Consider the following 48,451-nt stretch of genomic DNA (forward strand, 5'->3'; position numbering starts at 1 on the left):
GCCTCCCAGAACCGCTCCCGCACCCAATCTGCCAACCCGCCGCCCGGCGGTACACCACGACCACGAAACCCCGTCTGCAAACCCATAAAAGCAACACCCTTCGAATCACGGTGTTGCAGCCACCACTTGAGTCTGAGCCGCTGCGCGCGTACGAACCCGCACACTCGCGAGTCGTAGGTCAAGCGTGCGGTGTGTCGCCGAGCATCGCGTGGGCGAGACGCGCCAGTGCGCCGGCGATCTCATCGACGCTCAGACCACGGGAGCGTTGATGCTGGAAAATCTCCGCGGCGAGCGGTGCCAGCAGTATGTCGACGAGGTGATCCGGCTGCTCGACCTGTGCCTGTACGAGCAGCGAGCGCACATGTGCCGTCCAGAAGTCGTATGCGCCGGAGGCGAACCGGGCGCCGCCGACTTCGGCGCCGAGCGCGAAATCCACATGCGCCTCCAGTAGCTCGACCATGGCGGCGTAGAACGCCGAAAGGCGATCGGCCGGGGGCGCGCCGGGCCCCAATGGTGGCTCGCCCGATATCAGTTCCTGTTGAAGGGCCCGCTCGTGCTCGTCCAGCAGGGCCACGGCGATGGCCGCGGTACTGGGATAGCGCCGGTAGAGCGTGCCGCGTCCCACCCGGGCCGCTGTCGCGATCTGATCCATGGTGACGCTGCGCGGGTCATGCGTGGCGAACACCTGCGCGGCGGCGGCGAGGATCTTCGCCCGATTGCGCGCGGCGTCGGCGCGTTCGCCCGGGCCATCGGCAGTGTCGAGCAGATCTCTACCGACATCCATGTTCGCACTGTAGTCGAACCCGGAATATCTGGACGCATTGTCCGGTTAGGTGGAACGTCGATCCGGACACCCTGTCCAATTCACTCGGAGGATGCTCATGACCACGCTGCTTCATCTGGACTCCAGCGCGCGCAAACAATCGATCAGTCGTCGGGTGGGCGCCGAGTTCGCGCAGGCCTGGCGCGCAGCGGTCGGCAATGGTCACTACGTGTACCGGGATGTGGCGGCCGAGCCGATCCCGTTGATCGACGAAGGCTGGGTGCAGATCTGCGACGCCGTTCTTGCCGCGGGCGCCACCGACCTGGATCGGCTTCCGGAGTTGGTCCGCACACCCGCACAGGCCGATGCCTGGCGCATCGTCGAACCCCTGCTGGCCGAGGTGCGAGCCGCCGACATCGTCCTGATCACTAGCCCCATGTACAACTACTCGATACCGGCGTCCCTCAAAGCCTGGTTGGACCAGGTGACCTTTCCGCGGATGTCCTTGGCGCCCAGACGATTCGTCGTCGTGACCGCGCGCGGCGGCGCGTACTCGCCCGGCTCACCCAAGGAGGCGTTCGACTATCAGGAGCGCTACCTCCGGGACTTCTTCGCCGGGCACTTCTCGGTCACCGACACCGTCTTCATCAACGCCGAACTGGCCAACTCGCATTCGGACCCCGCGCTGGCCCGATTGCGTGCCGCGCACGACGAGTCACTGACGGCGGCGTTGCAGGCGGCGCGGGCGCTGGCCGTGGAGTACGCGAAATGAGTTGGCTGGTACTGGGTTTGGCGGGCCTCGTGGAGATCGCGTGGTCGCAGAGCATCAAACCCACCGACGGATTCACCCGCCCGCTGCCGACCTTCTTGTGTGTCGTCATCGGTGCGTTGTCGGTGTACCTGCTGTCGCTCGCGATGCGCACACTGCCGGTCGGCACTGCCTACGCGGTGTTCACCGGCATCGGTGCCGTCGGGGCGATCGTCCTCGGCGTACTTGTGCACAAGGATCCGCTGAGTGCCGCACGCGCACTTGCGTTGTCGATGATAGTCGGCGGCATTGTGCTCGCGCGCTTCACCACACCGGGCTGAGCCCAGGTCACCTCAGGAAGTGGCTGCCAAGTAGGCCCGCCCGCGTGGCGACACCCGGTAGCCGACGTCGAGGCTGATCGTCAGGCCCAGCCCCTTCAATTGGCGCACGCGCCGTTTGAACCTCGGCACGTCGAGGCCCACGCGCGCGGCCAGATCCGGCGCCCGCACGGCCTCGTTGGCCGCGATCATCCCCAGGTACCGGCGCGTCCACGGGCCGTCGGCACTCGCCGCGTCCCAGCGGTCGAGCCGCGCGGTGATCGCCTCGACGGCAGCATCGTCGAGCGCGTCGTCGGCCGCGAGGTCGGGTCGCTCGTCGGGGCCGAAGTAGGAGACCGAGATGACGTAGGTGTGCGCGGCGGGCCTTCGGTCGAGCTCGGCTTGCGCGCTTTCGGCGTCGGGGTATCCGGCTGAGCGGGCCTGCTCGGCGCTCACGCGGTAGTCGCCCGGGAATTCGGCGACGTCGTCGATGCGGATGGTCCCCGCGACGGTGCGCTGGGTACCGCCGACCTTGGCGCGTGGCGCATCCCACCTGCGCAACACCAGGGTGATCGTGCCGTCGGCGATGCCTTCGGCCGTCGTGCGGGTTAACAGCACGGTCACGATCGTATGTCGCAACACCGATGTCGGCTGGTGCGTTCCTAGGATCGGCCGGGTGACTGATCGCTACGGTTCTGACGTCCTCGCCCGAAACCCGCACACTCCGAAGCGGATCCGTTCCACCGAGCAACCGGTCGAGATGGGCATGGTGGTCGAGGATGCCCAGAGCGGCTACGTCGGTGCGGTCGTGCGGGTGGAGCAGGGGCGTGTGGAGCTCGAGGACCGTCGCGGCAAGGTCAGGGTGTTCCCGATGGGACCGGGGTTCCTGATCGACGGCAAGCCCGTCGTGCTCACCGCCCCGAAGCGGTCGGCGGCGCCCGCGCGGACGGCATCGGGTTCGGTGGCCGTGCCGGGCGCCAAGGCCCGTGTCGCGCTGGCCAGCCGGATCTATGTCGAGGGCCGCCACGATGCCGAACTCGTCGAGCAGGTGTGGGGCGCTGACCTGCGGATCGAGGGTGTGGTCGTCGAATACCTGGGCGGGGTCGACGATCTGGCCGGGATCGTGGCCGAGTTCGAACCCGGCCCCGGGCGCCGGTTGGGCGTGCTGGTCGACCATCTGGTGACCGGATCGAAGGAAGCCCGCATCGCCGACGCGGTCCGCCGCGGACCCGGCGGTGAGCACACGCTCGTGGTCGGCCATCCGTTCGTCGACATCTGGCAGGCCGTCAAACCGGCCCGGCTCGGCATGACGGCGTGGCCGGTCATACCGCGCAGCATCGAGTGGAAGCACGGCATCTGCGACGCACTGGGCTGGCCGCACCGCGACCAGGCCGACATCGCGCGCGCGTGGCAACGGATCCGCGGCCAGGTGCGCGACTGGAACGATCTCGAGCCCGCGCTGATCGGCCGGGTGGAGGAGCTGATCGACTTCGTGACGCAGCCGTCGGGCTAGCGCCCGGGTGGTGTCAGGCGTGGTATGCCTGAGACGTGTCCGATAGTTTGTTCGATCTGCCCGGTGACGCCGACCTCACCGGACACGGCGCGGCACCCGTGGCGGCGCCGCTCGCGGTCCGGATGCGCCCGGCGAGTCTCGATGAAGTCGTCGGACAGTCACACCTGCTGCAGGCCGGCTCGCCGTTGCGCCGCCTCGTGGAGGGCTCGGGTGCGGCGTCGGTGATCCTCTACGGTCCGCCGGGAACCGGGAAGACCACGCTCGCCTCGCTCATCTCGCAGGCGACCGGACGTCGGTTCGAGGCGCTGTCGGCCCTGTCTGCCGGCGTCAAAGAGGTCCGCGCGGTGATCGATTCGGCACGGCGTGCCGCCATACACGGTGGCCAGACCGTGTTGTTCATCGACGAGGTGCACCGCTTCTCCAAGACCCAGCAGGATGCGCTGCTCGCCGCGGTCGAGAACCGCGTGGTACTGCTGGTCGCCGCGACTACGGAGAACCCCTCGTTCTCGGTCGTGGCGCCCCTGTTGTCGCGGTCGCTGATCCTGCAACTGCAACCGCTGACCACCGAGGACATCGGCACCGTGGTACGTCGCGCGATCGCCGATCCGCGCGGGCTGGCGGGTGCGGTCGAGGTCACCGACGAGGCAGTCGACCTGCTGGTCCAGCTGTCGGCCGGCGACGCGCGACGTGCGTTGACCGCGCTCGAGGTGGCTGCCGAAACAGGGGAACGCGTCACCGTCGAGACCATCGAGCAGTCACTCGATCAGGCCGCGGTGCGTTACGACCGCGACGGTGACCAGCACTATGACGTCGTCAGCGCGTTCATCAAATCGGTGCGGGGCTCCGATGTCGACGCGGCGTTGCATTACCTGGCCCGGATGCTGGTGGCGGGGGAGGATCCCCGGTTCGTGGCCCGCCGCCTCATGATCCTCGCGAGCGAGGACATCGGGATGGCCGATCCGACGGCACTGCAGACGGCGGTTGCCGCCGCGCAGACCGTGCAGCTGATCGGCATGCCCGAAGCGCAGTTGACGCTCGCGCACGCGACCGTGCATCTGGCCACCGCGCCGAAATCGAATGCCGTGACAACTGCGCTGGGCGCCGCGATGAACGACATCCGATCGGGCAAGGCGGGGTTGGTCCCGCCGCATCTGCGCGACGGCCACTATTCGGGAGCGCAGAAACTCGGCAACGCGGTGGGCTATCGATATTCCCACGACCATCCCGATGGCGTTGTGCCCCAACAGTATCCACCGGACGACCTGGTTGGCGTCGACTACTACGAGCCGACCGGGCGCGGCGTCGAACGCGAGATCTCCACGCGGCTGGAGAAACTCCGCGCCATCATCCGCCGCAAGCGCTGAGCACCTGGCAGGCCGTCCCGAAAACTGCTCTTGACACCTACCAAAACGCCTTCTACGTTGGTATTCAACCAACTCATTGATCAACACAAAGGTTGATATGGAGCGTGATGACGATGCCGATGCGCAGCTGGACCGTGCCTTCATGGCGCTCGCGGACCCGGTGCGACGGTCCATCGTGGCGCGGCTGTCGCGCGGCCCGGCGACGGTCAACGAGTTGGCTGCGCCGTTCGACATCACCAAACAGGCTGTGTCCAAACACATCCAGGTACTGGAACAGGCGGGTTTGGTCACCCGCACCCGCGACGCGCAGCGCAGGCCGGTCCATCTCGACGCGGCAGCGCTGGAAGGGCTGACCGCATGGATCGACCGCTATCGGCTCAACGCCGAACGCAGTTATCGCCGGCTGGATGACCTGCTGGCTCAGATCTCACCGAAAACCGACACCACTCAGGAGAAGAAGAAATGACCAACGCACTCAACCTCAACGCTCCGGTCGACACCCTGGCCATGGACTTCACCAGGGAGTTCAATGCCCCGGTGGCGGCATTGTTCCGCGCGCACGCCGAGCCCGACCTGGTCAAGCAGTGGCTGGGGCCGCACGGCCTGGAGATGCAGATCGAGCGGTGGGACTTCGAAACGGGCGGGGGTTACCGCTACGTGCACTCCGACCAATCCGGCGAGTACCGCTTCAACGGGGTGTTCCACACCGTGCGGCCCAATGAACTCATCATTCAGACGTTCGAGTTCGAGGGCGCGCCGGACATGGTGAACATCGAGTTCATGTGGTTCGAGGACCTCGGCGGCGGGCGTAGCTCGTTGCGCGGCCGATCGATCTGCCCGAACACCGACGCGCGTGACGCACTGCTCTCCTCGGGAATGGAGGGTGGCATGGTCGACGGCTACGACAAACTCGACGCGCTGCTCCCCACGCTCTGACAGTCGTTTCGGCGCAACCGGTTTCGTCGGAAATTACTCTGGACATGCGACGGTCCCGGCCGCAATGCAAGCCGGGACCGTGCGCGTCGAGTGGTTTGTGATCAGCGAAGCAGGCCCGAACGTCGACCGCCCATGATTCCGGTACGTCGGCGACCCATCAGTGCCGCAACGAGGGCGACGCCGAGCGCGGCGACGATGACCTGGACGAGCAGCTCGAGCCAGTCGATGCCGTTGGTCACAGTCGGTATGCCCAGCGCACGTGCGATCGCGCTGCCGATGAATGCCGAGACGATTCCGACCAGGATCGTCACGAGGAACCCGATGGGTTGTCTGCCGGGAACAACTAAGCGGCCGATCACGCCGACGACAATGCCGATCAAGATCGCGCTGATGATGCCGGTGATGGTCATTTCTCCTCCAGAGCTGGTTGGGCTGGAGGGGAGATACCCCGGCTCGGCACCGTCCAAACGGAACCGTCAATTGTGAATCTGTTCTCGGTCAGGCCATCTCGGGAACGCGCAGATGGGCCAGGACGAGTTCGAACTCGCCGACGTCGAGCTGGTCGGCGCCGAGGTCGCGCAACCGGGCCGTGCGCAGCGAGCGGGCCTGATCGCGGTTCCGTTCCATCGCCGCCGCGCTGTCGAACGTGGCGGAGGACACCGCCCGGCCGGAACTGCGGTCCAGCATCAGGCTGGCACTGCAGAAACCCTCGAGTTCCTCCAGCGACGGCAACACCGAGTTCCGGTAGAACTCGATAGCCCGGTCGAACTGTTCAGGACGGGCCCGCAGCCAGGTGGCCCGCACACAGGCGCCCGGCCCCGTGTACTGCTCGCGGTGAACCACCGCGATCTCCCACTCGTCGACCGTCGCGCTGCCTTCGAACACCTCGACCGCACGATGACGAATCGGCGCCAGGATCGGCGCGCTCGCGTGCATGGCTTCCTCGGACCGCCACGCCGACGTGGCGATGCACCGACCGGATTCTCGATCGACCATCAATGACAGGCCGACACAGCCGGCCACGGCGTCGAGGGCCGGCATGACCTCGTCGCGGATATGCGCGATACCTGCGTTGATGGCCCGCTGGTCCGGGCCGTCGTGCGCCGTGATCGTGGTAGAACGTGCGAACACGGTCCACCCCTTTCCTGCCAGGGCAGCGCCCCGGTGGCGCCACCGGTCCAATCACTACCTTCCTCCGCTACTTCGCAGGTGGCAATGGGTGCGGCATCGCCTCGTAGGCTGAGTGGATGGACACCAACCTGATCGACGTCGACACCACGCGGCGGCGCATCGTCGATCTCACCGGCGACGTGCGCAGGTTCTGCGGAACGTACCGCGACGGGCTGTGCAATGTGTTCGTTCCGCACGCCACCGCCGGTGTGGCGATCATCGAAACCGGCGCCGGATCCGATGACGACCTGGTCGACACCCTGGAGCGGTTGTTGCCGCGTGACGACCGCTACCGACACGCCCACGGCTCGTTCGGCCACGGTGCCGACCACGTGCTCCCGGCCCTGGTGTCGCCGTCGGTGACACTGCCGGTGCAGGCCGGCGAACCGCTGCTGGGAACGTGGCAGAGCGTCGTGCTCGTCGACCTCAACCGGGACAACCCGCAGCGTTCGGTCCGGCTGAGTTTTCTGGCGGCATGACGCGCCCGGTGGACCGGGTCGTTGCCCTGTTCAGGGCGAATGCGTTGACCGGTAATGTAAGGCGGTCGAAATAGTCGCGGTCAATCAGCACGGTGACTATTCCGGCCTCATTGCGGACCATTGAGACCAACTCGACCATCTACGACACGAGGACATAAACGACGTGCAGACACACGAGATCAGGAAGCGCTTCCTCGATCATTTCGTGAAGGCGGGCCACACCGAGGTGCCCAGTGCCTCGGTGATCCTCGACGACCCCAACTTGCTGTTCGTCAACGCCGGCATGGTGCAGTTCGTGCCCTACTTCCTCGGTCAGCGCACGCCACCGTGGAACCGCGCGGTCAGCGTCCAGAAGTGCATCCGCACACCCGACATCGACGAGGTCGGCATCACCACCCGGCACAACACGTTCTTCCAGATGGCCGGCAACTTCTCGTTCGGCGACTACTTCAAGAAGGGCGCCATCGAGCTGGCCTGGACCCTGCTGACCAACCCCGTCTCCGAGGGTGGATACGGATTCGATCCGGAAAGGCTCTGGGCCACCGTCTATCTCGACGACGACGAGGCCATCGGCCTGTGGCAGGAAGTGGCCGGGCTGCCGCTCGAGCGGATCCAGCGCCGCGGCATGGCCGACAACTACTGGTCGATGGGCATCCCCGGGCCGTGTGGACCGTCGTCGGAGATCTACTACGACCGCGGCCCCTCCTACGGCGTCGAGGGCGGCCCCGAAGCCAACGAGGACCGCTACATCGAGATCTGGAATCTCGTGTTCATGCAGAACGAGCGCGGCGAGGGCACGTCGAAGGAGGACTTCGAGATCCTCGGCCCGCTGCCGCGCAAGAACATCGACACCGGCATGGGCGTCGAACGCGTGGCCTGCCTGCTGCAGGGCGTCGACAACGTCTACGAGACCGACCTGCTGCGCCCGGTCATCGACCTGGTGGCGGGCGTCGCCCCCCGCGGCTACGCCCAGGGCAACCACGGCGACGACGTGCGCTACCGCATCATCGCCGACCACACGCGCACCGCGGCGATCATCATCGGCGACGGCGTCAGCCCGGGCAACGAGGGCCGCGGCTACGTGCTGCGCCGCCTGCTGCGCCGCATCATCCGCGCCGCCAAACTGCTCGGCGTCGAGCAGGCCATCATGGGTGACCTCATGACCACGGTGCGCGACGAGATGGGCCCGTCCTACCCGGAACTGGTGACCGACTTCGAGCGCATCAACCGCATCGCCGTCGCCGAGGAGACCGCGTTCAACCGCACCCTGCTGTCGGGTTCGCGCTTGTTCGACGAAGCCGCCGCGGCGACCAGGAAGTCCGGCTCGACGGTGTTGTCCGGCAATGACGCGTTCACCCTGCATGACACGTACGGATTCCCGATCGACCTCACCCTCGAGATGGCCGCCGAGGCAGGCCTGTCGGTGGACGAAGAGGGTTTCCGCGGTCTGATGGCCGAGCAGCGTCAGCGCGCCAAGGCCGACGCCGCCGCGCGCAAGCAGGCGCACACCGACCTGACCGCGTACCGTGAACTGGTCGATGCCGGCCCGACCGAGTTCACCGGATTCGACGAATTGACCTCCGAGGCAAGGATTCTCGGAATCTTCGTGGACGGCAAACGCGTTCCGGTGGTGTCACACGACGGGCTGGAAGCCGATCGCGTGGAACTGATCCTGGACCGCACGCCGTTCTACGCCGAGTCGGGTGGCCAGATCGCCGACGAGGGGGCGATCAGCGGGACCGGTGCGTCCGGGACGGCCAAAGCCGCCGTCACCGACGTGCAGAAGATCGCCAAAACCCTGTGGGCGCACCGCGTCAACGTCGAATCCGGCGAGTTCGTCGAAGGCGACACCGTCACCGCGGCCGTCGACCCGAAGTGGCGGCACGGCGCGACCCAGGGGCACTCGGGCACCCACATGGTGCACGCGGCGCTGCGACAGGTGTTGGGGCCCAACGCAGTTCAGGCCGGTTCGCTGAACCGCCCGGGCTACCTGCGCTTCGACTTCAACTGGCAGGGTTCGCTCACCGAGGATCAGCGGACGCAGATCGAAGAAGTCACCAACGAAGCCGTCGAAGCCGATTACGAGGTGCACACGTTCAACACCGCACTCGACAAGGCCAAGGCCATGGGTGCGATGGCGTTGTTCGGCGAGAACTATCCCGACGAAGTGCGGGTGGTCGAGATCGGCGGGCCGTTCTCCTTGGAACTGTGCGGCGGAACCCACGTCCACAACTCGGCGCAGATCGGCCCGGTCACGATTCTCGGCGAGTCGTCGGTGGGCTCCGGCGTGCGCCGCGTCGAGGCATACGTCGGGCTAGAGTCGTTCCGGCACCTGGCCAAGGAACGCGCGTTGATGGCGGGGCTGGCGTCGTCGTTGAAGGTGCCCTCCGAAGAGGTGCCTGCCCGCGTCGCCAATCTCGTCGAGCGACTGAAGGCGGCCGAGAAGGAACTCGAGAAGGTGCGGCTGGCCAATGCGCGTGCCGCGGCCGCCAACGCCGCAGCCGGGGCAGAGGTCGTCGGTAAGGTGCGTCTGGTGGCGCAGCGGATGGCCGGGGGGATGTCGGCGGGCGATCTCCGCAGCCTCGTCGGTGACATCCGCGGCAAGCTGGGCTCAGAACCCGGAGTCGTCGCGTTGATCGCCGAAGGCGACAACGACACCGTGCCGTTCGTGGTGGCAGTCAACCCGGCCGCGCAGGATCTCGGGTTGCGCGCCAACGAGCTCGTCAAGCAGCTCGGCGCGGCGGTCAACGGCCGCGGCGGCGGCAAAGCCGATCTGGCACAGGGTTCGGGTAAGGGGGCAGCGGGTATCGACGCGGCATTGGCCGCGCTACGCGCTGAGATCGGCCGGGGTTAACCCGTGGCCAGCACCGACGACCGGCTGCCGGACCGTCCAGGGGATGACGACCCCGGACGCGGCCGGCGGATCGGCATCGACGTCGGCACGGTGCGCATCGGTGTGGCCACCAGCGACCCGGACGGCATCCTGGCCACGCCCGTCGAGACGGTCGCGCGCGACAAGCGCGACAAGTCGGGCAAACATGTGCGCCGGTTGGCGGCGTTGGTCAGCGAATACGAAGCCGTCGAGGTGATCGTCGGATTGCCTCGCACACTGGCCGACCGGGCCGGAACCTCGGCCCACGACGCGATGGACCTCGCCGATCTGCTCGCCGGCCGGATCGCGCCGATACCGGTACGACTGGCGGACGAACGGCTCACGACCGTCTCCGCGCAGCGGTCGCTGCGCGAGGCCGGCATCAAGGCCAAAGGACAGAAAGCGGTGATCGACCAGGCCGCCGCAGTCGGCATTCTGCAGAGCTGGTTGGACCAGCGGCGCGCGACCCTGGCCGCGCGCGGAGAGGGCACGGATGGCTGAAAAGTGGGGTGCCGAGCGAGCGCAACCGGTGTCGGTCGGTCCACCGAGGCGTGGCATGAGCCGTGCCGAGCGGGCGCGGCAGGCGCGCAACAACCGCAAGCGTCGCCTGGCCAGGGGCCTGTCGTTGGCGCTGCTGATCATGGTCGCGGTCGGCGCGGTGTTCCTTGGCTCCAAACTGTGGCACGGCATGTCGGGCAGCGGCAGTGATTACGCGGGTGAGGGCGTGGCCGACGTCGTGATCCAGGTACACGACGGTGACTCGACGACCGCGATCGGCGAGACGTTGCAGGACCACAAGGTGGTCGCCACGGTCAAGGCGTTCGTCGACGCCGCGCAGGGCAACGAGGCGATCTCGGCCATCCAGCCCGGTTTCTACAAAGTTCGGACCGAGATTCCCGCCGCGAATGCCGTTGAGCGACTGGCGGATCCCGAAAGCCGCGTGGGCAAGCTCACCATCCCCGAGGGACGTCAGCTCGACGACATCACCGACGTCAAGACCAACGCCGTCACAGCGGGCATCTTCAGCCTGATCTCGCAGGCCTCGTGTGTGGAACTCGACGGCGAACAGCGCTGCGTGTCGGTCGACGACCTGCGTGCGGCCGCCGGGTCGGCGCCGCCCGCCGCGCTCGCAGTGCCGGAATGGGCGACGGGTCCGGTGACCGCGATGGGCGGCGATCATCGCCGGCTGGAAGGGCTGATCGCTGCCGGCACGTGGAACGTCGACCCCGCCGCCTCGGCGCAGGACATCCTCACGACGCTGATCTCCACCAGCAGCACGATGTACACGCAGGGCGGACTGCTCGACACCGCCGCGGCGATGAACATGTCGCCGTATCAGATCCTCACCGTCGCTTCGCTGGTGCAGCGCGAGTCCAAGCCGCAGGACTTCGCGAAGGTGGCCAGGGTCATCTACAACCGGCTGGCCGATCACCGCAAACTCGAATTCGACTCAACCGTGAACTACTCGCTCGACCGGCAGGAAGTGGCGACAACCGATGCCGACCGTGCTCAGGTGACGCCGTGGAACACCTATGCGAGCGAAGGGCTTCCGCAGACACCGATCTGTTCGCCAGGAACCGACGCACTGGTCGCGGCCGAACATCCCGCACCCGGTGACTGGCTGTACTTCGTGACCATCGACCTGCAGGGCACGACACTGTTCACGCGAGATTACGACGAGCATCTGGCGAATATCGAACTGGCACAGCAAAACGGTGTCCTCGACAGTGCCCGATAGGCGGCCCGCCGCCGTGCCCGATAGGCGGCCCGCCGCCGTGCCCGATAGGCGGCCCGCCGCCGTGCCCGATAATGCGCGCAAGGCCGCGGTGCTCGGCTCGCCCATCGCCCACTCGCGGTCACCGCAGCTGCATCTGGCCGCGTATCGCGCGCTGGGCCTGACGGATTGGACGTACGAGCGCATCGAGTGCACCGCCGAGCAGCTTCCCGGGCTCGTCGCCGGGCTGGGCCCCGAATGGGTCGGCCTGTCGGTCACCATGCCCGGCAAGTTCGCCGCACTGCAGTTCGCCGATCAGCACACCGACCGGGCCCGGCTCGTGGGGTCGGCCAACACCTTGGTGCGAAACCCATCCGGCGGATGGCGCGCGGACAACACCGACGTCGACGGCGTGATCGGCGCGTTGGGGACGGCGGGGGAGTCCGCCCTGGTGGTGGGGTCGGGCGGGACCGCGCCGGCCGCCGTGGTCGGGTTGGCCGAGCTTGGCGTACAACGGATCACCGTGGTGGCTCGGGACGGCGGCAAGGCCGAGCGGCTCGTGGACCTCGCCGGGCGATGCGGCGCCGAGGGTAGTTGGTGCGACATCGGAAGCCCCGGGCTGACGGACGTCGTGGCCGCCGCGTCGGTTGCGGTCAGCACCATTCCGGCCGACGCTGCCGCCCGGTATGCGCCCATGTTGGCCACGGTGCCGAGACTGCTCGACTCGATCTACGATCCGTGGCCGACGCCACTTGCAGCCGCGGTCGAGGCGGCGGGCGGTGAGGTGATCAGCGGCCTGCACATGCTGCTGAACCAGGCCTTCACCCAGGTCGAGCAGTTCACTGGCAAGCCGGCGCCCAAGGACGCGATGCGGGCGGCGCTACTCGGCTGACGGTGACGGCGCGAACGTGCCGCGGTGATATGTGCTGTGCACGTACTCCTTCGAGCCGACGAGCCGCGCCAGCGGCGTGCGGACCGTACCTTCCTGCGCCACCATCTCCGCGATCGCGGCGAGGTCGTAGACCGGTCGCCAGCCCAGCTCCGCGCGGGCGCGGGAGTTGTCGTAAACCCGATCCAGGCGGGTGGGAAAGCGCCAGCCGCGCTGCGTCCACACCTGCGCCGCCCGTGGCACCCGGCGGGCGAACACCGCAGCCGCATCGGTTCTCAACTGGGGCAGGTCTTCTCGGCTGAACGGTGTGCTGGCCGAGATGATGTAGCGGCCGAATCCAATGCGCCCGGCGGCATCGGCGGCCAGGAGATGCGCGCTGACGGCATCCTCCAGGGCGACCCGACGTGACGCGAACTCGTCGGCTTTCACATTGTCGTCACTGCGTGCCTCGTGGGCGCCGGGCGTGTCGTCTGACTCCGGGAAGAACCGGGCGACGCGCAGCACCACGGCGGGCAGGCCCTGGTTGCGGTGGGCCAGCTGACACAGGTCTTCGGCAGCCGCCTTGGTGACGCCGTACATGTTCTTGGGTACCGGCACCACCGATTCGTCGATCCAGGCTGCCGGTTGCGTTGGCCCGGGGACCAGCGCATCGCCGAACACCGTTGTCGACGAGGACATCACGAACGCCCGCACCCCGGCGGCAGCGGCTGCGTTCAGCAGCGTCAGCGTGCCGCTGACGTTCGTGTCGATGAACGCCTGGCCCGGTACGAAGGCCAACTGCGGTTTGTGCAACGTCGCGGTGTGCAGCACGACGTCCACACCGGCCATGACGTCGCGTACGACGTCGACGTCCGTCACCGATCCGACCACATCGGTCCACTCGGAGGGGCGGATGTCCAGGCCGACGACGTCGGCGTCGCGCTGCCGCAGTGTGCGGACGATGCCTTCGCCCAAATGTCCCGAACTGCCCGTGACCAGTGTGCGCATGAATTCGACGGTGCCACAGCGCGCAACCGAATTTTCAGTTGTGCCGGGCCGTAGGGTGACGGGCGTGACCGAACTTGCGCGCCCACCCCGGATCGGGGTGGTGTTTCGACCCGACTTCCGTCCAGACACGTTGATGCACAGCGCGAAATGCGTGCAGCGCGGCGCAGACGAGCTCTGGCTGTGGGAGGACTGCTTCCTGCAGGGCGGTATCGCTCAGGCTGCCGTTGCCCTCGCGGCCACCGACACCCTCACCGTCGGCCTCGGCGTCCTGCCGACCCCGCTGCGCAACGTGGTGTCGACCGCCATGGAGATCGCGACCCTGGCGAGCATGTTCCCGGGCCGCATCCGGGTCGGTGTCGGCCACGGCGTCCAGAGCTGGATGCATCAGGCCGGGGCCGCGGTGTCATCGCCGCTCACACTGCTGCGGGAATACGTCAGCGCGCTGCGGGATCTGCTGGCCGGTCGATCGGTCACCGTCGAAGGGCGCTACGTCCGTCTGGACGGCGTGCAACTGGAGTGGGCACCACAGGCGCCGGTCCCGGTGCTGATCGGCGGGACAGGACCCAAGACATTGCAACTTGCCGGCGTGATCGGCGACGGCGTCATCGTCGACAGTGAAAACACCGTTGACTCGGCCCGGGCAGCGCTCGACCACGTCGCCGCCGGGCGGGCCAGGCGGGACGACGCAGGCTCATTCGCCACGGTGCAGTACCTGGCATGTGCGCCCGGACCCGACGGGCGGCGCCTGCTCGCCGAAGAAGCCGAGAAACGAGACGTGCCAGAAGACAGCTACGGCGTCGGCGGAACCGTGGACGAGATCGCTGGGGCGGTCGCCGCCTATCTCGGGCAACCGGAGCACACCGTGGTGTTGCAGCCCGTTGGGCCAGATGTGGACATGGACGCGTTCGCCACGACCGTGCGTGAGGTCGTCGCGCATATTCGCGCCACGGACGGTCGCTGAGCGCCGTTAGCCTCGGTTGGTGGGGGTGGTGATCGCCGGGGTCGGTTGGCTCGTGGCATTGAGCGCATACGACATTCGCCGGCGGCGGCTGCCGAACTGGCTGACGCTGCCGGGCGCGGTGGCGATCCTCTGTGCCGCGACGTGGAGTGGCCGCGGCAGTGCCGCGTTGGCCGGTGCGGCCGCACTCGCCGCCCTCTACGGCATCGTGCACGTCATCTCCCCGCGAGCGATGGGCGGCGGGGACGTCAAACTCGCACTCGGCGTTGGTGCGATGACGGGGGCATTCGGGCTCGACGTGTGGGTGTTGGCGGCCTTGGGCGCGCCGATCCTGACGTCGGTGGTGGCGCTCGTCGCGCTGCTGCGCGGCAACGCGACCGTCCCGCACGGCCCGTCGATGTGTCTGGCCAGTGCGGCCGCAGTCGGATTGGTGCTCGTGTAGTCGAGCGTGAACTTGTTGTCGAGAATCTGCCGCCGAAAACTCGCAAACAAGCTCACGTTCGGCGCAGGCGACCACGGATTTCCGGAGGCAAAACCCGACGTGGGAGAATGACAGCCGTGTTGCGTTGGACCACAGCTGGTGAATCCCACGGCCGCGCCCTGGTGGCCATGCTCGAAGGGATGGTCGCCGGCGTGCCCATCACCTCGGATGAGATCGGGGCGCAGCTGAAGCGCCGTCGCCTCGGGTATGGCCGGGGCGCCCGGATGAAGTTCGAGCAGGACCAGGTCACGATGCTGGCCGGGGTCCGCCATGGGCGCACGCTCGGCGGGCCGATCGCGATCGAGATCGGCAACACCGAATGGCCGAAGTGGGAGACCGTGATGGCACCCGACCCGGTCGATGAAGCCGAACTCGACGTCGCGCGCAACGCTCCGCTGACCCGCCCGCGGCCCGGTCATGCCGACTACGCGGGCATGCTCAAGTACGGGTTCGACGACGCCCGCCCGGTGCTGGAGCGGGCCAGTGCCCGCGAGACCGCGGCCCGCGTCGCGGCAGGCACCGTCGCCAGGGCGTTCCTGCGTGAAGCCCTCGGCGTCGAGGTCGTCTCCCACGTCATCTCGATCGGGGCCTCCGAGCCCTACGACGGCCCGCCGCCGCAGTACTCCGACCTGGCGGCCATCGACGACAGCCCGGTGCGCGCGTTCGACAAGGACGCCGAAGATTCGATGATCGCCGAGATCGAGGCCGCCAAGAAGGACGGCGACACCCTCGGCGGCGTGGTCGAGGTCGTCGTCGACGGCCTGCCGGTGGGCCTGGGTTCGTTCACGAGCGGTGACAACCGCCTCGACAGCCAGCTTGCCGGGGCCGTCATGGGCATCCAGGCGATCAAGGGTGTCGAGATCGGCGATGGCTTCGAGACCGCCCGCCGCCGTGGCAGCGTCGCCCACGACGAGATGTATCCGGGGCCGGACGGTGTGCTGCGCTCGACCAACCGGGCCGGCGGCCTGGAAGGCGGTATGACGAACGGCCAGCCGCTGCGGGTGCGCGCCGCGATGAAGCCGATCTCGACGGTTCCGCGGGCGCTCGCCACCGTCGACATGGCCACCGGTGACGAAGCCGTCGCGATCCATCAGCGCTCGGACGTGTGCGCGGTGCCCGCCGCCGGTGTGGTGGTCGAAACCATGGTCGCGCTCGTGCTGGCGCGCGCCGCGCTCGAGAAGTTCGGCGGGGATTCGCTCGCCGAGACCCGTGCCAATGTCGACGCGTACCTGCGCGCGGTCGCCGAGCGCGAGCCGGCGGCGCAGGCGTTGGGCTGATGGCGCCCAAGGCGGTACTGATCGGCTTGCCGGGTTCGGGCAAGTCGACCATCGGCCGCCGCCTGGCCAAGGCGCTCGACCTGACGATGCTCGACACCGACGCCGCCATCGAGGAGACCACCGGCCGCACCATCGCCGACATCTTCGCCAACGACGGCGAGCGCGAGTTCCGCCGCATCGAAGAGGAAGTCGTGCGGTCCGCGCTCGAAACGCACGACGGGGTGCTGTCGCTGGGCGGCGGCGCCGTCACCACACCGGGAGTGCGCGAGGCGCTCGCCGGCCACACCGTGATCTATCTGGAGATCAGCGCGGCCGAGGGCGTTCGCCGCACCGGCGGCACCACCGTGCGGCCACTCCTCGCGGGCGGCGACCGCGCGGAGAAGTTCCGAGCGCTGATGTCACAGCGCGTGCCGATCTACCGGCGCGTGGCCACCATGCGGATCAACACCAACCGGCGTAATCCGGGAGCGGTGGTGCGCACGATCGTCTCCCGGCTGGAGAACCCGCAGCCGCCGAAAACCGCGGCGAGCAAACCCCGGCGCAGGCGGCGCCCGCCGTGGCGACGCGGCCCGGCGTCCGACGGTGACGGCAAGGCCGGATCCAACGGCACCGCCAAGAACAAGCCCATGCCCACCCCCGCGGCCCTGGCCGCGCGCAACGCGGAGCGACACATTGACTGAGCCCGTCATCGTCGAGGTCAAGGTTGACCGGCCGTACCCGGTCGTCATCGGTACCGGGCTGCTCGGTGAGCTGGGCCGGACGCTGGAGGGCAGGCACAAAGTCGCGATCCTGCATCAGCCGGTGCTCGCGCAGACCGCCGAGGCCATCCGAAGCCACCTCGCGGACAAGGGAATTGACGCCCATCGCATCGAGATCCCGGACGCGGAATCGGGCAAGGAGTTGCCGGTCGTCGGGTTCATCTGGGAAGTGTTGGGTCGCATCGGAATCGGCCGCAAGGATGCCCTCGTCAGCCTCGGCGGGGGAGCGGCGACCGATGTCGCCGGATTCGCCGCCGCCACGTGGTTGCGCGGCGTGGACATCGTGCATGTGCCCACCACGCTGCTCGGCATGGTCGACGCCGCGGTCGGCGGGAAGACGGGCATCAACACCGATGCCGGTAAGAACCTCGTCGGCGCGTTCCATCAGCCCGCCGCGGTGATGGTCGACCTCGCGACGCTGGAAACCTTGCCGCGCAACGAGATTGTCGCCGGGATGGCCGAGATCGTGAAGGCCGGGTTCATCGCCGACCCGGTGATCCTCGACCTCATCGAGGCCGACCCGGAGGCCTCGCTCGACCCGACCGGATCGGTGCTGCCGGAACTGATCCGCCGCGCGGTCGCCGTCAAGGCCGAGGTTGTCGCGGCCGACGAGAAAGAGTCTGCGCTGCGCGAAATCCTCAACTACGGCCACACTCTGGCGCACGCCATCGAGCGGCGCGAACGCTACAAGTGGCGTCACGGTGCCGCGGTGTCGGTAGGCCTCGTGTTCGCCGCCGAGTTGGGCAGGCTGGCCGGCCGGCTCGACGACGAGACCGCCGACCGGCACCGGTCGGTGCTCACCGCGCTGGGCTTGCCCGTCAGCTACGACGGCGACGCGCTGCCGCAGCTCATGGAGTACATGGCGGGGGACAAGAAGAACCGGTCGGGTGTCTTGCGGTTCGTCGTGCTCGACGGGCTGGCCAAGCCCGGCCGGCTCGAGGGTCCGGATCCGTCGCTGCTGGCGGCTGCCTACGCGGAAGTGGCGCGGGACCTCAGCTAGTGAGGGCTCCGCGCCACCGACGGTGACGGCAGGTCAGCTCTGGCGCGGCTGCTCCGGGTAGTCCACCGGCGTGGTCCGGGTGGTGTCGTCGGCGCCGTTCGCGCTGACCGCGGCGAATACGTCGGTGTCAGCACGGTCGTCGTTGGCGTGGCTGCCGTGATGGCGGACCACCTGAGGTGTGTGCCGGTCCACCATCCAGCGCCCGATCGTCACCCCGGCGACCGCGACCAGGAACACCAGCAGCGCGGTGAACGCGGCGAACGTCGTGAGCTCGTTGAGCAGCGCCTCGGTGTAGATGCTCTTGTAGAACAGCCCGACGAACCAGGACACCAGGCCGCTGAGGATGCCCGCGCACAGGCCGGCCAGCAGCCAGGTCATCGCCAGGTCGGCACGCCGGTCCGGGTCGGGATTGCTGCGGGCATCGGCACGTCCGTCGAGCAGACCCCAGATGGCGACGGCGATCCCGAAGATGACGAGCAGCGCGACGCTGAACCAGATGGCGTTGCCCGGCGAGGCGTTGATCAGTGCTCCTTGCAGTAAGCGCACGATGACCATCGCCGTTGCGAACACCACTCCGCGCAGTAACCACTTGCTCATGGGGGCACAGCGTAGCGAGTAGCGTCACAGACCGTGACTATTTCCCAGCGCAGGGAGCGATTGCGGCAGCGGCTCGTGGCCGCCGACCTGGACGCCATGCTGGTAACCGACCTGGTCAACGTGCGTTACCTGTCCGGATTCACGGGCTCGAACGCCGCGCTGCTGGTTCGTGTCTCCGACGAAACGCCGGTGCTCGCCACCGATGGGCGTTACCGGACGCAGGCGGCTCACCAGTCGCCTGACGCCGAGCTCGTCATCGAGCGGGCCTGCGGGCCACATCTGGCCGCGCGCGCCGCCGCCGACGGTGTCCGCCGGCTCGGTTTCGAAAGCCATGTCGTGACGGTCGATGTCTTCGGGGCGCTGACCAAGGCAGCCGGTGACGACGTCCGCCTGGTCCGGGCGGCAGGTGCGGTCGAGGCGCTGCGGGAGGTCAAGGACGCGGGCGAGATCGCGATGCTGCGTCTGGCCTGTGAAGCCGCCGACGCCGCGCTCGCCGATCTGATCGAACGGGGCGGGCTGCGGCCCGGGCGCACCGAGAAAGAGGTGCGTCGCGATCTCGAATCGCTCATGCTCGACCACGGGGCCGACGGACCGTCGTTCGAGACGATCGTCGCCACGGGCGCCAACTCCGCGATACCGCACCATCGGCCCACTGACGCGGTGCTGGCGGTCGGAGACTTCGTGAAGATCGATTTCGGTGCGGCAGTCGAGGGCTACCACTCCGACATGACCCGCACGTTCGTGCTCGGGCAGGCCGCGCAGTGGCAGCGCGACATCTACGACCTGGTGGCGACGGCGCAGCGGGCCGGCCGTGAGGCACTGGCGGCCGGCGTCGTCCTCAGCTCGGTCGACGCGGCGTCGCGCGAAGTCATCGCCGACGCCGGCTACGCCGAGTACTTCGGCCACGGGCTCGGGCACGGCGTGGGGTTGCAGATCCACGAAGCGCCGGGAATCAACTCCGCGGCCGCCGGTACACTGCTTGCTGGCTCTGCGGTGACCGTCGAGCCAGGTGTCTACCTGCCAGACCGCGGCGGCGTCCGTATCGAGGACACGCTGGTCGTGCCCGGCGGCGAAAGCGCCGAGGGCTTCGGCAGTGGCACCGGCGGTGACACCGCCGCGCCAGAACTGCTTACCCGGTTCCCCAAGGAACTGGCCATCCTGTGACAGAAAGCTAGGAGCTACACCGACCATGGCATCGACTGCCGACTTCAAGAACGGTCTCGTCCTGCAGATCGACGGCCAACTGTGGCAGATCGTCGAATTCCAGCACGTCAAGCCAGGCAAAGGCCCGGCGTTCGTGCGGACGAAGCTGAAGAATGTCGTGTCCGGAAAGGTCGTCGACAAGACCTACAACGCCGGCGTCAAGGTGGAGACCGCCACCGTCGACCGGCGTGACGCGACCTACCTGTACCGCGACGGCAGCGACTTCGTGTTCATGGACTCCGAGGACTTCAACCAGCATCCGCTGCCCGAATCGCTCGTCGGCCGGGCGGCCGGGTTCCTGCTCGAGAGCCTGCCGGTGCAGATCGCATTCCACGACGGTGTGCCGCTGTACCTCGAGCTGCCGGTGTCGGTTGAACTCGAAGTCACCCACACCGAACCCGGCCTGCAGGGCGACCGCTCGAGCGCGGGCACCAAGCCCGCCACCATGGAGACCGGTGCCGAGATCCAGGTTCCGCTGTTCATCAACACCGGCGACAAGCTCAAGGTGGACACCCGCGACGGCAGCTACCTCGGCCGGGTGAATGCCTGACCGTCGTGGCGACCGGGGCCGCCATCAGGCCCGCAAGCGCGCCGTCGACCTCCTCTTCGAGGCCGAGGCACGTGGCCTGACCGCGGAGGCGGTCGCGGATGCCCGCGCCGCGCTGGCCGAGGACGAGCCCGACGTCGCGCCGCTCAACCCGTACACGGTCACGGTCGCACGCGGGGTCACCGAACACGCCGCCCACATCGACGATCTGATCTCCGCGCACCTGCAGGGCTGGACCCTGGAGCGCCTGCCCGCCGTGGATCGGGCGATCCTGCGCGTCGCGGTGTGGGAGCTGCTGCACGCCGAGGACGTACCGGAACCGGTTGCGGTGGACGAAGCGGTCGAGTTGGCCAAGGAGTTGTCGACCGATGAGTCGCCCGGGTTCGTCAACGGTGTGCTCGGCCAGGTGATGCTCGTGACGCCCCAGATCCGGGCGGCGTCGCGGGCGGTGCGAGGCGCGGGAACACCGGAGAGCTAACTGATGCCGCGGCGTCGTGGACGTGCGCGGGCGGCGCTGATTCGCGCGGTCGCGTCGCTGGCGGTGCTGTCGTTGGCGGGTTGCTCGGCATCGCCGTCCGCGGCGCCACCGGAAGCCGTACCGGCGACGCCGCAGGCCGAGTTGACCACCACCGCGCTGAGCGTGTCGGCGGTCAAGCCGCCGGTGCGGCTGGCCGGCAGTGACCGCCGGACGCACGTCGAGTACGACCTCGTCCTGCAGAACGTGTTCAGCGCACCGGTGACCGTGACGTCGATCGAGGTGCTCGGTGCCGACGGCTCGGTGTTGCTCGCGTTGGACGGACCCGACGTCGCCGCGGTCAGCAGCACGCTGTTTCCCGGATCGCCGAGTGCCGTCGTCCCCGCGGGCGGTGCACTGGCCGCCGTGATCGATCTGGCGATCGCCGCCGAACAGGTGCCGGACCGGATCACTCACCGAATCCGATATGAGCCGGGCTCGTCACCGGCGGCCGCGATCATCGGTACGCGCGAGATCAGCGGACCGGAACTCACCGTGGACAGCCGCGAACCCACGGTGATCTCGGCGCCGCTCAAGGGAACTCAGTGGCTCAACGCGAACGCCTGTTGTGCGCCCGGCGCCTCGCACCGCGCAGCTCGACTTGCGGTGGGCGGCAACGCGATCAAGAAGGCCGAGGAGTTCGCGGTGGACTGGGCACAGGCCAGAAACGGCCGGTTGTTCGACGGGGACGGAAGCCGGAACGTTCAGTGGTACGGGTTCGGGGCCGATGTCCTGGCGGTTGCCGACGGAACCGTCGCGTCGACCTTCGACGGGTTGCCCGATCAAGCCCCGAACACCCCGGCGACCGGTCTGCGCGGCCCGCGGGATTACACGGGAAATCATGTCTCGCAGCAGATTGCGCCCGGAGTGTGGGCGATCTACGGCCACCTGCAACCCGGCAGTATCACGGTGCGGACGGGCGATCAGGTCAAGAAGGGGCAGGTGATCGGCAAGCTCGGCAGCTCCGGGAATGCCAGGAATCCGCATCTGCACTTCCAGTTGTCCGACGGTCCGGAGATCACCACATCGAACAGCTTGCCGTTCGCACTGGGCTCCTATTGGCTCGCGGGCACCGTCGATCCCGGCCGGCTCGCCGGCGCGTTCGGCGACAACGGTGCACCGGCACCGCTGAAGGTCAACGGCCCGGGCCGCCAGGAGCTCGGCACGTACCCGTTGGCGTACACGATCGCGAACCTGGGTTACTGACCGTCTCGCCACACCTCGTCGATGACGTCGAGGAACCGCCGGGCCGTCGGCGGCGGTTTCGGGCCGGTCCAGGCGATCGCCATCGGAACCCCCGGCGCCCCAACCACTTCACGGAACACGACGCCCGGCCGGCTCGCCGCCGCCACGCCGCGAGTGACGAAACCGATGCCGGCGCCCGCGGCGACGAGGCCTGCGAGCGTCGTCACCGGGGTGGCTTCCTGCACGATGACGGGTTCGACCCCGGCGCTGCGGAAGCAGCCGACGAGTTTGTCGAACAACACCGGACCCACGCTTCGCGGTGCGGCCAACAACGCTTCACCGGCCAGATCCCTGAAACCGATCGTCGTGTGCCCGCACAGTGGATGGTGGGTCGGCAACGCCAGCACGAGTGGTTCGTCGGGAAGTTCCCGGTACCGCAAATGCGTTCGCGCCAACGGTGGATGCAGCACACCGACATCGATCTCGCCACGGTCGAGTGCCTCTTCGACCGCGGGCGAGTTGAACTCGACCAGATCGATCGTGATGTCCGGGAAGGTGCTGCGGAACCGCTGCACCGCCCGCGGCAGCCGGGTGTAGGAGGCGACGACCGTGAAGCCCAGACGCAGACGACCGTGCAGGCCTTGCTCGGCCCGTCGCGCGACATCGATCGCGTGTCCGCCGTGGGCCAGCATGGCGCGCGCGGGCGCCAGGAATGCCACCCCGGCCGCGGTCAACCGGACGCCGCGGCGGTCGCGATCCAGCAGTGTGGCACCGACGTCGCGCTCGAGCGTCCTGATGCGTTGACTCAGTGCGGGCTGGCTGAGGTGAAGGTCGGTGGCCGCCCGGCCGAAATGCAGCGTTTCGGCCACGCGGATGAAGCACTCGACCGACCGCAGGTCCATACCCGTGATCGTATTCGCCTATCACAGCCCTTGAACTACCGATTGATACTGAATCAGCCGTCGCCGAGGCTGGTGGCATGCCCGCATTGCGCACCTCCGTCATCTGCCTCACGGTCGTCGTCGCCGCTGCCTGTGCCACGCCACGAGAAGAGGAGCCGGCGGTCACGATCGAGCGACTCGTCGCCCTGTCCGACGGCGACCACCTGGCGAGCACGTATGCCGACGGAATCCTGGCTCCCGTCTCGGCGGGCCATCGAGACCTGCTGAGCACCGTCAGCGTGCGGGACGGCGTCGTGGACACCGCGCACGTCGAGGTTTCGAATTCGGTGACGGCCGCGCCGGAAGTGCTTGCGTTGTCGCCCGACGGCACAACGGCATTCGTTGCCGAACGGCTCAAACCCCGCAACGTCGGCGATACCAGGGCCCAGCAACTGGCGCCCGGTGACCGGCTCTTCGCGGTGAACATCTCGAACCGGCAGGCGCCGGCGATCGGCGACGTCGCCACGATCGCGCCATCGCCCGAGGCGCTTGCCGTGCATCCGGACGGCAGCCACATCGCGGTGGTGTCGAACACGGCGGATTCGTCGCTGCTGCAGTTGATCTCGTGGACGCCGGACGGGTTCGGCGCTGTGGAGCAATTCGATCTGGCCGCCCTCGGGGTCCCCGGCGAAGCCGGCAAGCCACGTGGCGGCGTGACCGCGACCAACGTGCACTGGCATCCGACCGGCCGTGCGCTGGCCGTCAACATCGACAGCCAGAACCGCGTTGCCTTCTTCACGGTCGACACGTCCGTTCCTGGCCGGCCGGGCGTGCATGCGTGGGGCGAACCGGTCGCCACCGGAGTGGATCCATTCGTGGGCCGGTTCACGCCCGATGGACGTCACTACCTCACCTCGGACTGGGGCCGCGACCTCAGCACCACCGACCTGAACAAGCGGTTGCCCACCGGTCGCTCCACGCTCAGCGTGATCCGGGTGGGCGATCTCGGCGCGGATCAGCCGCGGAAAGTCGGTACCGCGGAGTCTGACAAGTCGGCGGAGGGGTTGGCGATCAGCCCGGACGGCCGCTGGGTGGCCACGGTGAACATGCGTGGCACCGCCGTACCCGCCGGATCGCCGCTGCACGACGACCACGCGACAGTCAGTCTGCTGCGACTCGACGGCGACACCGGCGAACTGAGCAAGGTCGGCGACTACCACCTCGACGGAGTCCTGCCGGAGGGCGGCACGTTCGACGCCACCGGACGGTACTTCCTGGCGACCGTGTACGAGGGCCGGCCCGGCGGTAACGGTTCGGGGGTGCAGGTGTACCGGGTCGGATCGGCTGACGACCCAGGACTGACTGCAGTGCAACGCATCCCGCTGCCGCACGGAGTGCATCACGTGGTGGCCGGCTGAACCCGCCCGTCGGGGCCGCTCGGCGGGCAGGGCAGATTTACGCTCAGCCGGATTGTAAATTCTCTTCGAGTCCCAGGTGGCGCAATACTCCTGCGGTGCCGGGGTTTGGGCTGGTGGGCGTCAGTGGCAGGGGGCGCAATCAGTTAACCTGCGCCGACACCGGATTCGCCGCGCTGCGCCACCCGTGGAACCGCCCTTACCGTTTGATGCGTGTCGCAGCCCGATGCACAACCTGTTTCGTTGCCGGTCCGCCGTCCCCGCGCCGACCGGGCACGCCAGGTTGCCGACGTCCTACGGCACCAGATCTACGACGGCGCCTACGATCGCGGACTGCCCGCCGAGGCCGACCTGGCCGCGGAGTTCTTCGTATCCCGCAACACCATCCGGGAAGCACTGGCCGTACTGAAAAACGAGGGGCTGATCGAGCGCGGCACCAAGGTCGGCACCCATGTGGCGGTCCGCAAGTTCGACCACGGGCTCGACGCGCTCGTCGGCCTCAAGGAGACGTTCAAGGATTACGGTGAGGTCCGCAACGAGGTGCGCGCCGTGCAGCGCCTGGCCGCCCCGCCCGCGGTGGCCCGCAAGCTCGCGCTGGAACCCGGCGCGCAGGTGGTGTTCATCGAGCGGTTGCGCTACCTCGGCGATCTTCCACTGTCGCTGGACCTGACCTATCTGGCACCCGACATCGGTGAAGCGGTGATCGCGTTCCCGCTCGAGACCAACGACGTCTTCGCGCTGATCGAGCGCGTCAGCGGGCAACGCCTGGGCGGCGCAACCTTTGCGCTGGAGGCGGTTTCGGCAGACCCGCACTCCGCGGCCACTCTTCAGGTGCCGAACGGCTCGGCGTTGTTGATGGCCGAGCGGCTCACGAGCCTGGACGACGGCAGGCCCGTCGACCTCGAGTACATCCGGATGCGTGGTGACCGGATCACCATGCGCGGCAACCTCTTTAGGAGCGACACATGACGCTGGTCAACCAACGCGCCGACGTCCCGGTGACAATCGACGAGTCACTGTGCATCGAGGGTTGCACGTTGTGCGTCGACGTGTGCCCGCTGGATTCCCTTGCGATCAAGCCGGAGAACGGCAAGGCGTACATGCATGTCGACGAGTGCTGGTACTGCGGGCCGTGTGCGGCCCGCTGCCCAACCGGAGCCGTCACCGTCAACATGCCCTACTTGATCCGCTAGAGGACCCCGTGAAAACAGCCCTGATCGCCCTCACCGCCGGCCTCACGCTCGCCACGGCCGGATGCTCGCTCGACTCCGCGACGCAGTCGGCCGATACCGTCGACGTCGTCATCGGATACCAGTCCAAGACCATCAATACCGTCACCGCGGGAACCCTGCTGCGCGCGCAGGGATACCTGGAGCGCCGCCTCGGTGACATCACCGCGAGCACCGGCACGAAGTACAACGTGACGTGGCAGGACTACGACACCGGAGCGCCGATCACCGCGCAGATGGTGGCCGAGAAGATCGACATCGGATCGATGGGCGACTATCCCATGCTGATCAACGGGTCGAAGACGCAGGCCAACGAGCGCGCCCGCACCGAGATCGTGTCGGTCACCGGCTACAACCCCAAGGGCGCGCTGAACATGGTTGTGGTGACACCGGACTCACCGGCTCAATCGTTGAGAGACCTGGCCGGAAAGAAGGTGTCGGCGAGTGTGGGTTCGGCCGGGCACGGCATGCTCGTCCAAGCACTGGAGAAGTCCGGCATCGATCCCAAGACGGGTGTCGAAGTGCTCAACCAGCAGCCGCAGGTCGGTGCGTCGTCGCTGGAATCCGGTCAGGTTCAAGCGCTTTCACAGTTCGTCGCCTGGCCCGGCCTGCTGGTGCACCAGGGCAAGGCCAAACTTCTCTACGACGGCGCCGAGTTGGACTACCCGACGTTGCACGGCGTCGTGGTCCGCCGGGCGTATGCGGCCGAGCACCCCGAGGTGCTCGACGCCTTCCTCCAGGCGCAACTCGACGCCACCGACTACCTCAACGCCGAACCGCTCGAGGCGGCCCGCATCGTCGCCGAGGCCAGCGGCCTGCCGCAGGAGGTCGTCTACCTCTACAACGGTCCCGGCGGCACGTCGTTCGACACCACACTCAAGCCGTCACTGGTCGAGGCGCTCAAGGGCGATGTGCCGTACCTGAAGTCGATCGACAACTTCGCCGACCTCGACGTCGCGGGCTTCGTGCAGGACGGTCCGCTGCGTGCCGCGTTCGCCGCGCGCGGACAGGACTACGACAAGGCGCTGAACTCCGGCGCCAATCCTTCGGTACTGAGCGGGACCGATGCGGTGTGCAATACCGCCGTCGACAACCCAGCCACCGCAAGCGAGTTGTGGCTCGACGGATCCGACTCCACCACGCCCGCGGCAACCCCGACCTGCCTGCTCAAGGCGATCCGCGAGGCCGAGGGCGGCGGCAGCAAGGTGCGGGCGGCTTACGTTCCGGATGCTGAGCTCGGCACCCGTTGGTTTGCCGACAAGGCGGTCTGGGTTCGAGCCGGCGCCGAACACCTCCCGTTCGGTACTCCGGCCGGTGCGCAGCGATACACCGCCGCTCATCCCGGCAGCGTCGTCGTCGACTATTCGCAGGCATTGGCCGGTGCGGTATGACGACCGCTGAAACCGTCCTCACCGGGGTCTCCGACCTGCCGGTGGCCGAGTCCGCCGCACCACGGCGCCGCACTGCGTCGGCGTGGCCACGCCGGCTCGTGCGGCTCGCCTCGGTGATCACCGCCGTCGTGCTGTGGCAGTTGTTGACCGCCAACGACATTCGGCTCGGGCTGCGCTTCGACACCTTGCCGACCGTCACCGAGATCACCGCGGCGCTGGTGAATCGGCTCGGCACGCCGGAGTACTGGCTGGACCTCGGCCAGTCGTTGATCCGCATTCTCACCGGATTCGGGCTTGCCGCCGTCGTCGGCGTGGTGACCGGAATCCTGCTCGGCCGGTCCGCCCTGTTCGCCGACATCTTCGGCCCGCTCACCGAACTGGCCCGGCCGATCCCGGCGATCGCGATGGTGCCGGTGGCGATCCTGCTGTTCCCGACCGACGAGGCCGGGATCGTGTTCATCACGTTCCTCGCCGCCTACTTCCCGATCATGGTCAGCGTCCGGCACGCGGTGCGCGCGCTGCCCACCATCTGGGAGGACTCGGTCCGCACACTCGGCGGCGGGCGCCTCGACGTCCTGCGCCAAGTCGTGTTGCCCGGAATCCTGCCGGGGCTTTTCGGTGGCCTGTCGGTCGGTATGGGGGTGGCCTGGATCTGCGTGATCTCGGCCGAGATGATCTCGGGCCGGCTCGGCGTCGGATACCGGACGTGGCAGGCCTATACGGTGCTGAACTATCCCGACGTGTTCGTCGGCATCATCACGATCGGCATCCTCGGGTTCGGCACCGCCGCAGCGGTAGAAATCATCGGCCGCCGCGCCACCCGCTGGTTACCGCGCGGTGAGGAGGGCGCACGATGAGCGCATCCGCCACCGAGGTTGCCGCGGGCATGCGATTGGAGCTCGACGCGATCCGGCTGTCCTACACCGACACTCCGGTGATCGATGGGTTGAGCCTCACCGTGGAACCGGGGGAGATCCTGGTGCTGACCGGCCCGTCCGGGTGTGGCAAGTCGACGCTGCTGCGCGCGTTCACCGGGCTTCTGCGTCCGGATGCGGGCCGGGTGCTGGCCGACGGCGAACTCGTCACGACGACGTCGCGGGATCGCGGCATGGTGTTCCAGGACAGCGCGCTGCTGCCGTGGCGGACCGTGCGATCCAACATCGAACTCGCCCTTCAGCTTCGCGGCCTGCCCAGGCAGGGCAGGCGCGAGCGCGCCGAGCGGTGGATCGCCGAGGTCGGGCTGACGGGGTTCGCCGACTTCCTGCCGAAGAGCCTGTCCGGTGGTATGCGTCAGCGTGTGCAACTCGCCCGGGGACTGGCCGGTGCGCCACGCGCGGTGATGATGGACGAGCCGTTCGCGGCACTCGACACCCAGACGCGTGCCGCCATGCAGCGGCTGTTGATCGACACGTGGCGCGCGCACCCGACGACGATCGTCTTCGTCACGCACGACGTCGACGAGGCGTTGATCCTCGGTGACCGGGTCGCGGTGCTCGGCCGTGCCGGGCAACCGCTGCGGGCGCTGATCGAGGTGCCGCAACCGCGTAGCGCCGACCCGTCCACGCATTCGGCCCTACGCGCCGAAATCATTGCCGCACTGGAGCAATCATGACCGAGCTGACCGCACCCGACGTGTCCGACGCCGTCCGGCTGGACTGCGATGTCCTGGTGATCGGGGGTGGCACCGCGGGGACGATGGCGGCGCTGACGGCCGCCGAGAACGGCGCACAGGTACTCCTGCTGGAGAAGGCGCATGTGCGGCACTCCGGGGCCCTGGCGATGGGCATGGACGGCGTGAACAACGCGGTCATCCCCGGCAAGGCCGAGCCGGAAGACTACGTCGCCGAGATCACCCGCGCCAACGACGGAATCGTCAACCAGCGCACCGTTTACCAGACCGCGACCCGGGGCTTCGCCATGGTGCAGCGGCTGGAGCGCTACGGCGTGAAGTTCGAGAAGGACGAGCACGGCGAATACGCGGTGCGCAGGGTGCACCGGTCCGGCTCCTACGTGCTGCCCATGCCGGAGGGCAAGGACGTGAAGAAGGCGCTCTACCGGGTGCTCCGGCAGCGTTCGATGCGCGAGAAGATCCGCATCGAGAATCGGTTCATGCCGGTGCGCGTGCTCACGCAGGACGGCCGCGCGGTTGGCGCCGCCGCATTCAACACCCGTACCGGCGAATTCGTCACCGTTGCGGCCAAGGCCGTGATCCTGTCGACCGGTGCGTGCGGGCGGCTCGGGCTGCCGGCGTCGGGATATCTCTACGGCACATACGAGAACCCGACGAACGCCGGCGACGGCTACGCGATGGCCTACCACGCCGGTGCGGAACTCTCGGGTATCGAGTGCTTCCAAGTCAATCCACTCATCAAGGACTACAACGGACCGGCCTGCGCCTATGTGGCCAATCCGTTCGGCGGGTATCAGGTCAATGCGCTGGGGGAGCGGTTCGTCGATTCCGACTACTGGTCGGGGCAGATGATGGCCGAGGTCAAGCAGGAGATCGAATCCGCGCGCGGACCCATCTATCTCAAGGTGAGCCACCTTCCCGACGAGACCCTCACCGCACTGGAGAACATCCTCCACACCACTGAACGGCCCACCCGTGGCACGTTCCATGCCAACCGCGGGCACGACTACCGGACCCACGACATCGAGATGCACATATCCGAGATCGGTTTGTGCTCCGGACATTCCGCATCCGGTGTGTGGGTCGACGAGCATGCCCGCACCACCGTGCCCGGGCTGTACGCGGCAGGCGACCTGGCGTGTGTGCCGCACAACTACATGATCGGTGCGTTCGTCTACGGTGATCTCGCCGGTGAGCACGCCGCGTCGACACTGTCCGATGTGGTTGCGCCGAGCGAACTTCCGGTCGATCAGATCGCCGAGGCGCACGAGTTGATCTATCGGCCGCTGCGTCACCCCGACGGTCCGCCGCAACCACAGGTCGAGTTCAAGCTGCGCCGCTTCGTCAACGACTACGTCGCGCCGCCGAAGACGGCGACCAAGCTGTCGATCGCGGTGCAGACCTTCGAGCGGATGGTCGGCGAGATCGAGGAGATCGGCGCGCGGACCCCACACGAATTGATGCGCGCGGCAGAGGTGTCGTTCATCCGGGACTGCGCGGAGATGGCGGCACGGTCATCACTGACCCGGACCGAGTCGCGGTGGGGGCTCTATCACGAACGCGCCGATCTTCCCGAGCGGGATGACGAGCAGTGGCGTTACCACCTCAACCTCTACAAGGGTGCCGACGGCACCATGCAGTTCGTCAAACGTCCGGTGGCACCGTGTTTCGTGCCCGTGCCGGGGCTGGAACACCTGCCGTCGGATCATCCGGTCACCGCGGTCGCCCAGCCCGATCTCCACGGTGGGCGGGCACCCGCCGCTGAGCGTTCCCGGGTGCGCACCGACGGTGGGGCGCAACCGCCGTCGCCGCGCATCGCGGCCGTGCTGGCGCTTGAGGAACCGGCACTGGCCGACCTGGCGGGATTCTTTGCCGACCCGGACCCCGGGGTGCGGCGCACCGCGGTCGCCACACTCGTCGAACACCTGCCCGATGGTTACCAGGCGGCATTGGTCGACGCGCTCGCCGACGACGACCCTGCGGTGCGCCAGGAGACCGCAGAAGCGGTACGGGAACTCGTGGAGGTACTGCCCGAACCGGCGGCGTTCGCCGTTCGGTTGGCCTCGCCGGATCCGGTGGTGCGGGCGGCGTCGGTATACCTGCTGAGTTCACGGCGCGCAGGCACCCGGGTCGCGTACCGGTCGGCCGTCACCGATCCCGACCACCGCGTGCGGATCGAGGCGGTGCGGGCACTGGTGTCGGTCGACGATGACGCCGGCGTGGCCGAGGCCACCCGCGACGAGAACCGGGAAGTGCGGATCGGCGCGGTCGGCGGGTTGGCGACGTTGCGCAGCGGCGGCCATGCGGTGCGGAACCTGCTGCACGACCCGGATCCGTTGGTACGCGCGGCAGCGCTCTCCTCGCTCGGGGCCGTGGGGTGCGCGGACGACGACGTGGCCAGTGTCGAGAAGGCACTGACCGAGTCGGCCTGGCAGATCCGGCAGGGCGCGGTGCGGGCGTTGGCAGGCGCCGATCCGGCAATCGCGGTGCCGACGCTGGCGCGGGCACTGTCCGATCAGCATCTGGATGTCCGCAAGGCAGCGGTGCTGAGCCTGAGCCGGTGGGCCGACTCGCAAACCGCGGCCCGTGACGCACTTGCCGGTGCGCTCGACGACGGCGACGCCGACGTTCGCGCCTACGCACGCCAGGCGCTCGCCCGCGCCGGCTGACAGCAGCCCGACCCGCGGCGGCGAAGTTTGTCATTACTTTTGCTAACGACTCGCGGGCACCTTAATCTCGATGAGTGAGTCTCGTCTGGCCGCTGACCGGGCGGCTGGAGGAGGCGCGGCTCATCGACGCCGCGCTGTCCTCGGCCGATCTGTCGGGAATCGTGATTCACGGGGCCGCCGGAGTCGGCAAGAGCCGAATCGCTCGTGAGGCGTTGGGTGCCGTCGCGACCAGAGGTCATGAAACTCGTTGGGCCGTCGGAACATCGGCGGCCCGGGATCTCCCGTTGGGGACATTCGCCAGATGGGTCGGTACGGCTGACGCCGACAACGTCGCTCTCGTGGGCCGGGTGATCGAGGCGATGACGGCGACCTCGAACGGTCGATCCGTCGTGGTCTGCGTCGACGATGCCCATCTGCTCGACGACCTGTCCGCCTTCGTACTGCATCAGATCGTTCAGCGCGAGGCCGCCAAGCTTCTGCTGACCGTTCGGGACGGCACCACGGTTCCGGCTTCCGTCCACGAGGTGTGGACCGGCGGGCAATTCGAGCGGCTCGACCTGCAGCCGCTGTCGCGCGACGAGTCGATCCGGCTCGTGCACGCCGCGCTCGGTGGGCCGCTCGACCCCGATGCGGCGGGCCGGCTGTGGCGGATGACGAGGGGCAATGCCCTCTACCTCCGCAACATTGTCGAGCAGGAGGTCGCGCAGGGCCGACTTGCCGGCCGGCACGGATATTGGCGATGGATCGGCGATCCGGTGATACCACCGGGTTTGGTCGAGCTGATCGAATCGCGCATCGGTGCGCTGCCGCCGTCGGTCGGCGAGGTGATCGATATTCTCGCCGTCGCCGAGCCGATCCAGTTGAGCTTGCTGACATCTATCGCCGCGAGTTCCGCGGTGGAAGAGGCCGAGGCCCGTGGGCTTATCACGCTGGATGCCATCGAAAGTGGCGTCGAGGTGCGCGTCGCGCACCCGCTCTATGCCGAGGTGCGACGCAAACGCGTACCGGGCACGCGGTTGCGCAGGCTGCGCGGTCTTGTCGCCACCGAGCTCGCGCACTGCGATGACCGTGACGCCATGCGCGTCGTCGTACACCGGGCGACGCTGACCTTGGACTCGGATCTCAAACCCGATCCCGAACTGCTGACCCGCGCTGCGCAGGGCGCGGTGTGGTTGTCGGACTTGCCGCTCGCGGACCGGCTGGCCGCGGCGGCCGTGCGCGCGGGCGGGGGAGTCGAGGCCAACTTCATTCAGGCGCACGCCTTGTCGTGGCTGAGCAGAGGTGAGGAGTCCGACGCGGTGTTGGACGCGATCCGTACCGCTGACCTCACCGACGACGGCCGTGCGCGTCTGGCGTTCCTGCGGGCCTCCAACGAGTTGTGGTCATTGGCCGACCCGGTGCGGGCGAAACGGCGTATCGATGAGGCATCGGCCTCGATACCCGCCGATGCGCGCGCATGCGTCGATGCCTTCTATGCGGTACACGGAGCCGCTGTGGGCACGCCCGAGACGGCCGCGGCCGCTGCGGCGGGACTGAATCTCGAAGCGCTGCCGGGCATCGTCGGCGCGGTGACCGGCTGGGCCGTCGCGGTTTCCGCCGGCGACGCCGGGCGAACGCAAACCGCGGTGGCCGCCGCGCACCGCGGTTATCGCATTGCCGACAGCTCGTTCGACGCTGCCCACATGCGGTTCGTGATCGCCGACGGCCACATCGGCGCCCTGCTGCTGGCCGGACAGATCGCCGAGGCCGAGCGCGAAGCCGACCGGCAGCGGCGACAGGCTGCCGAGTTACCCGGCGTCGCACAGTTGTTCGGTACTGCGCTGGCGGGCCGGGCGGCCCTCGGCGCCGGCCGGCTCGACGTCGCGTCGGATCTTCTGCACCCGGTCGTCGAGCTGATGGCGGCGGCCGGCGAAACCAACGGCTTCGGCTATCGCTTCCGGCTGCCGTGGTCCCTGGCCCTGGCGATGCGGGGCCGAGCCGACGACTCAACGCTCGACGAACTGCATCGGTGTCGACACCCGAGCTGGCAATACCTCGGTTACGAGGAGGCGCTGGTCCGGGCGTGGGTGTCGGCTTCGCAGGGTGCGGTGTCCGAGGCCGCCGCCGCCGTGCGGGACGGTGCCGAGAAGGCCAGGGCCAATGGGCAGTTCGCCGCCGAGGTGCTGTGTCTGCAGACCGCGACCCAGTTCGGCGACCACACCGGAGCAGACCGGCTGGAGGAATTGACGACGCTTGTCGAGGGACCGCGGGTAGGCGCGGCCGCGGCGTTCGGCCATGCACTCAAGCACGACGACGCCGATGGCCTCGCCGCCGTCGTGGATCTGTTCGAAGCGATCGGCGATGCCGTGACGGCGGCCGATGCGGCAGCTCACGCGGCCGTGGTGTATCGCAGGAAGGATATGCGCGGATCGGCACTCGGTCTGGCCACTCGCGCCGCCGAGCTGGCCGCTCGGTGCGGCGGCGCGGTGACGCCGATTCTGCTCGCCGCGATGGAACGGCTTCCGCTCACCGAGCGTGAACGCGAGATCGCGATGCTCATCGGCGGCGGGCTGTCGAGCCGGGCGATCGCCGCGCGGCTGAACCTCTCCGCCCGTACGGTCGACGGGCACATCTACCGAGCCATGGCGAAGACCGGGGTGGCCACCCGTGCCGAACTCGCGGCCCTCGTGCGGCGTAGGCACGCTTGATTCGAGTATCCCGCTACTCGCTCGGTCCTGCCCGGTCGACCGCATGCTGATCACATGACCGACCGCCGCGACGCGAGGGAACAGGCATTACGGGTTCTGCCGCTGCCGTACTCCCTGGCGTTGCGGTTGCGTGATGCCGGCGTCGCTCCCGAGGTGGTCAGCGAGTACCTCAGCGTCGACGAGTCGGCGCTCGACGGCTTCTACCGGATCGCGGAGGCGAAGCTGGCTGCTGCGCTGCCGTCATCGCCCGCGGAGGTTGATCCCGGGTAACCGGGGCGGGACAGGAAGACCTCATCGAATGTTGGCTTGTGCGCGAGGGATTGCCCAAATCGCGAACACAAGCCAACTTTCGCCGAGCTGGGCTCCGTGCCGGATCAGATGTCGAGCGCTTGATACGTGCGGCGCACGAACTTCGGTTGTGCGGACTGCAGTTTCGCGAGCGACGTGTTGCCCGAGATCGCGGCCGCGTCCACCGACATGTCCGGATGGTTCTGGATCAGGTAGATGAGGATCAGGTCGGCTGACGGATCGGCTTGCCACCACGTGCCGTAGGCGCCCGGCCAGCTGAAGGTGCCGAGCCCGCCCGGGCCGAACAGCTGGCGGGACTTGGCGGGATCGGTGACGACCGACAGGTTGAGCCCGAAGCCGCGGCCGACCCAGAACGGTGCCCCCAGAAAGGGATACTGCTTCTGCTCGGCGGTGAGCCGGTCGGTGCGCATCAGCCGCACCGACTCCTCCGACAACACGCGGACACCATCGACGGTTCCGCCGGACAGCAGCATCCGGGCGAACTTCAGGTAGTCGTCGGCCGTCGAGAACAAGCCGGCGCCGCCGGTGCAGAACGGTGGATCGGTGATCGGCGGAGGCCCCATCACATCGTGGGTCAACGTGTTGTCGGCCGTCAGCTTGTACATCGTCGCCGCCCGCCGCCGGCCTGCCGCATCGACCGAGAATCCGGTGTCGGTCATGCCCAGCGGTTCGAAGATGCGCTCCGCGAGCACCTGCGCCAGCGGCTTGCCCTCGATCCGGGACAGGGCGATGCCGAGCACGTCGGTGGAATGGCTGTAGGTCAGGCGGTCGCCGGGCTGGTGGGCCAGCGGCAGCTTGGCCACCTCGCCCAACCAGCGGTCCTGGTCCTGGCGCAGCGACAGCCTTCCGTAGGCCGACGCCAGCGGCCCGAGCACCGAGAACACGTAGGCCAGCCCGCTGCGGTGGGTCATCAGATCGTCGATCGTGATCGGCCGCCGAGCCGGTTCGGTCCGGTCCAAGGGGCCGCGCGGCTCCCGCAGCACGCGCATGTTCGACAGCTCCGGCAGCCACTTGGTCACCGGGTCGGTGAGTGCGACCTTGCCATCCTCGACGAGCGCCATCGCCGCCGCCACGGTGACAGGTTTGGTCATCGACGCGATCCGGAACACGGTGTCGCGTTGCATCGGCAACCGGGCCTCGACGTCGCGGTTTCCCAGCGCGTTGACCTGTACCACCTTGCCCGCGTGCCACACCATGGTGACCGCACCGGCCAGCAGGCCGGCGTCGATCGCCTCCCGGATGGACGCTTGATTGCCGTCGAGGTTCACCCGGGCCAGGGTAGTCAGCCGCGGTCGTGACCGGCGGTGCGGCGCCAGCGTCGGCGTGCCCGCGCCGCGTCGACGACTGCGGAACTGGCCCGCAGTGGCCGGAAATGTCGTGTTGTGGGCGGGTCTGCTCTATCGAGACCCGCGGCAGCCACTCACCGTGCCCATAGTGATGCGCGTCTCGCGTCTGGCATGGAAATGTGTCAGGCAAGCCCAGTTCCATTCATGCCGGTACTCGGTGGGCACGAGGGCGCGCACCTGCTGACTGGGGAAGTCGTAGAACGAAGAGGTCACCGATGAAGAACCATGACACCAACTACATCGACGGCAAGTGGACCGTATCGAGCGGAACGTCGCGCATCCCCGTCACCAACCCGGCCAACGACGAGGTGATCGCCGAGGTGGTGGCCGGTACGGCCGCCGACGTCGACGCTGCGGTCGCCGCCGCCCGGGCGGCCTTCCCGGGCTGGTCGGCGACACCCGTCGGGGAGCGTGCCGATTACCTCACCGCGATCGCGGGCAAGCTGACCGAACGCGCAGAAGACCTGGCCCGCACGATCTCCGCCGAAATGGGTTGTCCCATCTCGATTTCCCGGGCGGTCCAGCTGCCGCTGCCGATCAACAGCTTCGCCGAGGCCGCGAACATCGTGCGCGACTACGAGTTCGAAGGCGAGTACCGCGGGTCGACGATCGTGCGCGAGCCGTTCGGTGTCCTCGGTGCGATCACGCCGTGGAACTATCCGCTGCACCAGATCGCGCTGAAGGTGGGTTACGGTCTGGCCGCCGGCAACACCGTCGTCGTCAAACCCAGCGAGGTCACCCCGCTGTGCGCGATCGCACTGACCGAGATCGTCGACGAGATCGGGTTGCCGCCAGGGGTTTTCAACATCGTGTTCGGAACCGGCGCGGAGGTCGGCGAGGCGATCGCCGGGCATGACGGCGTCGACATCGTGAGTTTCACCGGATCGACCCGCGCGGGCAGGCGAGTGCAGGAGATCGCCGCCCGCACGGTCAAACGCGTCTCGCTCGAACTCGGCGGCAAGAGCCCCAACATCATCCTGGACGACGCCGACCTGCAAACGGCCGTGCCGGCTTCGGTGAAGTCGATGATGCTCAACTCCGGACAGACCTGCTCGGCGCTGACCCGCATGATCGTCCCGCGCGACAGATTGGCCGAGGTGGAGGCGCTCGCGAAGGCGACCGCCGAGGCGCTTCCGGTCGGCGATCCCGCCGAGGACGGGACTGCGTTGGGCCCGCTGTCGTCTCGCGCACAGCAGAAGCGGGTGCTCGGCCACATCCGCACCGCGATCGATGAAGGAGCCCGCCTGGTCGCCGGCGGCGACACCGACTCCGACGCTCCCGGCGCTTTCGTCCGGCCGACCGTGTTCTCCGACGTCACCGAAGACATGACGATCCACAAGGAGGAGGTCTTCGGCCCCGTTCTCGCGATCGAGGCCTACGACTCCGAAGACGAGGCGGTGCGCATCGCCAACGCCACGGATTACGGCCTGGCAGGCGCGGTCTGGTCCGGGTCGGCGGACCGGGCCGAGAAGATCGCGCGCCGCATCCGCGCGGGCCAGGTGCAGATCAACGCGGGCGCATTCAACGCCAACGCACCGTTCGGCGGATACAAGCAATCTGGGAACGGACGTGAGGCCGGGCTGTTCGGGCTCGAGGAGTTCCTCGAGGTCAAGTCGATACAGCGCTGATCCGCTGATCAGCGGCGCTGCGCCTGCAGCAGCCAGAACGACGCGTCCGCCCCGTTGTGGGGCAGCGTCGTCGTCTCGGTGGTCAGCGAGGTGATGTCCCACCCCGCGTCGCCCAGCGTCGTACGCAGCGTCTCCTCCGAAACCGTCGGCGCACCCCAGTCGGGCTGCTGCAGGTTGGCATCGGAGAACGCGCCGAGCAGCAACGTCGCACCGGGCCGGGTGGCCCGGTGCACGGCGGCGGCGTAGTCGCGCTTGCCGTCGTCGTCGAGGCAGTGGTACATCCCGCTGTCGATCACGGTGTCGAAGGCGTCGTCGTACCCGTCGAGGCGCGTGGCGTCGGACACCGCGAACGTGATCTTCACGCCCGCGTCGGCCGCGCGGCGCTCGGCGGTGATCAGCGCCGTCGGGGAGATGTCGAGTGCGGTGACCTCGTAACCCTGCTGCGCGAGATAGATCGCGTTGTCACCAAGACCGCAGCCGATGTCGAGCACATGACCGTGCACCAGGCCTGCTTCGGCCCAGGCGACGACATTTTCTTTCGGCGCCTTGGTATCCCAGGGCGGCGTGGTGATCGGCGGCACACCTTCTGCGGGACTTTCGCCGCGGTACAGGGCATCGAAGTCGAACGGGGAACCGGGGGATGTCATTTTCGTCAGGATAGTCGTGCTCTGTTAAGCTGCCCGGCAGTTCGACGTCCTTTAACGATCCGTCCAGAGAGGCGGAGAAGGAGGTCAGGGTCTCACCATGGGCTCTTCAGGTACCGACCGGGAATTGCTGTCCGCGGCGGACGTCGGCCGGACAATTTCCCGCATCGCCCACCAGATCATCGAGAAGACCGCGCTGGACGATCCCGCGGAGCGGGCGCGCGTGGTGTTGCTGGGCATCCCGACGCGGGGCGTGATCCTCGCCACGCGGCTCGCCGACAAAATCAACGAGTTCGCCGGTGTCGAACTGCCGCACGGCGCGCTCGACATCACGCTCTACCGCGACGACCTCAACTTCAAGCCGCCGCGTCCGCTCGCGTCGACCTCCATCCCGGCCGGCGGCATCGACGACGCCGTGGTCATCCTCGTCGACGACGTCCTCTACTCGGGCCGCTCGGTGCGCTCGGCGCTCGACGCGCTGCGCGACATCGGCAGGCCCCGCAGTGTCCAGTTGGCCGTGCTCGTCGACCGCGGCCACCGCGAGCTGCCCATCCGCGCCGACTATGTCGGCAAGAACGTGCCGACCTCACGCAGTGAGAGCGTCCACGTGCTGTTGACCGAGCATGACGACCGTGACGGGGTGGTGATATCCAAGTGAGTGCTCGGCATCTGTTGTCGGCAGCGGATCTGTCCCGCGACGACGCAACCGCGATCCTCGACGACGCCGACCGCTTCCGCGAGGCGCTGCTTGGCCGTGAGGTCAAGAAGCTGCCCACGCTGCGCGGCCGCACGATCATCACGATGTTCTACGAGAACTCGACGCGTACCCGGGTCTCGTTCGAGGTGGCGGGCAAGTGGATGAGCGCCGACGTCATCAACGTCAGCGCCTCGGGATCGTCGGTGGCCAAAGGCGAGTCGCTGCGCGACACCGCGCTGACACTGCGGGCGGCAGGCGCCGATGCGCTGATCATCCGCCACCCGGCTTCCGGCGCCGCGCAGCAGCTCGCGGAGTGGACCGCCGAGGAGGACGGCGGCGGGCCTTCCGTGATCAACGCGGGCGACGGCACCCACGAGCATCCGACCCAGGCCCTGCTCGACGCGCTGACGATCCGGCAGCGGCTCGGCGGCATCGAGGGCAAGCGGGTGGTCATCGTCGGCGATGTCCTACACAGCCGCGTGGCCCGGTCCAACGTGACGCTGCTGGCGACCCTTGGCGCCGAGGTGGTGCTGGTCGCACCACCGACGCTGTTGCCGACGGGGGTCGCGGACTGGCCGGTGTCGGTGTCCTACGACCTCGACGCCGAACTGCCCGCGGCCGATGCGGTGTTGATGCTGCGCGTGCAGGCCGAGCGGATGAACGGCGCGTTCTTCCCGTCCGCACGCGAGTACTCGGTGCGCTACGGGCTGTCGGAGAAGCGGCAGGCCATGCTGCCGGACCGCGCGGTCGTGCTGCACCCCGGCCCCATGCTGCGGGGCATGGAGATCGCCTATCCGGTGGCTGATTCATCGCAATCGGCGGTGCTACAACAGGTTTCGAATGGCGTCCACGTGCGGATGGCTGTGCTGTTCCATCTGCTGGTCGGCGCAGACCGGGAGGCGATCAGCGTATGACCGCGCAGAGCAGGGGTAACACGGTGTTGATCCGCGGGGTACGGCTCTACGGTGAAGGCGACGCGGTCGACGTGTTGGTCGACGACGGTCAGATCGCCGAAATCGGTGCCGGGCTGGCGATCCCGGACGCGGCCGAGGTCATCGACGCCACCGGGCAGGTGCTGTTGCCCGGGTTCGTCGACCTGCACACCCATCTGCGCGAGCCCGGCCGCGAATACGCCGAGGACATCGAGACCGGCTCCGCCGCAGCGGCATTGGGTGGGTACACCGCCGTGTTCGCGATGGCCAACACCGATCCCGTCGCCGACACCGCCGTCGTCACCGACCATGTGTGGAACCGCGGGCAACAGGTCGGCCTGGTCGACGTGCACCCCGTCGGTGCGGTGACCGTGGGACTCGAGGGCAAGCAGCTCACCGAGATGGGCCTGATGGCGGCAGGCGTCGGTCAGGTGCGGATGTTCTCCGACGACGGTGTGTGCGTGGACGATCCGCTGGTGATGCGCCGGGCGCTGGAGTACGCCACCGGGCTGGGAGTGCTCATCGCCCAGCATGCCGAGGAGCCGCGGCTGACCGTCGGCGCGGTAGCGCACGAGGGACCCAACGCCGCCAAGCTCGGTCTCACGGGCTGGCCGCGTTCTGCCGAGGAGTCGATCGTCGCCCGTGACGCGATCCTGGCCCGCGATGCCGGGGCCCGCGTGCACATCTGCCACGCCTCCACCGCAGGCACCGTCGAGTTGCTGAAATGGGCCAAGGCGCAAGGTATTTCGATCACCGCCGAGGTGACACCGCACCACCTGCTGCTCGATGACACCCGGCTCGCGAGCTATGACGGGCGCAACCGGGTCAACCCGCCGCTGCGTGAGGCCGGCGACGCCGAGGCGCTGCGTCAGGCATTGGCCGACGGCGTCATCGACTGCGTGGCCACCGACCACGCACCGCACGCCGAGCACGAAAAGTGCTGTGAGTTCTCGGTCGCGCGCCCGGGCATGCTGGGTCTGCAGACCGCGCTGTCGGTCGTGGTGGAGACCATGGTGCGGCCCGGCCTGCTCGACTGGCGCGGCGTGGCCAAGGTGATGAGCGAGGCGCCGGCCGCCATCGTCGGCCTGCCCGACCAGGGCCGGCCACTGGAAGTGGGGGAGCCGGCCAACCTGACGGTGGTCGACCCGGACGCGACCTGGACCGTGGCAGGCACCGAGTTGGCCAGCCGCTCGGACAACACGCCGTTCGAGTCGATGGAGTTGCCCGCCACCGTGACCGCGACGTTGTTGCGGGGGCGGATCACGGCGCGTGACGGGAAGTGTGAACGGTGAACACCCCCACGCTGATCGCCTCATTGGTGATGGCTGCGGTGCTGGCGCTGCTGATCGCGTTCTTCATCCGGCAGATGATGCGCGGCTGGTTGCACCGGGCGCAGCGGCAGGCCGAGCTGATCGGCACCCTGCCTGCGCTGCCCGATACCGTCGGGCAGGCGACCGTGTCCGCCACCAAGGGCCTTTACGTGGGAAGCACGCTGGTGCCGCATTGGAACGACAAGGTCGCCGCCGGTGATCTGGGGTTCCGCGCCAAGGCGGTGCTGACGCGCTACCCCGAGGGCATCATGATGCAACGCAGTGGGGCCGGACCGATCTGGATTCCCGCCGAGTCGATCACCGCGATCCGCACCGAACGTGGCATCGCGGGCAAGGCGCTCACGTACGACGGCATTCTGGCGATCCGGTGGCGATTGCCGTCGGGCGCCGAAATCGACACCGGCTTCCGCGCGGACAACCGCGCCGAACTCGACCGCTGGCTGGAGGAAAAAGCATGACAACGCGCAATCAGGCCGTCTTGGTGCTCGAGGACGGTCGCGTCTTCTCCGGCACCGCGTTCGGCGCGATCGGACAGACATTGGGCGAAGCGGTGTTCTCGACCGGCATGTCGGGCTATCAGGAGACGCTTACCGATCCGAGCTACCACGGTCAGATCGTCGTCGCGACCGCGCCGCAGATCGGCAACACCGGCTGGAATCGCGAGGACGGCGAAAGCCGTGGCGACAAGATCTGGGTCGCGGGGTACGCGGTACGTGATCCGTCGCCGCGGGCGTCGAACTGGCGCGCCGACGGCACCTTGGAGGACGAACTCGTCGCGCAGGGCATCGTCGGGGTCGCCGGTATCGACACCAGGGCGGTGGTGCGCCACCTGCGCACCCGCGGCTCGATGAAGGCCGGGGTGTTCAGCGGCGATGCGCTGGCCGAACCCGATGAGCTGCTGGAGCGCGTGCGCAGCCAGCCGTCGATGCTCGGCGCGAACCTGGCCGGCGAGGTCAGCACCGAGGCCACCTATGTGGTGGAACCCGAAGGTACGCAACGCTTCACGGTCGCCGCCGTCGACCTCGGCATCAAGACGAACACGCCGCGCAACTTCGCGCGCCGCGGCATCCGCAGCCACGTGCTGCCGTCGTCGGTGACCTTCGAGCAGATCGCCGACCTCAAGCCCGACGGGGTGTTCCTGTCCAACGGGCCGGGCGATCCCGCGACCGCCGACCACATCGTCGAGGTGACCCGCGAGGTACTGGGTGCCGGGATCCCGTTGTTCGGCATCTGCTTCGGAAACCAGATCCTCGGCCGGGCCCTGGGCCGGTCCACCTACAAGATGGTGTTCGGCCACCGTGGCATCAACATCCCGGTGATCGACCACATCACCGGACGTGTCGCGATCACCGCGCAGAACCACGGGTTCGCCCTCGAAGGCGAAGCGGGGGAGACGTTCGACACCCCGTTCGGCGCCGCCGAGGTGAGCCACACCTGCGCGAACGACGGTGTCGTCGAAGGCATCCGGCTCGCCAACGGCCGGGCGTTCTCGGTGCAGTACCACCCCGAGGCGGCGGCGGGCCCGCACGATGCCAACTACCTGTTCGACCAGTTCGTCGACCTCATGGCGGAGGACAAGTGATGATCTGCTCGGCGAGCGACCACTTTTGTACAGATTTTCGCGGCGTGTCGTGTACAGACACGGTCGCTCGCGGTGAGGGGAACCAGTAATGCCACGTCGCTCTGATCTCAACCATGTGCTGGTCATCGGGTCGGGCCCGATCGTTATCGGCCAGGCCTGCGAGTTCGACTATTCGGGCACCCAGGCGTGCCGTGTCCTGCGTGCCGAGGGCCTGCAGGTGAGCCTGGTCAACTCGAACCCGGCGACCATCATGACCGACCCCGAGTTCGCCGATCACACCTACGTCGAACCCATCACGGCCGCGTTCGTCGAGAAGGTCATCGCCCAGCAGGCCGAGCGTGGCAACAAGATCGACGCGGTGCTCGCCACACTCGGCGGGCAGACCGCGCTGAACACCGCAGTCGCCCTGCACGAGGGCGGCGTGCTGGAGCGCTACGACGTCGAACTCATCGGCGCCGACTTCGAAGCCATCCAGCGCGGCGAGGATCGGCAGAAGTTCAAGGACATCGTCGCGAAGGTGGGCGGCGAATCCGCCCGCAGCCGTGTGTGTTTCACCATGGACGAAGTGCGCGAGACGGTGGCCGACCTCGGCCTGCCCGTCGTGGTGCGGCCCAGCTTCACGATGGGCGGGCTCGGTTCGGGCATGGCGTACTCGGCTGAGGACGTCGAGCGGATGGCCGGCGACGGGCTCGCCGCATCGCCGTCGGCCAACGTGCTGATCGAGGAATCGATCTACGGCTGGAAGGAATTCGAGCTCGAGCTGATGCGCGACGGCCGCGACAACGTCGTGGTGGTCTGCTCGATCGAGAACTTCGATCCGATGGGCGTGCACACCGGCGATTCGGTGACCGTGGCGCCGGCGATGACGCTGACCGACCGCGAGTACCAGAAGATGCGCGATCTCGGCATCGCGATCCTGCGTGAGGTCGGCGTGGACACCGGCGGCTGCAACATCCAGTTCGCGGTCAACCCGAAAGACGGGCGGCTCATCGTCATCGAGATGAACCCGCGCGTGTCCCGCTCGTCGGCGCTGGCGTCGAAGGCCACCGGTTTCCCGATCGCGAAGATCGCCGCGAAGCTGGCCATCGGCTACACGCTCGACGAGATCCTCAACGACATCACCAAGGAAACCCCGGCCTGCTTCGAGCCGACGCTGGACTACGTCGTGGTCAAGGCGCCGCGGTTCGCGTTCGAGAAGTTCCCGGGCGCCGACGCGACCCTGACGACCACGATGAAGTCGGTCGGCGAGGCTATGTCGCTGGGACGCAACTTCATCGAGGCGCTCGGCAAGGTGATGCGGTCGCTGGAAACCAGCCGCGCCGGGTTCTGGACGGCCCCGGATCCCGAGATCTCCGTCGAGCAGGTGCTCACCAATCTGCGGACGCCGATGGACGGCAGGATCTACGACATCGAGCTCGCGCTGCGGCTCGGCGCGTCCGTCGAGCAGGTCGCAGAGGCGTCCGGCGTCGATCCGTGGTTCGTCGAGCAGATCGCGGGTCTCGTCGCGTTGCGCGCGGAGCTGATCGACGCGCCGGTCCTCGACGAGGAACTGTTGCGCCGGGCCAAGCACAGCGGCCTGTCCGACCGCCAGATCTCGGCACTGCGACCCGAGCTGGCGGGTGAATCGGGTGTGCGCGCACTGCGACAACGGCTCGGTATCCACCCGGTGTTCAAGACCGTCGACACGTGCGCCGCGGAGTTCGACGCCAAGACGCCGTACCACTACAGCAGCTACGAACTCGACCCCGCCGCCGAAACCGAGGTGGCTCCGCAGACCGAGAAACCCAAGGTGCTGATCCTGGGCTCCGGACCGAACCGCATCGGGCAGGGCATCGAGTTCGACTACAGCTGCGTGCATGCGGCGACGACGTTGAGCCAGGCCGGTTTCGAGACGGTCATGGTCAACTGCAACCCCGAGACGGTCTCCACCGACTACGACACCGCCGACCGGCTGTACTTCGAGCCGCTCACGTTCGAGGACGTGCTGGAGATCTATCACGCCGAATCCGTGTCGGGCGAGGGTGGGCCCGGCGTCGTCGGCGTCATCGTGCAGCTCGGCGGGCAGACTCCGCTCGGCCTCGCCAAACGCCTTGAGGAGGCGGGCGTTCCGATCGTCGGTACGAGCCCCAAGGCCATCGATCTGGCCGAGGACCGCGGCGCGTTCGGTGAGGTGCTGACCACGGCCGGGCTGCCCGCACCGCGGTTCGGCACCGCCACGAGCTTCGAGCAGGCGCGCCGCATCGCCGCCGACATCGGCTACCCGGTGCTGGTGCGGCCGTCGTACGTGCTCGGCGGGCGGGGTATGGAGATCGTCTACGACGAGCAGACCCTGCAGGGCTACATCACCCGTGCCACGCAACTGTCGCCGGAACATCCGGTGCTCGTCGACCGGTTCCTGGAGGACGCCATCGAGATCGACGTCGATGCGCTGTGCGACGGCTCCGAGGTCTACATCGGCGGCATCATGGAACACATCGAGGAAGCCGGTATCCATTCCGGCGATTCGGCGTGTGCGCTGCCGCCGGTGACGTTGGGCCGCAGCGACATCGAAGCGGTGCGCCGCGCGACCGAGGCCATCGCCCACGGCATCGGTGTGGTCGGGTTGCTCAACGTTCAGTACGCGCTCAAGGACGACGTGCTCTACGTCCTTGAGGCGAATCCCCGGGCGAGCCGGACCGTGCCGTTCGTGTCCAAGGCCACCGCCGTTCCGCTGGCCAAGGCCTGCGCCCGGGTGATGCTGGGCGCCACCATCGCGCAGCTGCGCGAGGAGGGTCTGCTGACCGAGACCGGGGACGGTGCGCACATCCCGCGCAACGCCCCGGTGGCGGTCAAGGAGGCGGTGCTGCCGTTCCACCGGTTCCGCAGAGCCGATGGCGCACAGGTGGATTCGCTGCTCGGCCCGGAGATGAAATCGACCGGCGAGGTGATGGGCATCGACCACGATTTCGGCACGGCCTTCGCCAAGAGCCAGACCGCCGCGTACGGATCGTTGCCTGCCGACGGCACGGTGTTCGTGTCGGTGGCCAACCGCGACAAGCGTTCGCTCGTGTTCCCGGTGAAGCGGCTGGCCGATCTGGGCTTCCGGGTCCTGGCCACCGAGGGCACCGCGGAGATGTTGCGCCGCAACGGCATTCCGTGTGACGAGGTGCGCAAGCACTCCGAGGAACCCGTCGACGGCGACACGCGTCCGTCGGCGGTGGACGCGATCCGCGCCGGCGAGGTCGACATGGTCATCAACACGCCGTACGGCAATTCCGGCCCGCGCGTCGACGGTTATGAAATCCGGTCGGCGGCCGTGTCGATGAACATCCCGTGCGTCACCACGGTGCAGGGTGCGTCGGCCGCGGTGCAGGGCATCGAGGCGGGCATCCGCGGCGACATCGGCGTGATGTCGCTGCAGGAACTGCACAGCGAGCTGGAATCCCGATAGCCATGGCCGGCTTTGGGCAGCGACTGGCCGACGCGGTGTCGGCCCGCGGGCCGTTGTGTCCGGGGATCGACCCGCATCCGGAGCTGCTGCGGGCGTGGGGTCTGACGACCGACGCCTCCGGTCTGGCTGCGTTCTGCGACATCTGCGTGGCGGCGTTCGCGGACTTCGCGATCGTCAAACCGCAGGTGGCGTTCTTCGAGGCCTATGGTTCCGCCGGTTTCGCGGTGCTTGAGCGCACGATCGCGGCATTGCGCGATGCCGGTGTGCTGGTGTTGGCCGACGCGAAACGGGGAGACATCGGTTCGACGATGGCGGCCTATGCCGCGGCGTGGGCCGGTGACTCGCCGCTCGCGGCCGACGCGGTCACCGCATCGCCGTACCTCGGATTCGGGTCGCTGCAGCCGCTGCTGGACACCGCCGCCGAACGTGGCCGCGGGGTCTTCGTGCTGGCCGCCACGTCGAATCCGGAAGGCGCGAGCGTGCAACGTGCCGTGGCCGGGGCACGTACGGTCGCGCAGTCGATCGTCGACTCGGTTTCCGAGGTCAATCACGCCGCGAACGACGCCATGGGCTCGGTCGGGGTGGTCGTCGGCGCGACAGTCACCGAACCACCCGATCTCAGCACGCTCGGCGGTCCCGTCCTCGTTCCCGGGGTGGGCGCCCAGGGCGGCCGCCCGGAGGCGTTGGGCGGACTCGGTGGCGCCAAGACGCTGCTGCCCGCGGTGTCGCGTGAGGTGCTGCGCGCCGGCCCGGCAGTCGGTGACCTGCGCGCCGCGGCCGAGCGCATGCGGGACGCGGTCGCCTACCTGGCCTGACGGGCGCGCCACACCCACACGATCAGGACGGCGACAATCGTCGAGATCGCGGCCAGCGCACTGCCCGCCAGCAGGAAGAATCCGGTGACATCGCCATGGTCGCGGTATTCGTGGACGACCTTCTGGAACGCCGCGTCGGAATCGGCGCGCTCGAAGACGTAGTCGCCGTCGATGGATTCCGGCCGGCTGATGTCGTTGCTCCACCGGGTGAGGTAGGCGCCCGACTCGAGGTGGGGCCGCAGGGTGTACGCGACCGATTCGGCCGCGACGGGGCCCGCGAACTCCAGCGTCGGCCGCTCACCCGCGACCGGGTATTTCACCGGATCCATCCGGTGCTCGGCGATCACGTAGAGGTCGACGGCCTGCGGCATCTTCGCCGACCGGGACAACCGCATCGGGTACACCACCTTGCCGGAGGCAAACGAGAGCCGAAGCGGCTGCAGGTTTCCGGTGAGCTCGGCTCCCGCGGTGTCGGGCGTCAACTGGATCGCGACGATCTCCCAGCCGTCGGCGACATAGGGGGCGATGTTGCGCGACAGGTCGGGCGGTTGCGGAAAACCGTTGTCGGCCAGCCAATCCGCCAATGCGGCCGGATCGTCTGCGGCGAGCCGGGTGATCGCGAAAGGCCCGATGCGCTGCTGGCTGAGCACGCTGACGTCGGCCCCGGCGGGCGCTCGGTCGGCACCGCCGTCGGCGGCCGCGAAACCGCCCAGCCAGCCGAACGTCGGCCACCACGAGTCGCGGTATTCGATGCGCGGCGCAGTCAGCCGCGCCAACTCCTCGAACACCGCACCGTCCCCGGCGGTGACGTGGGATGCGGTGGGCACCGGCATCACCCACGCCGCCTTCTCCGAGCCGCCACGCACGTTGAACGACATCAGGATGTCCTGCGTGGTGCCGTCCCAGGTGATGAGCGCGCGTTCGTCGATGACGGCCGCGTCGTCGTTGTCCGGTATGTAGGCACCGCAGCCACATGCCCACGCCGGTGCCGCGATGTTCGCGCTCAGACCGACGAACACCATGACGAGGAGGGCACGCAGCATCCGGGCCACGCCCCAGATCGTATGGCCCTCCTCGCGTCCGTACGTAGCGCCAGGCCGGTGAGTCGGCAGCGCAATCGCCGTGGCGCTACGTACGCCGCGATGTCAGTCGAGTGAAAGCCCTTCGATCACAGCGGGATCCAGATCCCGAACAGCCAGAAGCCCCAGTTGTTGAAGCCCGGGTTGAAAATCGGGGTGACCCAGTGCCCGTTGTAGTTGAACGGCTGATGGTCGAAGCGGCCCTGGTCGATGCCGCGCCAGGCCAGGTTCGGTGGGGGAGGCGGAGGCGCGTCCCAGTGCCCGCCCGGACCACCGGGGCCGCCAGGGCCGCCCGGCCCCGGACCACCGGGGCCGCCAGGGCCGCCCGGCCCGGGACCGCCGGGGCCACCTGGGCCGCCCGGCCCGGGACCGCCGGGGCCACCCGGACCAAAACCACCGGGCCCGCCGGGTCCGCCGGGGCGATCGGGACCACCGGGCCCACCCGGACCGGGCCCACCCGGACCGGGCCCACCCGGACCGCGAC

General features: G+C 68.3%; 48 protein-coding genes. 37 read left to right on the forward strand and 11 right to left on the reverse strand.

The window, feature by feature from the left end; all coding sequences use genetic code 11:
* Window positions 1–178: 178 nt before the first annotated feature.
* The gene (locus AWC31_RS00370) at window positions 179–784 is read right to left on the reverse strand and encodes a TetR/AcrR family transcriptional regulator (RefSeq protein ID WP_085141807.1); all 606 of its coding nucleotides are present in this window, start codon (window positions 782–784) and stop codon (window positions 179–181) included.
* Window positions 785–881: 97 nt separating this feature from the next.
* Between AWC31_RS00370 and AWC31_RS00375 the strand changes: the two genes are divergently transcribed.
* A complete protein-coding gene (locus tag AWC31_RS00375) occupies window positions 882–1,535 on the forward strand; it encodes an FMN-dependent NADH-azoreductase (protein WP_085141862.1) in 654 nt (217 codons plus the stop codon).
* Window positions 1,532–1,852, forward strand: coding sequence for a DMT family transporter (locus AWC31_RS00380; RefSeq protein WP_085141809.1), 321 nt, complete (start codon window positions 1,532–1,534; stop codon window positions 1,850–1,852). The genes AWC31_RS00375 and AWC31_RS00380 overlap by 4 nt, the downstream gene beginning before the upstream one ends.
* Before the next feature lie 12 nt (window positions 1,853–1,864).
* On the opposite strand, the gene AWC31_RS00385 is transcribed toward AWC31_RS00380, so the two are convergent.
* The gene (locus AWC31_RS00385; RefSeq protein WP_085141864.1) at window positions 1,865–2,446 is read right to left on the reverse strand and encodes a hypothetical protein; all 582 of its coding nucleotides are present in this window, start codon (window positions 2,444–2,446) and stop codon (window positions 1,865–1,867) included.
* A 58-nt stretch (window positions 2,447–2,504) separates the two neighbouring features.
* Between AWC31_RS00385 and AWC31_RS00390 the strand changes: the two genes are divergently transcribed.
* The 4 genes from AWC31_RS00390 (at window position 2,505) to AWC31_RS00405 (ending at window position 5,641) form a co-directional block, all read left to right on the forward strand.
* Entirely contained in the window at window positions 2,505–3,341 is an 837-nt protein-coding gene (locus tag AWC31_RS00390) for a DUF3097 domain-containing protein (protein WP_085141811.1), read from the forward strand.
* Between the two features lie 35 nt (window positions 3,342–3,376).
* A complete protein-coding gene (locus AWC31_RS00395; RefSeq protein WP_085141814.1) occupies window positions 3,377–4,705 on the forward strand; it encodes a replication-associated recombination protein A in 1,329 nt (442 codons plus the stop codon).
* Window positions 4,706–4,802: 97 nt separating this feature from the next.
* Complete coding sequence (locus tag AWC31_RS00400) at window positions 4,803–5,171, forward strand: ArsR/SmtB family transcription factor (RefSeq protein ID WP_085141816.1); 369 nt, start codon at window positions 4,803–4,805, stop codon at window positions 5,169–5,171.
* Window positions 5,168–5,641: an SRPBCC family protein gene (locus AWC31_RS00405; protein ID WP_067845080.1), complete on the forward strand. Its 474-nt coding sequence runs from the start codon at window positions 5,168–5,170 to the stop codon at window positions 5,639–5,641. Before AWC31_RS00400 ends, AWC31_RS00405 begins: the two co-directional genes overlap by 4 nt.
* A 101-nt stretch (window positions 5,642–5,742) precedes the next feature.
* Here AWC31_RS00405 and AWC31_RS00410 read toward each other — a convergent pair whose 3' ends face one another.
* Together AWC31_RS00410 and AWC31_RS00415 are read right to left on the reverse strand one after the other, a co-directional pair.
* Entirely contained in the window at window positions 5,743–6,051 is a 309-nt protein-coding gene (locus AWC31_RS00410) for a GlsB/YeaQ/YmgE family stress response membrane protein (RefSeq protein WP_067845082.1), read from the reverse strand.
* 88 nt (window positions 6,052–6,139) lie between these two features.
* Complete coding sequence (locus AWC31_RS00415) at window positions 6,140–6,772, reverse strand: hypothetical protein (protein ID WP_067845084.1); 633 nt, start codon at window positions 6,770–6,772, stop codon at window positions 6,140–6,142.
* Window positions 6,773–6,888: 116 nt separating this feature from the next.
* On the opposite strand from AWC31_RS00415, the gene AWC31_RS00420 reads away from it, so the two are divergent.
* The 5 genes from AWC31_RS00420 to AWC31_RS00440 all read left to right on the forward strand — a co-directional run bounded on the left by AWC31_RS00420 (window position 6,889) and on the right by AWC31_RS00440 (window position 12,768).
* Window positions 6,889–7,290: a secondary thiamine-phosphate synthase enzyme YjbQ gene (locus tag AWC31_RS00420; RefSeq protein WP_085141818.1), complete on the forward strand. Its 402-nt coding sequence runs from the start codon at window positions 6,889–6,891 to the stop codon at window positions 7,288–7,290.
* Window positions 7,291–7,453: 163 nt separating this feature from the next.
* Entirely contained in the window at window positions 7,454–10,144 is a 2,691-nt protein-coding gene (gene alaS / locus AWC31_RS00425; protein WP_085141820.1) for an alanine--tRNA ligase, read from the forward strand.
* A 3-nt stretch (window positions 10,145–10,147) separates the two neighbouring features.
* Window positions 10,148–10,663 (forward strand): Holliday junction resolvase RuvX, encoded by a 516-nt coding sequence (gene ruvX, locus AWC31_RS00430; protein ID WP_067845090.1) that lies wholly within the window; start codon window positions 10,148–10,150, stop codon window positions 10,661–10,663.
* Window positions 10,656–11,900: an endolytic transglycosylase MltG gene (locus AWC31_RS00435; RefSeq protein WP_085141822.1), complete on the forward strand. Its 1,245-nt coding sequence runs from the start codon at window positions 10,656–10,658 to the stop codon at window positions 11,898–11,900. The genes ruvX and AWC31_RS00435 overlap by 8 nt, the downstream gene beginning before the upstream one ends.
* 37 nt (window positions 11,901–11,937) lie before the next feature.
* The gene (locus tag AWC31_RS00440; RefSeq protein ID WP_085141866.1) at window positions 11,938–12,768 is read left to right on the forward strand and encodes a shikimate dehydrogenase; all 831 of its coding nucleotides are present in this window, start codon (window positions 11,938–11,940) and stop codon (window positions 12,766–12,768) included.
* Here AWC31_RS00440 and AWC31_RS00445 read toward each other — a convergent pair.
* A complete protein-coding gene (locus AWC31_RS00445) occupies window positions 12,757–13,752 on the reverse strand; it encodes an NAD-dependent epimerase/dehydratase family protein (RefSeq protein WP_110774849.1) in 996 nt (331 codons plus the stop codon). The genes AWC31_RS00440 and AWC31_RS00445 overlap by 12 nt on opposite strands.
* Window positions 13,753–13,816: 64 nt before the next feature.
* Between AWC31_RS00445 and AWC31_RS00450 the strand changes: the two genes are divergently transcribed.
* The 5 genes from AWC31_RS00450 to aroB all read left to right on the forward strand — a co-directional run bounded on the left by AWC31_RS00450 (window position 13,817) and on the right by aroB (window position 18,226).
* Complete coding sequence (locus AWC31_RS00450; protein ID WP_234816663.1) at window positions 13,817–14,713, forward strand: LLM class flavin-dependent oxidoreductase; 897 nt, start codon at window positions 13,817–13,819, stop codon at window positions 14,711–14,713.
* 19 nt (window positions 14,714–14,732) lie between these two features.
* The gene (locus AWC31_RS00455; protein ID WP_067845096.1) at window positions 14,733–15,152 is read left to right on the forward strand and encodes a prepilin peptidase; all 420 of its coding nucleotides are present in this window, start codon (window positions 14,733–14,735) and stop codon (window positions 15,150–15,152) included.
* Window positions 15,153–15,268: 116 nt separating this feature from the next.
* Window positions 15,269–16,468, forward strand: a complete 1,200-nt coding sequence (aroC, locus tag AWC31_RS00460) for a chorismate synthase (RefSeq protein ID WP_067845097.1) — start codon at window positions 15,269–15,271, stop codon at window positions 16,466–16,468.
* The gene (locus AWC31_RS00465) at window positions 16,468–17,148 is read left to right on the forward strand and encodes a shikimate kinase (RefSeq protein WP_067845099.1); all 681 of its coding nucleotides are present in this window, start codon (window positions 16,468–16,470) and stop codon (window positions 17,146–17,148) included. The genes aroC and AWC31_RS00465 overlap by 1 nt, the downstream gene beginning before the upstream one ends.
* Window positions 17,141–18,226 (forward strand): 3-dehydroquinate synthase, encoded by a 1,086-nt coding sequence (aroB, locus tag AWC31_RS00470; protein ID WP_085141824.1) that lies wholly within the window; start codon window positions 17,141–17,143, stop codon window positions 18,224–18,226. The genes AWC31_RS00465 and aroB overlap by 8 nt, the downstream gene beginning before the upstream one ends.
* 33 nt (window positions 18,227–18,259) lie before the next feature.
* Here aroB and AWC31_RS00475 read toward each other — a convergent pair whose 3' ends face one another.
* Window positions 18,260–18,823 (reverse strand): B-4DMT family transporter, encoded by a 564-nt coding sequence (locus AWC31_RS00475; protein WP_085141826.1) that lies wholly within the window; start codon window positions 18,821–18,823, stop codon window positions 18,260–18,262.
* Window positions 18,824–18,856: 33 nt separating this feature from the next.
* Between AWC31_RS00475 and AWC31_RS00480 the strand changes: the two genes are divergently transcribed.
* From AWC31_RS00480 to AWC31_RS00495, 4 genes are read left to right on the forward strand one after another with little or no spacing between them, the layout of a single operon-like run.
* Complete coding sequence (locus tag AWC31_RS00480) at window positions 18,857–19,987, forward strand: aminopeptidase P family protein (RefSeq protein ID WP_085141828.1); 1,131 nt, start codon at window positions 18,857–18,859, stop codon at window positions 19,985–19,987.
* A 25-nt stretch (window positions 19,988–20,012) separates the two neighbouring features.
* Window positions 20,013–20,576, forward strand: a complete 564-nt coding sequence (efp, locus tag AWC31_RS00485; RefSeq protein WP_067845106.1) for an elongation factor P — start codon at window positions 20,013–20,015, stop codon at window positions 20,574–20,576.
* Window positions 20,569–21,051 (forward strand): transcription antitermination factor NusB, encoded by a 483-nt coding sequence (nusB, locus tag AWC31_RS00490; protein WP_085141830.1) that lies wholly within the window; start codon window positions 20,569–20,571, stop codon window positions 21,049–21,051. The genes efp and nusB overlap by 8 nt, the downstream gene beginning before the upstream one ends.
* Before the next feature lie 3 nt (window positions 21,052–21,054).
* The gene (locus AWC31_RS00495) at window positions 21,055–22,293 is read left to right on the forward strand and encodes a M23 family metallopeptidase (RefSeq protein ID WP_085141832.1); all 1,239 of its coding nucleotides are present in this window, start codon (window positions 21,055–21,057) and stop codon (window positions 22,291–22,293) included.
* Here AWC31_RS00495 and AWC31_RS00500 read toward each other — a convergent pair.
* A complete protein-coding gene (locus tag AWC31_RS00500) occupies window positions 22,287–23,174 on the reverse strand; it encodes a LysR substrate-binding domain-containing protein (protein WP_085141834.1) in 888 nt (295 codons plus the stop codon). The two genes, AWC31_RS00495 and AWC31_RS00500, sit on opposite strands and share 7 nt — an antisense overlap.
* Window positions 23,175–23,251: 77 nt before the next feature.
* Here AWC31_RS00500 and AWC31_RS00505 point away from each other — a divergent pair, with 77 nt between their 5' ends.
* From AWC31_RS00505 to AWC31_RS00545, 9 genes are all read left to right on the forward strand, one after another.
* Window positions 23,252–24,571 carry a lactonase family protein gene (locus AWC31_RS00505; RefSeq protein WP_085141836.1) on the forward strand — a complete coding sequence of 440 codons (1,320 nt, stop codon included), beginning with the start codon at window positions 23,252–23,254 and terminating at the stop codon, window positions 24,569–24,571.
* Window positions 24,572–24,781: 210 nt separating this feature from the next.
* Window positions 24,782–25,537 (forward strand): GntR family transcriptional regulator, encoded by a 756-nt coding sequence (locus AWC31_RS00510; RefSeq protein WP_085141838.1) that lies wholly within the window; start codon window positions 24,782–24,784, stop codon window positions 25,535–25,537.
* The gene (locus AWC31_RS00515; RefSeq protein ID WP_067845118.1) at window positions 25,534–25,761 is read left to right on the forward strand and encodes a 4Fe-4S dicluster domain-containing protein; all 228 of its coding nucleotides are present in this window, start codon (window positions 25,534–25,536) and stop codon (window positions 25,759–25,761) included. The genes AWC31_RS00510 and AWC31_RS00515 overlap by 4 nt, the downstream gene beginning before the upstream one ends.
* Before the next feature lie 8 nt (window positions 25,762–25,769).
* The gene (locus AWC31_RS00520) at window positions 25,770–27,188 is read left to right on the forward strand and encodes an ABC transporter substrate-binding protein (protein ID WP_085141840.1); all 1,419 of its coding nucleotides are present in this window, start codon (window positions 25,770–25,772) and stop codon (window positions 27,186–27,188) included.
* Window positions 27,185–28,045, forward strand: coding sequence for an ABC transporter permease (locus AWC31_RS00525; protein ID WP_085141842.1), 861 nt, complete (start codon window positions 27,185–27,187; stop codon window positions 28,043–28,045). The genes AWC31_RS00520 and AWC31_RS00525 overlap by 4 nt, the downstream gene beginning before the upstream one ends.
* A complete protein-coding gene (locus AWC31_RS00530; protein ID WP_067845127.1) occupies window positions 28,042–28,800 on the forward strand; it encodes an ABC transporter ATP-binding protein in 759 nt (252 codons plus the stop codon). The genes AWC31_RS00525 and AWC31_RS00530 overlap by 4 nt, the downstream gene beginning before the upstream one ends.
* The gene (locus tag AWC31_RS00535) at window positions 28,797–31,487 is read left to right on the forward strand and encodes a fumarate reductase/succinate dehydrogenase flavoprotein subunit (RefSeq protein ID WP_085141844.1); all 2,691 of its coding nucleotides are present in this window, start codon (window positions 28,797–28,799) and stop codon (window positions 31,485–31,487) included. The genes AWC31_RS00530 and AWC31_RS00535 overlap by 4 nt, the downstream gene beginning before the upstream one ends.
* A gap of 74 nt (window positions 31,488–31,561) precedes the next feature.
* Window positions 31,562–34,174 carry a helix-turn-helix transcriptional regulator gene (locus tag AWC31_RS00540; protein WP_085141846.1) on the forward strand — a complete coding sequence of 871 codons (2,613 nt, stop codon included), beginning with the start codon at window positions 31,562–31,564 and terminating at the stop codon, window positions 34,172–34,174.
* A gap of 54 nt (window positions 34,175–34,228) precedes the next feature.
* A complete protein-coding gene (locus tag AWC31_RS00545) occupies window positions 34,229–34,444 on the forward strand; it encodes a hypothetical protein (protein WP_067845131.1) in 216 nt (71 codons plus the stop codon).
* Window positions 34,445–34,548: 104 nt separating this feature from the next.
* On the opposite strand, the gene AWC31_RS00550 is transcribed toward AWC31_RS00545, so the two are convergent.
* The gene (locus AWC31_RS00550) at window positions 34,549–35,751 is read right to left on the reverse strand and encodes a serine hydrolase domain-containing protein (protein ID WP_085141847.1); all 1,203 of its coding nucleotides are present in this window, start codon (window positions 35,749–35,751) and stop codon (window positions 34,549–34,551) included.
* A 293-nt stretch (window positions 35,752–36,044) separates the two neighbouring features.
* Between AWC31_RS00550 and AWC31_RS00555 the strand changes: the two genes are divergently transcribed.
* Window positions 36,045–37,457, forward strand: a complete 1,413-nt coding sequence (locus AWC31_RS00555; protein WP_085141848.1) for an aldehyde dehydrogenase family protein — start codon at window positions 36,045–36,047, stop codon at window positions 37,455–37,457.
* An 8-nt stretch (window positions 37,458–37,465) separates the two neighbouring features.
* Here AWC31_RS00555 and AWC31_RS00560 read toward each other — a convergent pair whose 3' ends face one another.
* A complete protein-coding gene (locus tag AWC31_RS00560; RefSeq protein WP_085141850.1) occupies window positions 37,466–38,104 on the reverse strand; it encodes a class I SAM-dependent methyltransferase in 639 nt (212 codons plus the stop codon).
* Between the two features lie 97 nt (window positions 38,105–38,201).
* Between AWC31_RS00560 and pyrR the strand changes: the two genes are divergently transcribed.
* From pyrR to pyrF, 7 genes are all read left to right on the forward strand, one after another.
* Window positions 38,202–38,759 (forward strand): bifunctional pyr operon transcriptional regulator/uracil phosphoribosyltransferase PyrR, encoded by a 558-nt coding sequence (gene pyrR / locus AWC31_RS00565; protein WP_067845136.1) that lies wholly within the window; start codon window positions 38,202–38,204, stop codon window positions 38,757–38,759.
* Entirely contained in the window at window positions 38,756–39,712 is a 957-nt protein-coding gene (locus AWC31_RS00570; protein WP_067845137.1) for an aspartate carbamoyltransferase catalytic subunit, read from the forward strand. The genes pyrR and AWC31_RS00570 overlap by 4 nt, the downstream gene beginning before the upstream one ends.
* A complete protein-coding gene (locus AWC31_RS00575) occupies window positions 39,709–41,022 on the forward strand; it encodes a dihydroorotase (RefSeq protein ID WP_085141852.1) in 1,314 nt (437 codons plus the stop codon). The genes AWC31_RS00570 and AWC31_RS00575 overlap by 4 nt, the downstream gene beginning before the upstream one ends.
* The gene (locus AWC31_RS00580) at window positions 41,019–41,519 is read left to right on the forward strand and encodes a PH-like domain-containing protein (RefSeq protein WP_085141854.1); all 501 of its coding nucleotides are present in this window, start codon (window positions 41,019–41,021) and stop codon (window positions 41,517–41,519) included. The genes AWC31_RS00575 and AWC31_RS00580 overlap by 4 nt, the downstream gene beginning before the upstream one ends.
* Window positions 41,516–42,643 (forward strand): glutamine-hydrolyzing carbamoyl-phosphate synthase small subunit, encoded by a 1,128-nt coding sequence (gene carA, locus AWC31_RS00585; protein WP_067845142.1) that lies wholly within the window; start codon window positions 41,516–41,518, stop codon window positions 42,641–42,643. The genes AWC31_RS00580 and carA overlap by 4 nt, the downstream gene beginning before the upstream one ends.
* A gap of 88 nt (window positions 42,644–42,731) precedes the next feature.
* Window positions 42,732–46,073 (forward strand): carbamoyl-phosphate synthase large subunit, encoded by a 3,342-nt coding sequence (carB, locus tag AWC31_RS00590; protein ID WP_085141856.1) that lies wholly within the window; start codon window positions 42,732–42,734, stop codon window positions 46,071–46,073.
* A 2-nt stretch (window positions 46,074–46,075) separates the two neighbouring features.
* A complete protein-coding gene (gene pyrF, locus AWC31_RS00595) occupies window positions 46,076–46,888 on the forward strand; it encodes an orotidine-5'-phosphate decarboxylase (protein ID WP_085141858.1) in 813 nt (270 codons plus the stop codon).
* On the opposite strand, the gene AWC31_RS00600 is transcribed toward pyrF, so the two are convergent.
* The gene (locus AWC31_RS00600) at window positions 46,876–47,931 is read right to left on the reverse strand and encodes a DUF2330 domain-containing protein (protein WP_085141860.1); all 1,056 of its coding nucleotides are present in this window, start codon (window positions 47,929–47,931) and stop codon (window positions 46,876–46,878) included. The two genes, pyrF and AWC31_RS00600, sit on opposite strands and share 13 nt — an antisense overlap.
* A gap of 125 nt (window positions 47,932–48,056) precedes the next feature.
* A partial coding sequence (locus AWC31_RS36660; RefSeq protein WP_110774853.1) for a hypothetical protein occupies window positions 48,057–48,451 on the reverse strand: 395 nt, incomplete at its 5' end.

The sequence above is a fragment of the Mycolicibacterium wolinskyi genome (genome assembly GCF_002101965.1).
Lineage (GTDB): Bacteria > Actinomycetota > Actinomycetes > Mycobacteriales > Mycobacteriaceae > Mycobacterium > Mycobacterium wolinskyi.

Coding starts and splice junctions, on each gene's coding strand:
- AWC31_RS00370 (WP_085141807.1), bottom strand. CDS start 784: ATGGATGTCGGTAGAGATCTGCTCGACACTGCCGATGGCCCGGGCGAA.
- AWC31_RS00375 (WP_085141862.1), top strand. CDS start 882: ATGACCACGCTGCTTCATCTGGACTCCAGCGCGCGCAAACAATCGATC.
- AWC31_RS00380 (WP_085141809.1), top strand. CDS start 1,532: ATGAGTTGGCTGGTACTGGGTTTGGCGGGCCTCGTGGAGATCGCGTGG.
- AWC31_RS00400 (WP_085141816.1), top strand. CDS start 4,803: ATGGAGCGTGATGACGATGCCGATGCGCAGCTGGACCGTGCCTTCATG.
- AWC31_RS00405 (WP_067845080.1), top strand. CDS start 5,168: ATGACCAACGCACTCAACCTCAACGCTCCGGTCGACACCCTGGCCATG.
- AWC31_RS00410 (WP_067845082.1), bottom strand. CDS start 6,051: ATGACCATCACCGGCATCATCAGCGCGATCTTGATCGGCATTGTCGTC.
- AWC31_RS00420 (WP_085141818.1), top strand. CDS start 6,889: ATGGACACCAACCTGATCGACGTCGACACCACGCGGCGGCGCATCGTC.
- AWC31_RS00435 (WP_085141822.1), top strand. CDS start 10,656: ATGGCTGAAAAGTGGGGTGCCGAGCGAGCGCAACCGGTGTCGGTCGGT.
- AWC31_RS00445 (WP_110774849.1), bottom strand. CDS start 13,752: ATGCGCACACTGGTCACGGGCAGTTCGGGACATTTGGGCGAAGGCATC.
- AWC31_RS00465 (WP_067845099.1), top strand. CDS start 16,468: ATGGCGCCCAAGGCGGTACTGATCGGCTTGCCGGGTTCGGGCAAGTCG.
- AWC31_RS00475 (WP_085141826.1), bottom strand. CDS start 18,823: ATGAGCAAGTGGTTACTGCGCGGAGTGGTGTTCGCAACGGCGATGGTC.
- efp (WP_067845106.1), top strand. CDS start 20,013: ATGGCATCGACTGCCGACTTCAAGAACGGTCTCGTCCTGCAGATCGAC.
- nusB (WP_085141830.1), top strand. CDS start 20,569: ATGCCTGACCGTCGTGGCGACCGGGGCCGCCATCAGGCCCGCAAGCGC.
- AWC31_RS00495 (WP_085141832.1), top strand. CDS start 21,055: ATGCCGCGGCGTCGTGGACGTGCGCGGGCGGCGCTGATTCGCGCGGTC.
- AWC31_RS00500 (WP_085141834.1), bottom strand. CDS start 23,174: ATGGACCTGCGGTCGGTCGAGTGCTTCATCCGCGTGGCCGAAACGCTG.
- AWC31_RS00505 (WP_085141836.1), top strand. CDS start 23,252: ATGCCCGCATTGCGCACCTCCGTCATCTGCCTCACGGTCGTCGTCGCC.
- AWC31_RS00515 (WP_067845118.1), top strand. CDS start 25,534: ATGACGCTGGTCAACCAACGCGCCGACGTCCCGGTGACAATCGACGAG.
- AWC31_RS00525 (WP_085141842.1), top strand. CDS start 27,185: ATGACGACCGCTGAAACCGTCCTCACCGGGGTCTCCGACCTGCCGGTG.
- AWC31_RS00530 (WP_067845127.1), top strand. CDS start 28,042: ATGAGCGCATCCGCCACCGAGGTTGCCGCGGGCATGCGATTGGAGCTC.
- AWC31_RS00535 (WP_085141844.1), top strand. CDS start 28,797: ATGACCGAGCTGACCGCACCCGACGTGTCCGACGCCGTCCGGCTGGAC.
- AWC31_RS00545 (WP_067845131.1), top strand. CDS start 34,229: ATGACCGACCGCCGCGACGCGAGGGAACAGGCATTACGGGTTCTGCCG.
- AWC31_RS00555 (WP_085141848.1), top strand. CDS start 36,045: ATGAAGAACCATGACACCAACTACATCGACGGCAAGTGGACCGTATCG.
- AWC31_RS00560 (WP_085141850.1), bottom strand. CDS start 38,104: ATGACATCCCCCGGTTCCCCGTTCGACTTCGATGCCCTGTACCGCGGC.
- pyrR (WP_067845136.1), top strand. CDS start 38,202: ATGGGCTCTTCAGGTACCGACCGGGAATTGCTGTCCGCGGCGGACGTC.
- AWC31_RS00575 (WP_085141852.1), top strand. CDS start 39,709: ATGACCGCGCAGAGCAGGGGTAACACGGTGTTGATCCGCGGGGTACGG.
- carA (WP_067845142.1), top strand. CDS start 41,516: ATGACAACGCGCAATCAGGCCGTCTTGGTGCTCGAGGACGGTCGCGTC.
- carB (WP_085141856.1), top strand. CDS start 42,732: ATGCCACGTCGCTCTGATCTCAACCATGTGCTGGTCATCGGGTCGGGC.
- pyrF (WP_085141858.1), top strand. CDS start 46,076: ATGGCCGGCTTTGGGCAGCGACTGGCCGACGCGGTGTCGGCCCGCGGG.
- AWC31_RS00600 (WP_085141860.1), bottom strand. CDS start 47,931: ATGCTGCGTGCCCTCCTCGTCATGGTGTTCGTCGGTCTGAGCGCGAAC.